Consider the following 54,498-nt stretch of genomic DNA (forward strand, 5'->3'; position numbering starts at 1 on the left):
TCAGTCAGTGATTTGGGTGAGTGAGTGCAGCTAACACTGCGGCAGCTTCAAGTACCAAGGATATTAGCCAAAGTAATTGGAGTTGCAGCAAGGCAGCAAACGAGCGAATCCCAATGAGCTGACATCAGTCAGTGATTTGGGTGAGTGAGTGCAGCTAACACTGCGGCAGCTTCAAGTACGAAGGATAATGGAGGTGTATATGTCACAACAAGTAGCAGTAGTGATTGGTGGTGGGCAAACTCTGGGCGCATTCTTGTGTCAGGGCCTTGCCGAAGCAGGCTATAAAGTGGCGGTGGCTGATTTAAATTCAGATAACGCACAGTTGGTTGCCGACCAGATTAATGCAGAGTATGGAACAGACACTGCCCGTGGTTTTCAGGTTGATGCCACCAATGAGAGCAGTGTGGAGATGCTGGCAAAAGCTGTCGATCAGCGCTTCCATCAAGCAGATTTATTGGTTTACAGTGCCGGCATCGCCAAAGCCGCGCCGATTACAGATTTCCCGCTGGATGATTTTGACCGCTCATTACAGGTGAATTTGGTGGGCTACTTCTTATGCGCCCGTGAGTTCTCTCGCCTGATGATCCGTGATGGTAATGGTGGACGCATTATCCAAATCAATTCTAAATCGGGTAAAGTGGGCAGCAAACACAACTCCGGTTACAGTGCCGCGAAGTTTGGTGGTGTGGGGCTAACGCAATCACTGGCATTGGACTTGGCTGATTACGGTATTACCGTGCATTCACTGATGTTAGGGAATTTACTCAAATCACCGATGTTCCAATCACTTTTACCGCAGTACGCCGCTAAGTTGGGCATTAAGCCAGAAGAAGTTGAAAAATACTATACCGATAAAGTGCCGCTAAAACGTGGCTGTGATTATCAAGATGTGCTGAATACCCTGCTGTTCTACGCCAGTGATAAAGCCGCCTATTGCACTGGCCAATCGATAAATATTACTGGCGGGCAGGTGATGTTTTAAAGTAGCCAACACCTGGGTCACTGACTCGCACCAGTGACTCAGGTATCCCATCTGACATATGAATGAGAGCAGCTAACACCGCTGCAGCGCCAAGGGAGAAGAGTAAATGACACTTACATCTGCATTAATCAGTGTTGTCATCATCGCCTGGGTCCTACAAATCTTACTGGGTTGGTGGCAAATCAATCAGTTTAACCGTACTTTTGATCGCCTGTGTCAGCACAGTAAATTGGTAGGGGTTGGCCGCTCTGGTGGGCGTTTTAAGCCCAGAGTGGTGATGGCTTTAGCTTTTGATGAGAATATGCGGGTCAGCGACAGCATGATCATGCGTGGAATCAGTGTGTTTGCCCGCCCACGCCCATTAACTCACCTCCATGGGTTACATCAGCAGGATTTAATCCCAAATGTGATCTTTCCTACGGATACTGCATGTCAAACTGCACTATCGTTAGCGATTAAACCGAAATCATGATATTTTCATAATGAAAGTTATTCTTTTTCATGTGAAAGTTATGCCTGAAAAAGAGGCAATGGAAATACTTGAGCAGGAATCGCTATGAAACCAAAGCAGCGGCAGGTTGCCATACTGGAATATCTCCAGCAACACGGTAAGACGGCAGTTGATGAACTCGCCGACCACTTTTCGACCACCGGAACCACTATCCGTAAGGACTTAACCACTCTTGAGAAAGAGGGGGCGGTTATCCGTACCTACGGTGGCGTGGTGTTAAATCGTGATGATGTCGAACAACCGATTGACCGCAAAACACATATCAATACCGATAAGAAAAAACAGATTGCCCAAGCGGCCAGTCAACTGATCAAAGATGGCGACAGTCTGGTTTTTGATGCGGGGAGTACGGTGTTACAAATGGTGCCGCACCTGACAAAATTCAACAATATCACGGTGATGACTAACAGCCTGCATATCGTCAATGAGCTGGTTGAGTTGAATAACGATCAAACAATTCTGATGCCGGGCGGCACTTACCGTAAAGGATCAGCCTCTTTTCATGGCAGTCTGGCGGAATCTGCATTTGATAATTTCAGCTTCGATAAGCTGTTTATCGGCGCAGATGGTGTTGATTTGAAAGCCGGAGTCACCACGTTTAACGAAGTTTATCATGTCAGCACCGCGATGTGCCGTGCCGCTAGCCGCATCATTCTGCTGGTCGACTCCTCCAAATTTGGCCGTAAAAGCCCAAATGTAGTTTGCCCATTAAGCGCCGTTGATACCCTGATTACAGATAAAGGGATTAGCCCGGAATATTTGCAGGCACTACAAGAAATGGGCATTAACATCATTCTGGTTGATAAAAATGAGTAATCCACTGCTGACCTATGCCCGTGAAACACTGGAAATTGAGCTGACAGAAGCCCACAAGTTGCTGTCTCGATTAGATGATAATTTTATTCGTGCGTGTGAGTTGTTGCTGACCTGCACCGGTAAAGCGGTAGTGTCCGGTATTGGAAAATCTGGTCATATCGGCAAAAAAATCGCCGCCTCACTGGCCAGTACCGGCACCCCCGCGTTTTTCGTTCATCCCGCCGAAGCATTACACGGCGATTTGGGCATGATTGGCCCGCAGGATGTGCTGATTTTTATCTCCTACTCTGGCCGTGCTAAAGAGTTGGATCTGATCCTGCCCCTGCTGGCTGACAGCCATATTCCGGTGATTGCGATCACTGGTGGTAAAGCGTCACCACTGGCACAAAGTGCTGCCTGCGTATTAGATATCAGTGTTGAGCATGAGGCCTGCCCGATGGGGTTAGCCCCCACATCCAGCGCGGTCAATACCCTGATGATGGGTGATGCACTGGCAATGGCATTAATGCGCCATCGCGGCTTCGATGCAGAAGATTTTGCCCGCTCACATCCGGGGGGCAGCTTGGGTGCGCGCCTGCTAAATCGCGTCCACCATTTGATGCGAACCGGTGATCGCCTGCCGGTAGTGAATGAGTCCGACAGCGTCATGGAGGCGATGCTGGAGCTGAGCCGTACCGGGCTTGGGTTGGTGGCAGTATGTGATCCGAGTCAGCGGGTGGTTGGCGTGTTTACCGATGGCGATTTACGCCGCTGGCTGGTAAAAGGCGGCACATTACAACAACCACTAACTGGGGCGATCACCCGTCCCGGCTTCCGATTACCTGAACAGTGGCGTGCTGGCGAAGCGCTGGAAGCACTGCATCAGCATCATATCAGTGCAGCACCCGTGGTCGATCTGCAAGGGAAACTGGTCGGTGCCATTAATCTGCATGATCTGCATCAAGCGGGTATTGCTTAATGAGTGCGGCGGGGCATGGTGATCAGCATCATGCTCCGCGCTCATTATCCGCCGCCAAAGATTAGCGCCAGTTAGGATCTTGCTGTAACTGCTTTTTCAGCAGCGCCTGAATGTGCTCATCAGGGCGGCCTAACCATTGATAAGTAGCAAATTTGCTCGGGTTATCCAGTGCTTGCGGTTTGTCATCCACCGAGACTCTCATCCCCCATGCCTGCCAAACTTGCTTTTTATTCTGGCTAAACGCCACCCACATAAAATGGTTACTGCAATCATGGGGCTTACAAATTCGGCCTACTTTATACTGCTGCCCTGCCCAATTGATGACCTCATACGGCCCTGACGTCCCCACCCCTTTGCGCGCCCATGCCGGCAGGTTTTTCTGGCTCTTGGTCATTTTCTGCCAGCTATTTTTATAAACCGGCTGTTGCAGCAGATCCGCCGTGGTCGGCAGGGGTTTAGCAGGCGTGGCCTGAGAAGGTGCCGAAGCTGAAGCGGATGAAGCTAAAACGGGTGAAGTTGCACTGGCTGGCTGCGCGAAGGCCCAGGAACTGGCACTGAGTATCGCCGCAGCAACAAGACAATGGAGGGTTTTATGACCTTTCATTATCGAAATCCTTATGATCTGATTAATCTACTCGCCGGAGTATTGAACGTGCTCTCTGTGCAACTAATTTGCAGGCGTAGTGTTAGTTTGCTTGTCTATGACCATCAACAGTAGAAAAAGTTGATCCATAGCACGAATTTTCATCCTAATTCCAGTTATACCACAATCGGTATGACAGCTTGAGTTAAGCTATGAACCAGATGATTATCAGAAGGCCATGCCATGTTAACCTATGAGTTACCCGAAGAACCCGAGAAGCTCTATTACTCTGCCGGGGATGCCCATCCGCTGGACAAGCTTGAGACCGATAAGATCATCCAGATGGTAATCGATCTCGATGTCGCCAACTCAGACAGCGAGCATTATGTCACTGGCTGGATGGGACTCAATAGTGTGGTGGTGGTGCGTAACTATCAAAATAAGCGCGGCACGGCCAACGGTTTTGTGGTGAACAAAGGCGATAGCTATCGGCTAAGTATTCAGTCGATTGAGTTCCGCATCCCGAAAGCGGTGCTATGGATGAGCTTTCGCCGTAAGCCGCGCACCATGGAGTTAATCACCTACGAAACACTGGGTGAGCAACCTAGTGGTATGCAGCAATACCGCAATATCCTCGACGAAGAGCTGCTACAGCAGTTGGATGCAGATTGGCGCGAACTGAATGATTATCTGGGAGCGGCCTGTTGGCAACTGGAGAACGACACCCCGCTGTGGCAGCAAGCTCAGCGGCAAATAACAGCGGAGGTGATCAGCCAGTTAGCAGATGCCGCGATTTTCCGCACTAAATCCTTGCAAGCCGATGGTGATTACGCCGGTTTCTGGGCTGGCGAGTACTTTTTCGCCGTCAGACACCCCACGGCCGCTAACCCACTGCCTGCGGTACAAATCTCCTGGCGCGAAAATGAGAAAGAGATCGGCAGCTATCAGTTTAGTCTGATCAACGATGAAGCTGGCGAGCCGAAGCTGTCACTGTGCATCCGCCCCCGCAAAGGCGCGGAGAGTTATCTGCTTAACCGCTTTGATGCTCATCATCTGCAACGTGCCATCGCGATGTTTACCATGACCCAGCGCTATTTGCTGGCGTAAAACGCAGGCAGCCAGCAAGCTTATCCCGATGAGCTGACCCAGGTCAGTGATTCGGGTAAGCGAGCGCCGCTAACACCCCTGTGGTTTCAAGGACGAAGGGGATTACCACCATAGATGGAAATGGTGCACCGGCCCAACCCCCTGCCCCACCTCAAGAGTATCGGCCTGCTCCAATGCCCCCTGGAGATAACTTTTGGCCGCATCGACTGTATCACCCCAGTTTGCATGTCGGGGACGCAATGCCGCTAGTGCTGCTGATAAGGTGCAACCGGTGCCGTGGGTATGGCGAGTGCTGACTCTGCGGGTGACAAAACGCTGCTCCCCTTGTGCGGTAAACAGCCAATCCGGGCTATCTTCGCCACTCAAGTGGCCCCCTTTCATCAGCACCCCCTGACAGCCTAGCGCCAAAAGCGCCCGCCCCTGCTCACACATCTCTTGTTCATCGCGGGCAGATTGGCAATTGAGTAACGCCGCCGCCTCCGGCAAGTTCGGCGTGATCAGGTCTACCTGTGGCAGCAATTGCTGGCGTAGGGCAGCCACTGCCTCTGGTACCAACAGCGGATCACCACTCTTCGCCACCATCACGGTATCCAGCACCACAAATTTAATCGGATAGCGGCGCAGTTGCGCGGCGACAACCTCAATAATGTCGGCATTGGCCAGCATACCTATTTTGGCGCTATCGATACGCACATCACGCAGCACTGAATCCAGTTGCGCGGCGACAAAAGTGGGGGCGATGGGGTAGAGCGACTGTACGCCCATGGTGTTTTGCGCCACCAGCGCGGTGATAACCGTGGTGCCGTAAGCTTGCAGAGCAGAAAAGGTTTTCAGGTCAGCTTGAATACCCGCGCCACCACTGGGATCAGTGCCGGCAATGGTGAGTGCATTAATGCGCTTCATGAATATGTCTCCATACTCATATCCGCAAGCGATAGGGCGAATAGTGCGGGATGCACAGTGACAACTGAAGAAAAAGCGGCAGGTTGAACGTACATATTCCTCCTAACCGGCGGTCAAGAAGGCGGAACCCTGCGGTGCCGAGACTTCCCTACGCTGGTATAATCCAGATCAGGTAATACGGGTATATCTCAGCCAAACCACTTTTGTGGCGGGCACCCCGAGTCAGAATTGTTATTATCATTGGCAGGTGATAGAAGATCAACGTATTCGCAAAACAAATCATCAAGACAACAAAACTGCGCTGTACTGGAGAGATAACCGAAGAATGAGTATTGAGATCCGGCTGTATCAGGAAAATTAAGAAAGAAGACTAAATTCAGGGGGATGACACATCAAATCACCCGCCAATACCCACTCTTTGTTGCCCCAACTCTTAAAAGGCAGCCTCTCTCCTGTAATACCTTGATATTACGTTCAATCGTCCGGCTACTCACACTTAGCTTACTTGCCAGTTGAACAATAGTGATAGCGGGGTTCGTGGCAATGATCGCCAAGATGCGCTCAGCAGTCAGACCCAAAGGCAATGAATTTTCCACCGACATTTGTACCGGCATTTCTACCGACATCATGGAAGGATTGATTTTCTGTGCATCAATACCTTCAGCTAATGTGCCACTCAATTTCGCCAACATAAATTCGATAAATAGTGTGCTATCGCTGGCCCGATCGCATTCACCTAATACCCTGTAATATTCCTGCTGCTGATTATGAATTAAGGTTTCTACCGGCAACCATGCCAGTTCTGAGCGCCATTCACTGAGGATCAGCGTTTGCCATAAACGCCCCATACGCCCATTACCATCAGCAAAGGGGTGAATAAACTCAAATTCATAGTGGAAGATAGAGCTGGCAATCAGTGGATGAATGTCAGTGTGCTGTAACCATTTAAGGAGATCGCCGACTAAACGTGGTAACTGATTGACAGGAGGGGCCATATGAATAAGCTGTGTATCCCGATAAACGCCCACATTACCGTAGCGTAGTTGACCCAGTGTATCAACTAAACCCATCATTAAAATACGGTGTGCATCCAATAAATCATCGAGTAGATAGCTTTGCCAGTGGGGAAGCTTTTCATAGGCGAGAATAGCGTTACGCACTTCCTGAATATCTTTCGCTGGTGCCAGTACTCGTTTACCCTCCATAACCGCCGTAACTTGTTCCGTCGTCAGACTGTTATGCTCAATTGCCAATGAGGCCTGTATAGTGCGAATCCGATTTTCTCTACGTAGCAAAGGGGAAGATTGCTCTGCCTGCGTGGCCCAACGGCCCAATAGTTCCCCGACCTCAACAACCTGATTTAGCATATTTGGTGTTATGGTATAAGGCGGTTGATAACCTGCCATTGTACTCCCCTTTTCATCAATTAAATTAGCCCATACAGTGCTACGCAAATCATGGTGTGTTGAATGCCAAATATCAAGCAGTTGTCCTGTTTCACTGACTCCTGCATATTTTATGAGTTTTTTTACTGGATGCGCGGAATAGCACGTAACACTAAAAGTCATTGCCAGCACTAACCATGGCATAATCCAGATCTGGTGATAGAAGATCAACGCATTCGCAAAACAAATCATCAAGACAACAAAACTGCGCTGTACTGGAGAGATAACCGAAGAATGAGTATTGAGATCCGGCTGTATCAGGAGAGTGACCGCCCCTTTCTGCGCACTCTGTATCTGGCATCACGGCGGGCTGCTTTTAGCTGGTTGGATGGGGAGCACTTTCGTCTGGAGGATTTTGACCGCTCCACTCTCGGAGAGACCATTTTGGTGGCCATGGATGGCGATCAACACTTGGGTTTCGCCTCAATTTTTATCGAGGAGAGCTTCCTGCATCACCTGTTTGTTGATCCTGCGGCCCAGCATCTCGGGGCGGGCAAAGCACTATTACAGGCAGCGCAAAATCTATTTACCAGCCATGGCTCACTCAAATGCCTGGAAAAAAACCAGCGAGCGCTGACTTTTTATCAAAAACAGGGTTGGGTGGCGATTGCTACCGGCAAAAGCAGTGACGGCGACTATATTTTGATGCATTGGCATAATGAAAAAGTTAAGTAGGCTTAATATCGATATATATTGGATGAAAAATGAGATCGGGTGAAATACTGATTTCACCTCTCCTATCTTTATTTAAGGAATAACGTCAGGTATATTCATATCTGAAGTCACTGAGAGAGGGAATTAAAAATGATAAGTTCTATATCATCATCGCCACCCCCCATGGACTATAACACATGGAATAACTCAACAGAAACACTATTAAAAAACAATGCAATTCATGAGTTAAAATTTCATTATAATAATGGCAGCAAAGATTTAAAAAATGAAATAGAGAAAGACGTCATTAAGCATATTATGCAGACTTACCATGCTTTATCTGATAATGTCTGCAACACGATTATTCAATCAGATAAATCCATTAAATCGGCTGCCGAACTCGTGGAGATGTATTCACCACTAATCAGTAATGACAAGAAAAAAGAGTTAGCAAAGGATATCCAAGCAACACATCACTTTGATTTTACATTTATTAATCAAGATAAATCCACTTATGCCGATAGAGAGTTAAATATCAGAATATTAGGTGACTTTATAAAAAGCATTCTACCAGAAGAAAATGAAAATGTTAACTCAAGCATTGAAAATGCAATTAAAAATACAGATAAGCCAGCACTCAGAGAGCGTCATATAATAACAACATCACAGTCAAAAACTTTAACTACTAAACCCACATTAACCGACATGCAGAAAGTTAATCAACCCGAGCTAATTAGCAATAATATCATTACTGATATTAACGATGAAAATAAGGAAAAAACAAATTTAAACACGAGTGGCACTGGTAGTAAAAAGGAGTCTTTTCTCACTAATTTATTATCGAATATCTACGTATCACTATACCGACTCATCGCTCCACACTGATATTTTTTGATGTAATCCTATAAAGGGAGCCAAGGCTCCCTCAGACTGCTGACAAACCCCGACAACTCAATCAATAACGGAGTGGGCAGGCAGAAGAGTAAAGCGTCCGCGCCAGGGAGGGCGCGGCTCGAGCCATCAGGGATGATTTTACGGCGTCTTTACGATCTGCCTGTTCTTTCCACTCAAGCTACTTTGTCAATAACCTCAGGGAGCCAAGGCTCCCTGACTTTATCCCTTACTCCCCGCGCAGCGTTTTGACATCATCCACTTTGATATTCAGTGTTGGCTGCCCAAACTGCTGTAGCAGATAATTACTCAAGCTCACCACCTGCTCATCAGTTAAGGTCTCGGCAAAACCGGGCATGAACACCTCGCCGTCGTTGGTTTTACGCGAAACCCCATGGAGGATCACATTGATCAGGTTATTGGGTGTCTTAGCCCCGACTACCGAGTTCTTCATCAGCGAAGGATAGTAGCCATCTTTTACGCCATCACCGGTAAAGCTGTGGCACGTCGCGCAGTTTCCCAGATACAAACGCGCACCGTCAGTGCTGTTATCCGCCTTAAATGGCACACCGCGTAAGGTATTCACGCTGGTTGCCGATTGACCCCAATCCGAGCGACTCTGAGTTTCATCATCCGGATTAAGCGGTTTTAGCGTGCGCAGATAGACCGCCATGGCATTCAGATCACTCTCTGTCAGGTGGCGGGTGCTGTTTTCAATCACTTCCGCCATCGGGCCTGCCGCCTGCCCTTTGCCGTCAACATGCCCGGTACGCAGATATTGCACAATTTGCGCCTGGCTCCAGCCACCAATCCCCGCATGAGGGTCTGAGGTGATATTGAATGCTGTCCAGCCGTCAATCTCAGTACCGCCATAGGCTTTGCTCTCTTTCATTCCCATGGTGATATTGCGCGGCGTATGACATTCACCGCAGTGACCCAACGCCTCAACGAAGTAAGCGCCCTGATTCCATTGTGCATCTTTGCTGCTATCGTGCTGGAAGCGCTGCCCTTCAAAGTTCACCAGATTCCAGAACCACAATCCCCAGCGCTGATTGAATGGGAAAGGCATCTCATTTTCGCGATTGGGTTGATGCACCGCAGGCAGACTGAACAGATAGGCCTTGATCGCTTTAACGTCTTCATCGGTCAGCAAGGTATATGAGGTGTAAGGAAATGCCGGGTAGAGATTTTCGCCGTTTTTGCCCTTCCCTTCATGTAACGCGCGCAGAAACTCCTCATCCGTCCAACTGCCAATGCCGGTCTCTTTATCGGCGGTGATATTGGGCGAATATAGGGTGCCCATTGGCGTCTTAAAGGCCAGCCCACCAGCAAAAGGTTTGCCGTTTTGGGTGGTATGGCACGCCACACAGTCGGCGGCCTTGGTCAGATACTCACCACGTGCAATCAAGCTATCATCAGCACTGGCATAGCCGCTGATGACGAATCCCAATGCAATAAGCAGGGGTTTCACTGAGTGACCCAGGGTTGTTTTTTTCATGTTACACCTCGGCCTTCAATGTTTCAGCGATACGCAGGGAGAGTGCCGCGATGGTCAGCGTACAGTTCACGGAACCGACTGTTGGCATCACACTGCTGCTGGCGATAAACAGGTTTTTATGGTCATGGGTGCGGCAATCGCTGTCGACCACCGAATCTTTCGGATCGTCGCCCATGATAGTCGTACCGGTGATATGGTTATTGTTGGCAAAGTTATTATTGAATTTAACTTCCGTGCCGCCCATTAGTCTCGCGGCTTCGGCGTAGACCTGCTGGGTGTGTACCGCACTTTTACGGACATAGTCGTCCATGGCGTAGTAGAACTCTGGTTTTGGGATGCCGATAGCATCTTTCTCGGTCGCGCTGGGAATGATGCGGTTTTCTACGTGCGGCAAAATCTCGTGGAAGCTATCGAACTGCACAAAACGCGCGGCTCGATCACGGATTTTGGTTTCAAGCTGTGGCCCCAGTTGCAAATCGCCCTGCTTGAGCAGCTCAATCGTGACCTGGTCAGTGCGCGATAAATTGGATAAATGGATCTTTTTCGCTGCGAAATCAGCGCGAAATTCCCCGTCACGGAACCCAACCAGCGAGGTCATCTCCTGCGGCCCACGCCCCGGCCACAGCGGTTCACTGGCCATAAAGGTGACCCCCGTCCCCGGATGATCCATCAGATTACGCCCCACCATATCTGAGCTGTTGCCCACACCACGCGGGTTCTTCTCACTGGTGGAGATAAGCATCAGTTTCGGAATTTCAATCCCATTGGCGGCCAGCACGAAGAATTTACCTTCAGCCCGATGCTCATTGCCCTGCGCATCCTTAAACAGTGCCGCAGTAATCTGCTGCTGGTCGTTAACCTCTAGCTGATAAACCACCGCTTGTGGGCGCACGATAGCCCCTGCAAGCTCAGCTTTCTCAACGTGGGTGATACCATTGTACATCGCCCCAATGGGGCAAATTGGCATACAGTTATTGTTACCACAACAGGTCGGGCGGCCATCATAAGGGCGGCTATTACGCGCCACAGGCTCGGTCACCACATTAAAATGGGCATCGCTAAAACCGCTGCCAGTAAAGCGGTTGCTGTTTAGCACGGTTTTGATGCGCTGCTCATTCCACGACAGGGGTAAAGGTGCCATCGGGTACTGCTCACTGCGCGGTGACCCTAACTCTTCATCACTCGGCCCCCAAACACCTAACTCCTGCTCTGCCCGCAAGTACCATTTTTCCAGCGCGGAATACTCTATCGGCCAGTCACGCCCGACGCCATACAGCGTTTTTAGCTTGAAATCATTCGGCAGAAAACGCCAGGCCGATGCCGCCCAGTGCCAGGTTGTCCCGCCAACGGCACGGATATATTGCACATCATACGGATGCTCGCCCTTTTGAATCAGATAGTTATTATTTGGGTTAGCTTCCGGATGAGGCGCATATGAGGTGGAGGGATAAGGCGCCATGTTGTCTGATTTATCCGGCTGGTTGCGGAAGTTCTCCACAATCTCCCAGCGCGATAAGCGCGGCCCCGCTTCCAAAACCAATACTGATTTACCCGCCATCGCCAGTTGATGCGCCACCAATCCGCCCGCAACGCCCGAGCCAATGACGACGATATCCGCCTTAAGTGTGTCAGCCATAAATGTATTCTCCAAAATTATAGGGCGACATCAGGCTTAGCAGCCCAGTATCCAGGTCTATTCGGGCAATAAGAGCGAATAACCAACACATCGGATACCGCATCGAACATCAACGCATTTTCAAAGCTAATCACCGCCGCGTCGGCTCCCTCGCCAATCACGCCGATATACCAGCCTTGTAAAATCTGCCGGGCAATTTGTTGCTGCAATGGCGGCCATTGAGCAGGGTCACCCGCGGGCAAGGGTTGCAACAGAGCTAGTTTTTGGTCAAAACCACCGATTTTTCCGAGCAGAACCTGATAGATGCGTTGACCAATCTGCCCATTGAGCTGGCGTTTCCCCGTCAATGCGCGAGAGACCAACATGAATCTTTCCAGATTCTGTGATGAAGTTTGGGTTGATGCCGCGAAAGCATCCAGAGAGAGAGGACTCATCAGGCTGCTGACCAGCCCGACACCAATGTAGCCCAGTAGACGACGGCGTGAAATGCCGCGTACCTGAGGGATCGGAGAGCGATTTACCGACATGTTTTTCTCCACAAAAAAGCAGGCGCGCAGTATTCATCTGTTGGATTGATCGTCATGTTGTTAGTCGGCATGGCGTTAACAGATGTGGGTGACTACGAGCTAAACTACCGTGCGCTTCACGCGACGGCAGTGGCAATCTTGACTGATTATGAACAAATTTCCCGCCTGATTGGCGATGTGAATGATGAGATGCAGATGTTAAACATTTAGTTTAGTTGTAAAGATTCGTCAAGATTATACATCTCTGACTGTGAGGGTAAAGCCAAATGTGACGCAGATCACATCTTGTAACTATAGCGGCGAGTAATGCACCCGATCGAACAATTCATCATCGGGATTAATGAGATAGGTGAGTGGATGGTAGCGGTGCAGTTTATACCGTCAAAAAGAGCCCCCCCCTGCCAAGGCAGAGGGTTTCAGACTGCTGACAAACCCCGATGGCGCGGCTCGAGCCTCCAGGGAGGGATTGACGGCGTCTTTACGATCTAGCTGTTCTCTCCGCAACCGGCACTTTGTTAATAACCTCAAACCCCCTGCCAAGGCAGAGGGTTTGAGGGTTTGGCTATCGTGTTAAATAGTCGTCAAGGGGCCGTATACTATTCCCACTCAATGGTTGCGGGCGGTTTACCACTGATATCGTAAACCACACGCGAGATACCATTCACTTCATTAATGATACGATTTGAGACGCGCCCCAGGAACTCATATGGCAGATGCGCCCAGTGTGCGGTCATGAAGTCGATGGTTTCAACTGCGCGCAGTGAAACAACCCAATCATATTTGCGGCCATCGCCCATCACGCCGACCGAACGAACAGGCAGGAACACGGTGAAGGCCTGGCTGACTTTATTGTAGAGATCCGCTTTGTGCAGCTCTTCGATAAAGATAGCATCGGCGCGGCGCAGTAAATCGCAATACTCTTTTTTCACTTCGCCAAGCACACGGACACCTAAACCAGGGCCAGGGAATGGATGGCGGTATAGCATGTCGTACGGCAGGCCCAACTCCAGACCAATTTTGCGCACTTCATCTTTAAACAGCTCTTTCAGTGGCTCTACCAACCCAAGTTTCATCTCTTTCGGCAAGCCGCCCACATTGTGGTGAGATTTAATCACATGCGCTTTACCGGTAGCAGATGCAGCAGATTCAATCACATCTGGATAGATAGTACCCTGCGCCAACCACTTAACTTGCTCTTGTTTGCAGGCTTCTTCGTCGAAAAGCTCAACAAATACGCGACCAATGATTTTACGTTTGGCTTCTGGTTCGTCCACTCCCGCTAGCGCCGAGAGGAAACGATCTTCTGCGGCCACATGGACAATATTCAGGCCGAATTTATCGCCGAACATCTCCAGCACCTGATCCGCTTCGTTCAAACGCAACAGGCCGTTATCAACAAACACACAGGTCAGGCGTTTGCCAATGGCACGATGCAATAGCATTGCGGTCACAGATGAGTCAACACCACCGGACAGGCCAAGGATCACGTGGTCTTCACCGATTTGCTCACGCAAGCGGACAATGGCGTCTTCGATGATGGTGGCTGGCGTCCACAGTGCTTCGCAGGCGCAGATGTCCAGAACAAAGCGCTCCAGCAGGCGTTGACCTTGCTTGGTATGGGTCACTTCTGGGTGGAACTGCACGCCATAAAAACGTTTCTCTTCGTTGGCCATAATGGCAAACGGGCAAGTATCGGTGCTGGCAACAGTGACAAAATCAGAGGGGATCGCGGTGACTTTATCGCCATGGCTCATCCACACATCCAGCACTGCTTCACCGGCTGGATTGATGGCATCTTTGATATCACGGATCAGCGCACTATCAGTTTTAATCTCAACCTGCGCGTAACCAAATTCGCGCTGATTTGAACCTTCAACTTTGCCGCCTAGCTGCATTGCCATGGTCTGCATGCCGTAGCACACACCCAGCACAGGTACACCTGCGGTGAACACATAATCAGGCGCTCGTGGGCTGTCGTGTTCAGTGGTGCTTTCCGGGCCGCCGGAAAGAATGATACCGCTTGGATTAAATTCACGGATCTGGGCTTCAGTTACGTCCCACGCCCATAATTCACAATAGACACCAATCTCACGAACACGGCGCGCCACCAGTTGAGTGTATTGCGAGCCGAAATCAAGAATAAGGATGCGATGTTTATGGATGTTTTTTGTCATGTGCGGCGATTCCAAAAATCCCCTTCTTACTTGACGTTACAGCGGTGTTAGCGGCTCTCACTCACCCGAATCACTTACTTATGTAAGCTCATCGGGACTCATTCGTTTGCTGCCGTGCTGTAACGCCAATTAATCGGGCATTGATATTAAAATAAAAAACCGTCACCCGCCTTATAGCACGGGCGACTCTAAAAATAATCAGTACTTAGCCCATGCGATAGTTTGGTGACTCTTTAGTGATAGTCACATCATGCACATGGCTCTCTTGAATGCCGGCACCACTGATACGAACAAACTCAGCTTTGGTACGCAATTCGTTGATGGTGCCACAGCCGGTCAGCCCCATGCATGAACGCAGGCCCCCCATTTGCTGATGCACAATCTCTTTCAGCAGACCTTTGTACGCCACGCGCCCTTCAATGCCTTCCGGCACTAACTTATCGGCCGCATTGTCGGTCTGGAAGTAGCGGTCTGAGGAGCCTTTGGACATCGCGCCCAGTGAACCCATCCCGCGGTAAGATTTGAATGAGCGGCCCTGATACAGTTCGATTTCGCCCGGAGACTCTTCAGTACCGGCCAACATGGAACCGACCATGACGCAAGAAGCGCCCGCCGCGATGGCTTTGGCGATATCACCGGAGAAACGAATCCCCCCATCGGCGATAACCGGAATACCAGTGCCTTCCAGCGCTTCAACCGCATCTGCAATCGCCGTAATCTGTGGCACACCGACGCCAGTAACAATGCGGGTAGTACAAATTGAACCTGGGCCGATACCCACTTTGACCGCACTCACACCCGCATCAGCCAGCGCTTTTGCACCCGAGCCAGTCGCGACGTTACCGCCAACGATTTGCAGGTTTGGATATTTGGCACGAGTTTCGCGGATACGTTGCAACACACCTTCGGAGTGACCGTGGGAGGAGTCGATCAGTAGAACATCAACGCCAGCAGCAACCAGCGCGTCGATACGCTCTTCGTTACCTGCTCCGGCACCGACAGCAGCACCAACCCGCAGACGACCATGCTCGTCTTTACAGGCGTTTGGCTTGCGTTCTGCTTTTTGGAAATCTTTCACGGTGATCATGCCGCGCAGGTGGAAGCTGTCATCAACAACCAACACTTTTTCGACACGTTTTTCATGCATTTTTTGCAGCACAACTTCGCGCGCTTCGCCCTCCTTGACGGTAACCAAACGATCTTTCGGTGTCATTACCGCCGTCACAGGTTGCTCCAGGTCGGTAACGAAGCGAACGTCACGGCCAGTGATTATCCCAACCAGCTCGTAATCTTCAGTCACCACCGGATAGCCGGCGAAACCATTACGGGCGGTCAGCTCTTTAACCTGGCGAAGAGTGGTGGTTGGTGTAACAGTCTGTGGCTCAGTGACAACGCCACTTTCATGCTTTTTCACCCGGCTAACTTCTTCAGCCTGGCGCTCAATGGACATATTTTTGTGGATGAAACCTAAACCGCCCTCTTGCGCCAGCGCAATGGCCAGACGAGCTTCGGTAACAGTATCCATCGCTGCGGAGAGCATCGGGATATTTAGGCGGATAGTTGCGGTCAGTTGAGTGCCAAGTTCCGCCGTATTAGGCAGCACTGTGGAGTGGGCTGGAACCAGGAGAACGTCGTCAAATGTTAGTGCTTCTTTCTTGATACGTAGCATGGGCAATATCTCACCAAGGTGAATGTGAAAAGATAAAATATTGCCGTGGCATTCTACAGAGCGTAACCGTTTGCCTCCAGTACTTTCTCATAATATTTCTTGCCAACAGTTGTGAGGCAGGTAATATCGATCAATTAAGTGCTTGTTTTAAAATTTGATCCAGGTCACATGCCACAATCTTCCGCATCAACAATTTTTACTGTCAGCCGCCTTAATCAGACGGTGCGACAGCTACTGGAAATGGAAATGGGCCAGATTTGGCTCACGGCCGAGATCTCCAACTTCTCTCAGCCGTCGTCCGGTCACTGGTATTTCACCCTGAAAGACGATCGGGCGCAGGTGCGTTGCGCGATGTTCCGCAACACCAATCGCCGCACCACTTTCCGTCCGCAAAATGGTCAACAAGTGTTGGTCAGGGCATCGATTACGCTGTATGAACCCCGTGGCGATTATCAATTAATCGCGGAGAGTATGCAGCCTGCCGGTGATGGATTGTTGCAACAGCAATTCGAGCAGCTCAAGCAGCAATTGGCCGCAGAGGGGCTTTTTGACCAAGCTAACAAGCAATCTCTGCCCAGCCCAGCTAAACAGGTCGGGGTGATTACCTCCGCCAGCGGCGCGGCTCTGCACGACGTTTTGCAAGTTTTACAGCGCCGTGATCCCTCACTGCCGGTCATTATTTACCCGACAGCGGTGCAAGGTGCCGATGCACCATTGCAGATAGTCCGCGCCATTCAGCTCGCTAACTTACGCGCTGAATGTGATGTATTGATTGTCGGGCGTGGTGGCGGCTCGCTGGAGGATCTGTGGAGTTTCAATGACGAGCGGGTTGCCCGCGCCATCTTTAACAGCCGCATTCCGATTGTCAGTGCTGTCGGTCATGAAACCGATGTCACTATTGCTGATTTTGTTGCCGATTTACGCGCCCCTACCCCTTCCGCTGCCGCAGAGTTAGTCAGCCGCAACCAGATTGAATTGGTTCGGCAAATACAGGGGCAGCAGCAACGGATGGAGATGGCGATGGATTACTATCTGGCGCAGCGTGGGCAGCAGTTCAGCCGCCTCGAACACCGGTTGCAGCAACAACATCCCCATTTACGACTGGCACGTCAGCAAACACTGCTGTTGAAGCTGCAACGACGGCTGGAAGAGAGTGCACAGAGCCAGATTCGTTTATTGAGTCGGCGCACCGAAAGGCTCCAGCAGCGCCTGGTTCAAGCCCAGCCGCAGGGGCAGATCCACCGCTACCATCAGCGGGTACAGCAGCAAGAGTACCGTTTGCGTCAGGCACTGGAGCGCCAGCTCAATGGCTATCGTCAGCGCTTTGGCATCGCCTGCTCACAGCTGGAAACCGTCAGCCCATTAGCCACGTTGGCCCGCGGCTACAGCGTCACCCAGACTCCAGCGGGCGCACTGCTCAAGAGCACCAGGCAAGTGCAAGCGGGCGATAAATTGACCACTCGACTGCAAGATGGGTGGGTGGAGAGTGAAATTACCCAGATCAATGTGGCGAAGAAGCCGCGCCAGCGCAAAGCAGCAAAAGAGTAGCGGAGCCGTTTCAGCCCATCGTGGTGCTACCAGACGGTCGGCAAGTAACTAAAACGCACACGACTTTTCGAAACCAGCCCATGACCCTGCTGGCAAAAATAGTCGACGGCGCCACAGGCTTTCAGCACTTGCAGCGGCTTGCCGCAATCGGGGCAATCAGCCTGTTGCTGGTAGTTGCCATGGCAGTGAGCGCAATGATAGTGACCACTGACTTCTGTCATCGCTTTTTGGCAAATCGGGCATAACGCATCCATCATTTCTCTCCTGTTTTGCGGTTCAACACTCAGATTACACCCATCGAACGTAAGAGATAGATCCCAAGTGCGGTGGTGAAGAATGAACCGACAGTGGTGAGCGCAATAATATTCGCCGCCAAAGTGGCATTGCCCCCCATCGCACGGGTCATCACATAACTACCTGCGGCGGTTGGTGTGGCGGAAAAGAGGAAGATAATTCCTAGCGTCGCGCCACGAAAACCCATCAGCAAACCGCCGAGGGTCATCAGCATAGGCACCACGAATAGTTTGGCTACCGAAGATAACGCCGCCACATTAGACGAACGGAACATCGCCTGCCAATCGAGACTCGCCCCGGTGCACAACAGCGCCAATGGAAGTGCTAAGCCAGAGATATAGCTACCGGTCTGGGCAATCACCGTAGGAATAGGCAAATGGGTTTGAGCATAGGCTAAACCACATAGCAAACCGATAATCAGGGGGTTAGTCACAATGCTGCGTAACAAGGCCATTTTGCTGATTTTCCCGCCCTGCCCGGCTTGCAAGCTGCGGGTGAGTGTGATCACCGACAGCATATTAAAGAGTATCACCGTTACCGTTAGGTACATCGACCCCAGCGTAACCCCCTCTGCGCCATAGGCGGTCATAGCGAAAGCCAAACCGACAATCGCCGTATTAGCCCTAAATCCGCCCTGCACGAATACACCGCGCTCTTTCGGGTCTTTGACCAGCCACCTGGCGGAGAACTCAAGTAACAAGAAGGTGAACAACGTCCCAACAGCACCATAGATAACCAGTGGTAGGTTATCCATCAGGCTAACATTATTGGTGGCGACACTGAAAAACAGCAAGCAAGGGAGGGCGAGATTGAAGACCACGCGGGTCGCACCATCGCAGAAGCGGTCATCCATCAAACCACCACGCCGTAACAGCACACCGAGCAACATCATCAATAAGTTAGGTACAGTAACACCGAATGCGAAACTCCAGGTTTCCCATGACATGGCGGGTGTTCAACTCCTTTTGTCTACCGGTAAGCGGCCCAGGCTGGAAGTTGCCCAAATGGCATCTTAAATACTGTACGCTAAAAAGGCAAAAAGCGCGGAATGCCCGCGCTTTGCTGTGGTTACTTACTTTTTTTCAGGTGCGAGACCAAACGCTTACGTTTACGCATCTGATTTGGCGTCAAGGTATTGCGCTTACCCGCAAACGGGTTCTCACCCTCTTTGAACTGAATACGAATTGGCGTACCCATTACTTTCAGTGAACGGCGGAAGTAATTCATCAGATAGCGTTTGTAAGAGTCTGACAGATCCGTCACCTGATTACCGTGGATAACCACAATCGGCGGGTTATAACCGCCAGCATGGGCATACTTCAGCTTCACACGACGGCCGCGAACCAACGGAGGTTGATGATCTTCCTCTGCCATTTGCATAATGCGGGTCAGTAATGAGGTGCCTACTCGTTTGGTAGAGCAGTCATAAGCTTCCTGTATGGATTCAAATAGGTTGCCCACGCCACTGCCGTGCAAAGCAGAAATAAAGTGAATGCGAGCAAAGTCAACAAAGCCAAGACGCAGGTCCAGCATATCTTTAACCTGCGCACGGGCTTCTTCTGTCATGCCATCCCATTTGTTGACGGCAATAACAAGTGAGCGCCCACTATTCAGAATAAAGCCTAACAGCGACAGATCCTGATCCGAAATACCATCACGGGCATCAATAACCAATAGCACAACGTTGGAGTCTTCAATGGCCTGCAAGGTTTTAATAACTGAGAATTTCTCAACAGTTTCAGTCACCTTGCCGCGTTTACGCACCCCAGCGGTGTCGATCAGAACATATTCACGCTCGTCACGGGTCATCGGGATGTAAATACTGTCACGGGTAGTACCCGGCAGGTCATACACCACCACACGATTTTCACCGAGGATGCGGTTAGTTAGTGTGGACTTACCTACGTTAGGACGCCCGACAATAGCCAACTTGATTGGAAGAGTGCGCGGATCGAAATCATCTTCTTCATCTTCCGGAATTTCGTCGTCATCAGCTTCCTGCGCCGCCCAATAGGCAGCATTTGCCTCTTCATCGGTCAGCTCAACTTCAGGCTCTTCGGCGTCAATGTAAGGCGCCATAACATCTTCAATCAGTTGGGTAACACCACGACCATGGGAAGCCGCAATCGCATGTACTTCACCCAAGCCTAATGAATAGAAGTCGGCAGTTGCAGTATCCGGGTCAATACCGTCAGTTTTGTTAGCAACCAAAAAGGTGGCTTTCTCACGGCTACGCAGATGTTGGGCAATGCCCTGATCCGCAGGCATCAGCCCGGCGCGCGCATCAACCATAAATAGGACAATATCGGCCTCTTCAATCGCTAGTAACGATTGACCAGCCATCTTGGTTTCTACGCCATCTTCTGTGCCATCAATACCTCCGGTATCGATAACAATAAACTCATGACCCTCGACCTCGGCACGACCATATTTACGGTCACGCGTTAGCCCGGGAAAGTCCGCAACTAACGCATCACGGGTGTGCGTTAAGCGGTTAAATAGAGTGGATTTACCCACATTCGGGCGCCCGACCAGCGCGATGACAGGTATCATTTTTGAAGCCTCATTACTTAATTTTCAAAGCGCTACAGCGCTGTACTGAACCTTAAACAGCGCAGTTTTTAGAAGACAAACGGCCCCTGAACATCAGGAGCCGCTTTAAATCCTTCGTCCTTGAAGTTGCAGCGGTGTTAGCGGCATTCACTCACCTGAATCACTTACTTGAGTAAGCTCATCGGGATTCATTCATTTGCTGCCTTGCTGTAACTCCAATGACCTTGGATATTGACCTGTTAAACAGGCACTGATCAGAATTAGCGGGTGAACGCGTAAACCGTGCCGCCTCTGGCCTGAACCAACAGCTTATCGCTGGCAATCACTGGCGCACTTAAGAAGCCAGAGCTATCCACGCTCTGTTGAGCGACGAAACGACCATCATCAGTATTCACCCAGTGCAGATAACCTTCGGCATCACCGACAACCAGATAGCCATTATACATCACCGGAGCGGTCAAGTTACGATGTAATAAATCGCTTTGACTCCAAAGGGTTATACCGCCATCAGTTTTCAGCGCGACAATGCGGTCATTTTGATCGACCAGATAAATGCGGCCACCGTCGACAATAATGTCGTTCACCGCACCCATCTCACGCTTCCACAGAATCTGGCCGGAACGCAGATCCAGTGCCGTCAGGTTACCGTTGTATGCCAGTGCATAAACCACACCATCAACCACCACTGGTGTCGTATCGACATCATTCAGGCGGTCAATTTCAGTGGTGCCGGTCACTTGAGAAATACGCTGCTGCCAGATTAACTGACCCTGTTCCATCATCACCGCACTGACGCGGCCATTATCGCCACCGACAATGGCAGCACCGAATGCCACAGCTGGCGCAGATTCGCCACGCAGGGACAAAGCAGGCGTATCCAGATTGAGTGTCCATTTAATCGCGCCGTCAGATTCATTCAGCGCTTGCAGCATACCATTTGAGGTGTGGATCAGAACCACGCCATCACTGACCACTGGGCGAGATAATGCTTCACCCGCCACCACGGTCTGCCATGCAATCTGACCATCGTCAGAGTTCAGGGCATACACCACGGCTTTCTCGCTACCGACATACACATGCGCACCTGAAGCCGTTACGCCACCCGATAACATTGCAGAGCGGTTGCTGGAAAGGAAGTTGGTTTTCTCAGACAGATCGGTTTGCCAAATTTGCTTGCCGGTGTCCGCATCCATGGCTTTCACCAGACCTTTACGGTCGGCGGCGAAGACAGAAGTCCCCTGCCAGGCTGGACGCAAATGAGAGTAATAATCACCGACACCACCACCAACGGAGGTGCTCCACACCTTAGTTGGCGTGAATTGGTTCTCAACTTTTGGCAGTGGTGACATTGTAACCACATCTTCTTCACTGTTAAACAGTGAACAACCGCTCAATAGGGCAACAGATACCAGTCCTACTAAGAGTGTTTTACGCAATTGCATGGGAATACCCCTTAGCTGGACAAATTATTCAATTTCATGCGCAGCAGAGCTTGCAGCGCCTGAGAAGCATTGGATTCGACACCTTTACTGTAAGCGGCCCGCGCACCTGGGATGTCACCTTTGCTTAATAACGCATCGCCACGGACATCTTGCGCCATCGCCGTCCAGCCATCACCTTGCACTGCATCCAGTGTTTTCAATGCTTCATCCGGTTTTTTCAATTGCAGTTGCAAACGAGCGAGACGCAAATTAATTAGCGACAATAGGTTTTCATCTTTTGTCTGCCCCAGCGCTTGAGTCAGCTGCTGTGCTGCTTTATCAAACTCGTTTTGCTCAACGAAATGATGCGCCAGCTCTAACCCGGCAAGTACGCCATAGTTATTTTTATTGCCCTGAACAAATTTTTCAGCAAGCGCAACACCATCAGCACTGTTAGCTGACAAAACATCACTGGCTTGCTGATAGGCAGTGGAGGCCTCCGTCATGGCACTATTCTGATGACTCTGCCAGTAACGCCAACCCACTAATGCAGCAATCCCGAGCACCACACCCACGGCCAGCGCTTTACCATTCTCGCTAAAGAAGCGGCGCACTGCATCAACCTGGTCATTATCAGTGGTATAGACTTCCACGGTGTCTCTCTCCTTAACCCAACATCAAAGCCAGACGCGCAGCAACATCCGCTTGCGCCAGCGTTTCTTGTTCACCATTTCGCAAATCTTTTACGACCACTTGATCTGCAGCCACTTCGTTTTCGCCAAGCATTAATGCCACACGAGCCCCCCACTTATCAGCGCGGGTAAATTGCTTTTTGACATTGCCACCACCGTAATTGGTCATTAATTTCAGCGTTGGCATGGCATCACGCAAACTTTCGGCAAGTAGCATCGCGGCACTTTGCGTATTTTGACCTGACGAGATGACATAGACGTCAACGGTCGCCGGTATCTGGAAATCAGCATTCACTGCTTGCACCAGTAGGACCAAACGCTCTAACCCCATCGCGAAACCAACAGCAGGTGTTGCGCGACCACCTAATTGCTCAACCAAGCCGTCATAACGCCCACCGGCACAAACGGTGCCCTGTGCGCCTAAACTGTTGGTCACCCACTCAAATACCGTGCGGTTGTAATAATCCAGACCACGAACTAAACGCTCATTAACGGTATATGGGATGCTGGCCTGGTCCAAAAGTTCACATAGACCTGCAAAATGTTGTTTTGACTCTTCATCCAGATAATCAGACAGCTTAGGTGCATCATTAAGCAACTGTTGAACATCGGGATTTTTGGAGTCGAGTACCCGTAACGGGTTGCTATACATGCGACGCTTACAATCTTCATCCAGCACCTCAACATGCTGCTCCAGGAATGTCACCAGTGCCTCACGATAATCAGCGCGAGCATCCAATGACCCAATGGAGTTCAGCTCAAGTTGCACGTGCTCTGATATACCCAAAGCGCGCCACCAACGGGCAGTCAGCAGAATCAACTCGGCGTCAATGTCTGGCCCTTGCAGGCCGAAAACTTCGGCACCCAACTGGTGGAACTGACGATAGCGGCCTTTCTGTGGGCGCTCATAGCGGAACATCGGGCCGATGTACCACAGACGTTGTTCCTGATTGTACAGCAGACCATGTTCAATACCGGCACGCACGCACCCTGCGGTGCCTTCCGGGCGCAGTGTCAGACTTTCACCATTGCGATCGTCGAAGGTATACATCTCTTTTTCAACCACGTCGGTGACTTCACCAATAGCGCGTTTGAATAACGGGGTCTGCTCTACAATCGGCATACGAATTTCGCTGTAGCCGTAGCCTGCAAGCACTTGCTTCAAGATGCTTTCAATACGCTGCCATATCGCCGTGTCGGCCGGCAGGTAGTCGTTCATACCACGGATGGCTTGAATGTTCTTTGCCACGTCTGTTCTCTGTAGTTTTATTCCCATCTAACGGGAAGCAGCAACATTATTAACAGCCACTCCCGCGAGTTTGGGCATAGTGCAAAAAATAAAGTCGATTATAGAGGTTTGCCATCCACTTATTCAATGGTGGCAATTTGTTACCTCTACAAGCGCAATATGCAATATAAAGTGGGCGCTATCCACTTTTCATGTTGGTTGGCATCCATGCTAGCTAATAACACACTACCAGCAGCATCTATCTGCCACCCAACGACCTATTTATCATCCAGCAGATTGATAGTAATTCGGTTATTGGCATCAAGCATTGATGCTTTGGCACGAATCTTCGCTTCCAACTGATCAATCATGTTTTTGTTATCAAAGCGCTCTCTCTGGCGAACGCCATCTTCGTAGAAACCACTTTGGTTACGTGCACCGGTCACACCAATGGTCGATACCAATGCCTCACCCGGCCCATTGACCACACAACCAATGATAGAAACATCCATCGGTGTAATCAGATCTTCAAGCCGTTGTTCCAACGCATTCACTGTACCGATAACATCAAACTCCTGGCGGGAGCAGGTTGGGCAGGCGATAAAGTTAATCCCACGCGCACGGATCCGCAGAGATTTAAGGATATCGAAGCCGACTTTGACCTCCTCAACGGGGTCCGCAGCCAGCGAAATACGTAGAGTGTCGCCGATACCCTCGGACAGCAGCAAACCCAGCCCAATGGCCGATTTGACTGAGCCACTGCGCGCACCACCGGCTTCAGTGATCCCTAAATGCAGAGGATTATTAATTTGTTTGGCTAACAGACGGTAGGAATTTACCGCCAGAAAAACATCGGAGGCTTTAACACTGACTTTAAACTGGTCGAAATTGAGGCGATCTAGGATATCGACATGACGCATCGCGGATTCAAGCAGGGCTTCTGGCGTAGGTTCACCATATTTCTCCTGAATATCTTTCTCCAGCGAACCACCATTGATACCAATACGGATAGGGATGTTGTGATCGCGCGCACTGGCAACCACCTCGCGAATACGGGATTCGTTACCAATGTTGCCGGGGTTAATTCGTAAGCAATCAACACCATATTCAGCGACTTTAAGGGCAATGCGGTAGTCAAAATGAATATCGGCAACCAGCGGCACATTCGACTGCTGTTTGATCAACTTAAATGCCTCAGCCGCTTCCATAGTCGGTACTGAGACACGTACGATATCCACACCAACACGTTCCAATGCCCTGATTTGGGCAACTGTGGCATCAACATCCGTGGTTTTGGTATTGGTCATTGATTGCACTGTAATCGGTGCACCATCACCAATAGGCACTTTACCGACGTAAATTCGGGTAGATTTACGGCGGATAATGGGGGATTCGTTATGCATTACACACTCTCCTTTACAGTCGTGTAGGTTATACAACAGAGCACTCTTTCAAAACTATGGTGGTTGCCTATTTGAACCACCTTATAGTTTGTCAAGACCACAATATTACTCTACACCGACAGTCAGGCGGGCTACGCGATTAGCCTTAATAAACTTAGTTAAATCTACTGGATTACCCTGATAAGTGATCGTCAGTGCACCCGGTGCACCAATGGTTAGCTTATAGGGCGATTTACCCGATAGATTGAGGGTAGCCCCCCCTTTTTGGATGCCGCTAAACAGCGTTTTCCCACTCGCGTCAACAACCTGTAACCAGCAATCAGCTGTGAAGTTCATGACCAATGAACCAGCAGCTGATGCCGCACCATTCACCCCTGCGTTGGCTGTCGGCAATGGTGGCTGTGCGGTAGAAACATCAGGTAACGGAGCCTGACTTGGGGAGACGACCACTGACTCCGCCGGCGTCGCTCCCTGGGTGTTTGTCTCGACACGGCTATTCGCCGTATCTGCTGGTGCTGCACTGTTTGTGACAGGAGCAGTACCCGTTGTTATTGGTGTAGAGTTGCTAACAGGTGCCTGAGCATCCGGAGATGGTGCAGGCTCGCTATTATCATCAGTCAGCGGCACAGATTGACCGCCATTTTGCAACAGTTGAGCAGAAGATTGATCAGCCATGGTGGCTATTTCTGCTTGCTGCGCTTGATGATTTTGCCACCACCATGCCCCGGTCAGCCCCAGCACAACCAACACAATAAGCCAGGTGAACGTCATCAACCAGCCATCGCGTTTTTTATGCTTTTTGCCCAATGAGAAACTTTGCATTGGGGCGACTTTCGCCGCTCTGATTGGAGCTTGTTTTTCTAGCATGGGTAACAGTTCATCTTCGGGAAGGTGAACCAGTTTGGCGTAAGAACGAATGTAACCACGGTGGAATGTTGAGGCGAGATTAGCTTGTGCTTTATCCTCCTCAAGATCACGGATTGTGGATACTTTCAGACACAGACGTTCTGCAACCGTCTGCTGAGTTAGCCCTAGTGCTTCACGGGCTTGACGCAGGCGCTCACCTGTCGTCTCTGGAACAGTTTGATCTTGGGAGGCTTCAGTATTCATTAGCTAGAAAATGCTGGTACTGTTTGGATTGTGGAAAACTTCGCGCAAGCTGCTTGCCATAGCGTTGAACACTATCTTGACGGCCTGCTAGCGCGGCGAAACGAATTTGTAACCATAAACTTTCAGCACTGGCTGGTAGCGTATGTTGGTAAACATCCAGTAATAGTTGCGCTTGAGCGCGATTCCCTTCACCAAAATGCCGTTGAGCTTCTGCGAGCAGCGGCTCACCCTTATCCGGATCATACTTCAATGCCCGGCTCAACAATGCGCGAGCCTGATCATTTTGATTGGCCCGTAAAAAGCAATATCCGGCGTTTTCCAGACTATCTGCCACCTGACCGTAATCAGGTAACAGCGCTGCTGCGCTAAACTGTTGTTGGGCCGATACATACTGCCCTAAACTACACAGAAACGCACCGTAATTATTCAGTACAGTGCCATTTCCAGGTGCCAGTTTCATCGCATGTTGATAACGCTGCTCTGCGGCACTGTTTTCACCGATACGTTGCTCATAAAATGCCATGCCTAATTGAGCGCGATAATCCTGCGGATCCGCCTCTACAGCCTTCTCAAGATTCTGCCGCGCGGCACTAAGATCACCTTGCGCCAAATACTCTAAACCCAGTTGTAAACGCGTCTGCCCTGCCGCTGGCTGATTAGTTTTTTCTGGCGACGAACCAGAACAACCAGCCAGTATTGTTGCTAGCAGGCAAACTCTCCACAGTCTTGTCAGCTTCATGCTTTCTCAATTGTCCTTATGTGTGAAGATAAGTGCAAAAATAGCCACTCATGTTATTCCCATTACTGACATTTGAGTAATCTTTTCAGTATTGAGCGCACTACAAATTATAAGTTAAATAACAATTAGTTATCTGTGATCTGGCAATCTTATCAATCAGACTGTCTTAATGGCGATAGGTTCACCCGCCATTCTCTTTTTCAAGGTACGTTTGGTACGATCAATCACTTCACCGGCCAATTGACCACATGCGGCATCGATATCATCACCGCGAGTCTTACGCACAATGGTGGTAAAACCGTACTCCATCAACACCTTAGAGAAACGATCCACCCGGCTGTTTGAGCTGCGGCCATAAGGTGCGCCGGGGAACGGGTTCCATGGAATCAGGTTGATCTTGCATGGCGTATCTTTTAAACATTCCGCCAGTTGATGAGCTTGTTCCACGCTGTCATTAATGTGATCCAGCATAACGTACTCAACGGTAACCCGCCCGCCATTAGCTTTGGACTTATCCAAGTAACGGCGTACCGCTGCCAGAAAGGTTTCAATATTGTATTTGCGGTTGATTGGTACGATCTCATCGCGAATATCATCAGTTGGCGCATGTAATGAGATGGCCAGTGCAACGTCAATCATATCACCCAGCTTATCCAGCGCCGGCACCACACCCGAGGTGGATAGCGTCACGCGGCGTTTGGACAGACCGAAACCAAAGTCATCCAGCATGATATCCATGGCGGGTACAACGTTATTCAGATTCAGCAGGGGTTCACCCATACCCATCATCACCACGTTGGTAATAGGCCGCGTACCGGTTGATTTTAATGAGCCGATAATTTTCGCCGCACGCCATACCTGGCCAATAATTTCGGATACCCGTAGGTTGCGGTTAAAGCCCTGCTGCGCCGTAGAGCAGAATTTACACTCCAACGCGCAGCCTACCTGTGATGAGACACATAATGTGGCGCGGTCGGCTTCCGGGATATACACGGTTTCAACTTGCTGATCACCCACGGTAATGGCCCACTTAATGGTGCCATCCGTAGAACGCTGCTCTTGTGCCACTTCAGGGGCGCGGATCTCCGCCACACGCTGTAACTTAGCGCGCAGCGCTTTATTGATATCGGTCATTTGCTCGAAATCATCGTAGCAGTAGTGATACATCCACTTCATGACCTGATCTGCCCGGAAAGGTTTCTCACCCATTTGGGCAAAAAATTCGCGCATTTGCTGGCGGTTTAAATCGAGCAGATTGATTTTGCTAGTGACAGGTGCGGCGGTTTCAGCCCCATTGTCAGACAGAGTGGCAACATCAGTTGGTATTGATGTAGTTAATAATTGTTCAGACATAAATTGTCGTGGCCTCGTTATTACACTTTACGGCGCTGTGCTTTAAACCGGGTACGGCTCAGAAACGGCGATGAATAAAGACTGGAATCTAATCAATAATAGAACGCCCCGGGAGAGATGTCTCCACCGGGGCGCGGCATTGTACAAATTTTAAGGCGTGGATTCCATAATTGGAAAGCTGTCGGCCAACTTTATATTATTTCAATTGATAACAGATGGTTTCAACTGATTGAATACTGGTCACTCCGACACTGATTCACACCATTAGCTACGGGGAAAAATCTCATCCGCAGCGAAAAAATAAGCAATTTCACGCTGAGCAGATTCAACCGCATCAGAGCCGTGTACGGCGTTCGCAGTGAAGCTATCGGCGAAATCCGCACGTAAAGTCCCTGCCAGTGCATTATCTGGATTAGTCGCGCCCATGATATCACGGTGACGCTGAACCGCATTTTCGCCTTCAAGAATCTGAACCATGATTGGGCCAGAGGTCATAAATTCAACCAAACCGTCAAAGAATGGGCGACCTTTATGTTCAGCGTAAAAACCTTCAGCCTGTTCTTTGGTCAGGTGCAGCATTTTTGCCGCAATAATTTTGAAACCAGCACTTTCGAAACGCGCGTAGATAGCGCCGATGTCGTTATTGGCAACAGCGTTTGGTTTGATGATGGAGAAAGTACGTTCTAAAGCCATGATAACCTCTATTGGATTTCTAATATTGACCGGGCTTGCAACCGCGCCGCTAACAACCTTAAGTAAGGAGCTAAGTTTAGCTAACGGGTAACGCCTTAACACTCAATGTTACCGACCTGTATAAGTGGCCGCCGATTATATGTTCGCAGTCAGCGATTGCATACCGGAATCACAACATTTTATTAAAAATAATTTATCTTAATTACTCATTTTTATGTACAACTCACATTTTACATAAAAATTATCCTGCCAGGCTAAGGCGCTCTACCTTATTTATAGTTCCTCAACAAATGTAAATCCGACCTTTCTTTTTACAATAGCTGAGGGTTGGCTAATCACTTCTGAAACTAAAGCCCGTCGCCCTAAGGTAGCCGCATATTGGGCCAGACTTCTGATCGCCGCCGTTCCCGCGCCGCGGATTGCCCCTTCGGATTCTGGGTGCAGTACATAAGCAGGATCTGTTAATGAGCCGGCGACCCCCACATCTGTGTCATTAATATCAACAGCGACAGTAATGCTCACTATTCGCCCTGCCAGACGAACTATCACATACACATAATCCTCACGGCTGGTTCTTAACCAACTCTGAATGACATCACTGACAATACGTGATGCAGAAATAATCCTCTCTCTATCGGCCTGCGCGCTCGGTACGTCATCACTGTGCGCGCCTTTTTTAGCATCCGCTGAGGCTGCACTCCCCTCTTGTGGCTGTTCCTGACTATATAATCGCCGCCATTCATTTATTATGGGGAGAACATTTTGCCTAGCCCCCCGAGTCTCTTCGGGTATTCCACTAATAATCTCAACGTCAAAATGAGAATTAGGATAATCAACCCAGTAGCCATTTTGATATATTCTCGGCACGGTCTCCACATAGTTAAAGGTATCCAATGCCAATTCGTAACGGCCTAAGGAGAGTGTCTGTGTACGCTGAGGAGAAATAACAGAAGCACCTCGATTATTAAAGTATAAATAAGTGGCATAACCGAGTTGAGAGAAGTCGAACGCTGTTTTTAAGCGGAGCTGTTCATGATTTTCATCTGCAGCAATATAATCCCTGACATTATTAATTAAGCGCGTTTCGGTATCAACATCTGAAACCGCATGGCCGGTATGTCCGTCCTGAAGGATCCGCGTAATAACTTTGCCGAAATTTTCAGCATTCCAGCCATCAAGGCTACCACCAAATAGTGATGTGAAATCCGTCATAATATCAAGTGTCCAGTGAATGCAGGGGGGAATAAGGTCACGTCGGGCGCGCATATGCGGGAGGAGTTGCTCCTTCATCGAGACTTTACAGGCTAAAGCCGTGGCGGGTATTGTTAGTGACTTTTTATCCATAGAGGTATTAACATGCGTTAATACCGCATCAACGTACGCCGAATGTTCCGACGACCGTCCCTCAAAAAAAAGTGGCTCATTGGTACTTATTTTAGGCAGTGGTTTAGATGAACCAAAAACTTGCAATATTTTATCGTTACCACCGTTAAAAAAATCTGTAACGTTTGATACAAAACGATCAACCTGGTTGCAATGCCCCTGCACGATATAATTATAAATATTAAGCAGAGGTATGGACCAACAAGCAATGGCTCCGCTGATACTTCGCGTTTTTCTGCTATAAGCCTTCTCAGCGGTCAAAACTACTTTATCAATTATAACTGAACTATTATTAGCATTTATGTTCATGATAAAAAAATGTGTATTAATATCAAATGGATCAAATAAATAGCCAATTAAGGGAGTGAGAAAGATGGGTCTAGCGCCTATAGACTCAATAAATTGCACCTCAAAATACCCACCATTAAAGCGTGATAACATTGATAAACTGTCACTTTCTTCGCTCATTTCAAAATAAGCAGCATTATCTAAATTATCATAAATAATAAATATTTTTCTATTTTCAATTTTTATTAACCCACCATTTGCAATCAATATAAGAAAGTCATCATCATCGGTTAACTTAAAGCTAACCAACATCTGTTTTGGCCCTATTTTTTCATCAAACCAATAATTACCAAAAGTCTGCCTTATCGGTAATATCATATTTTCTTTAATAGCACAGTTGTGATCACAAAGAAAACTACTGTTTTGCGAAACATCGATACTACTTATATGAAGACCCATCCCTATATATTCCAGATCATCAAAAAAATAATCTTCCGTTAAAGTGAATTCATTTCCAGTAAAGTTATCGTGCTGATAAATAGTCACTTGCATCCCTGCTGGTACTGATATGGACTTGATTTCATCATTGAATGACCTCAACATAGGAGAGAGAGTCTTAATGTTATCGTAATTATACAGGTTAGCTTTCTTACCTTCTGATAAACAAATGGCATCACCCATAAAGTTATCATCCTCATAAAAACATACTGCATCTTTTACTCTTAATGAACTTGCTTGATCATTGAACCATTGAAATTCGTGGGAGTTTAAAGAATTAGTATCATTGTTGAGTGTTAATGAGCGACCAGAGAAATTCACATTTTCATAGAGTATGACAGCCATGCCATAAGGAACTTTGATAGACGATATTCTGTCATTCCATAAGGGAAAAAGGGAGCTGGAAAAATAACCCTCATAAGAACAAAAATACTCCCCATTATAATTATCATCAGAATAAAAACAAATTTTCGGCGATTCTGCCAGAACATCATCACTTAACATGATAAGCAATGAAATAAAAAAGAGAATGCAATTATTTTTTATCATATCAATTCCCCTCTCGGCTAACTAATATAAAGAAGAAAGTGTGCAATAAAATACTCTCCGCTAAATTAATTATTTTATAGAATAATATGAATTTTTATATCTCTTTTTTTTATCACAAGAAGACTAATTTGATAATTAGTTATAAAAAATATATCTAATTAGTTGAATAGGATAATTAAGTCTATTCCACACGAAACACTAAATTACTCACTAACCCACTTTCGTCCAATACATTAAGTTGATAGGCACCCGGCACAGATAAGGTTTGGATCCATGATTGGTTATTTTCCGTTACCGCCACCTGTTCCCCATTGAGGAACCACCAATGTTGCCCACGTCCGCCTTGTGCCGCCAGACGCAAATCGAGGCTATTATGGCCGGGTAAGCGTTTGACGACTGCACCATCACCGATGCCTAAAATCAGTAGTGGCGCTATATCACCACCACCTTGTGGTGGGCATTGTGTGCTCAGTACCGGCAATCGTTGGCTACGCCGCTCGGCTATTGGTAACCAGGGTTCGAGTGGCAGTGGCCATAATGTTAGCTGTCGCGGCATGGCTTCCGGGCAATCTGCCGCCACCCGCTGGCCCTGTGGATTTAGCCATAGACTCACCTGGCTACCTTGCCGATTCTCCTGCCCCTGAGCCACCAAGGTGGGTGGTATTGTGCCATCAAGCACCCAGCTTTGGCGGCGCTGGCGGCAATTGCTATCCCCCGCCGCTAACGGCTGCCCACCGGGCCAACAAATCTCTGCCCGACTGACTGACGCAGGTCGTGGATCGCGCGGTAACTGGCGGCCACCCTGTTGCGCTCCTGACATCAGTAAGTTATTGACCTGATTGAGTATAGGGATGGCGGTGGCATAGCCAAACTGCCCGGCGACAGGTGTGCCATCGGGCCGCCCAACCCATACCCCAATGGTATAACGGGCGTTGATACCTATTGCCCAGGCATCACGGTAGCCGTAGCTGGTGCCGGTTTTCCACGCCAATGGCACAGTTACCGGCAAAATATCGTCCGGTAAGGGTCTGGCCTCACCGGCCATGATGCGCCGGATAATCCACGCGGCACCGGGGGAGAAGAGCCGCCGCTCCTGTATCTGCTGTTGAGGTTCAAAACGCAGTGTCGCCGCCATGCCACCACGGGCGAACGCGCTATAGGCGGCGACGAGCTGATCCAGTCGTGAGCCAGTCCCGCCGAGGATCACCGCCAAACTCGGCTCACTGTGCGGTGGAAAACGTAAGTTCAGGCCGCCATTGCGTAAATTGGCGGTAAAACGTTTCGGGCCGTAAGCTTCCAATAGCTGCACCGCAGGTAAATTCAGTGAGCGCACCAGCGCTTCGCTGGCACTGACCGGGCCATGGAATCCGGTATCAAAATTACCGGGGCGGTAATCACCGAAGCGACGCGGCACATCTTGTAGCAGTGACTCAGCATGGATCAGGCCATCATCCAACGCCATGGCATACAGAAAAGGCTTGAGTGTCGATCCCGGAGAGCGCCAGGCACTGACCATATCCACATGGCCGAAGCGGCTATCATCCTGAAAATCCACCGAACCAAGGTAAGCACGCACATTCATGGTGGTGTGATCGACCACCAGCAGCCCCAGCGAGGTTTTCTCCGGCAACTGATGCCGCCAACTGGCCGCCATATCCTCCAATTGCCGCTGTAGCGCAGCATCCAAAGTGGTTTGGATCACTTCCCGCTGATTGCCCAGGGTTAAGCGGCGGGCCAGCAGTGGCGCGAGTTGCGGCACCTGACGTGGTGCCAGCCAGATATCTTCTTGTTTGATATCAGCCACTTCTGCTGGCGTCCAGACCTGATAATCGGCCAGCCGGGTTAATACTTTATCCCGCGCCGCTTTAGCCCGCAGCGGGTAGCGATCTGGCCGCAAGCGGCTTGGGGCCTGTGGCAGCGCCGCCAGCAATGCCGCTTCTGCGGGCGTCAACTGTGCAGGCGGTTTGCCCAGATAGGTCCAACTGGCGGCCCCAATACCTTGCAGGGTGCCACCAAAAGGGGCGCGGTTAAGGTAGAGCTCCAGAATTTGATCTTTAGAAAAATGCCACTCCAGTTGCAAGGTGCGCCAAATTTGTCGTGATTTTCCGGTTAAGGTGCGGGGATGTGGCTCGATCAGGCGGGCAACCTGCATTGATAGCGTGCTGCCACCAGAGAGGATTTTACCCGCCCGCAGATCCTGCCAGGCGGCACGGGCTAACGCCAGTGGATTAACACCGGGGTGGCGGTAAAACCAGCGGTCTTCGAAAGTGAGCAGGGCTTGCAGGTAGTAAGGTGAGACCTGTTGCAGGGTCACCGGATAACGCCATACCCCATCGGCATCGGCAAAACGCCATAGTGGCGTGCCATCTTCAGCCACCACCACCCGGGCGACCTGAACTTGCGCCAAGGGGAGCGGCCAAAGTTTATCCGCCAGCCACAGGGTGGTCGGCAGCAATATGACGATGGTAGCCAGCGCCCACCACAGGCGGCGATAGCGGAAAAAAAACGGGGTTCGCATCAATAGCCTTTACCCCCCTTTGCTGCGACTAACCGCCAGCAAAGGGGGAGTAAGTATTCACTTAACAATTTCAAGTTGCATCGGCGTGACCCCTAGCGCCCGCCAATCCGGCACATACATTGACTCCACCTGTGGTGCTGGCACCTGATAGATGCCCGGCGTGACCGCGCGTGCCAGATAGAGCAACGTAGTGTGGCGATAGCCGTCGACACTGACAGCCGCCACATAGCGGTCGTCGCGGAACTCCTGATGCTTGATATCTGATTGCTGCATATCCTGCAGTAGCTCGGTCACGCTGTTGGCGCTCTCACCCAAACTGGCACTGCTGTCGCCCAGATTCTGATTTTCCAGCTCCAGGCCCGCAGGCAGTAGATCCACCACCAGCGCATCCGGCACCCGCTGATCCGCCCACACATCCAGATGCACCAGCACCAGCTCACCACTCTTCAATTGTGATAACTGCAACGGCTTGCCATCAAGCCCGATATAACTGCGGCTGATATGCAGATTACGGCTAAATGGCGCTGGTGTTTGTTGTGGATAGCCCACCACATCGACGCGGCTATACAGCGGTGTATCGCCACGATTTTGCAGTTGCATCCCACCACTCAATTGCTGTGCCGACCAGTTTTGGTTCAGCGCCGTGCTCTGCGTTAAAGTCGCGCTCGCTGCGAGTAACTCAGCCGATGGCGCAATCGCCAGCTGCCACGGCGTTTCAGCGCCACTTATTAGCGTGTGTCCGGCAAGGAACAGCGCATTACTCTCTTGCGTGGAGAGATAATTGCGGCCAATTAATGCATCGGATAGCGCCAACAAGCGGCTATCGCGCACCTCTGGCAGCAAATTGTTGTCGGTGAGTAGCGCCAAAATCAGGGCATCATCGCGCACTGAACTGCCGTAATCTTCCAGCCAGTAATCTTTATCGCTGCGCGGGGTATTCAGCCCTTGCGTGATGGCCTCTTTGGCACGCGGCATATCGCCCATCAGCTTAAGTGCCACACCCAGTTGCACCAGCGGCAAGCCGGAGCGGGCGTCGTCACTGCGGGTAGAGAGTTGACGCAATGCCCCCAGCGACGCCTGTTGCTGCTGCGCCAGCACTAAACCGGCATAGGCCTGCACGGCAAAACGGGTATGTTTGCTCTGTTCGCTGTAGCGAATTTCAATCTGACTCGGATCTTGCAAGTAGCGCTGCAAACGGGTGTTGGCGGCAGTTAAAGCGGCCTCCGGCACACTGTAGCCCTGCTGACTGGCACGATAGAGGAAGTCAGTGGCGTAGGCGGTCAGCCAGAACTCTTCCGGGCTGTCATTGCGCCATAAGCCAAAACCGCCATTGTAGCGCTGCATACTAAGCAGATGCTCAATGCCGACATCAATCGTTTGACGCCGTTTTTCATCGCTATCCGCCTTGATACCCAGCGCGGTCAGCTGCGCATGATTGCTGTAGAGCGACGGATATAAACCGCTCACCGTTTGCTCCAGACAGCCATAAGGGTAAGCGTATAACTCGCTGATATAACGCGCTAAGTTCAGCGGTGGGCGGCTTGTCACCAGCAGTTGCCCTTGCAAGGTTTCAGGCACCAATCCCGCCATCGCCTCCACAGGCAAGCTCCAGCTCTCGCCACTGCGCAGCACATTGGCGAAATGGCGCGTTTGAGCCGGATAAGCAGGCCGCACGCCAATTTTCCAATGATGTTGATAATCGGGCAGTTTTTCCCCCGGCAACACCATACCGGTGATAGTCAGGCCAATATCACCCTGCCCGAAACCGTTCAGTGCGCGAACCGGAATCAATACCGTTTTGCGCTCGCCGGATGCTAACGTAACAGATTGAGTCGACTCGCCTTTTAGCGCCAGTAACTCGCTGGCTGCCCAGTTGAGTGCAAGGGTTTGCGCTTGACCGGATAAATTACTTAAGTCCAGCGCCAGTGCGGTGCTGTCGCCACCAGCCAGAAAGCGTGGGGTCGCCAGTTGGGCAATCAGTGGGGCGGCCACCACCACTTTAGACTCGGCTTTACCGAAATCTTCGTCACTCCAGGCTTGTGCCATCAGGCGCAATTCGCCGTTAAAATCGGGAATAGCCAGCTCAACCGTGCCCTCACCCTGCGCATTTAGAGTCACCGGCTGGGCCTGCTGCGCCACAATGGTCACTTCGGTAATCGGTTTTTTACCACCACGGGCGAGCGCATCCTCTTCATCGCCATCACCACCAAAACGCAAGCTGGCTAACCGCCCCTGCCCCTCAATCAGCTGGCCATAAACATCATATTGATCCGCGCTGTAGCGCTTGCGCCCCAGAAAGGCGTCGTGAGGGTCCGGCGTGGCGTAATCGGTGATATTTAAGATCCCGCTATCGACGGCGGAGAGCAGCACCTGCACTTTTTCAGGTAGCGGCGCGCCGCTGCGGCTGGCTTTCACTTTAACAGTTAAGGTCTGATTGGGGCGAATACGGGCTGGCGCATCCAGTTGCAACGCCAGTTTGCGGGTTTCATCCACCAGCGGCAGATGCAGTAAACCAATCGCCCGTTTTGGCGTCGCCTGCTGTGTTTTATCACCAGGGCGGATCACCGTCGCGCTCAGATAGAGGTCATGGCGAGCCCAGCCGGGGTTAATCGGCACCTCAACATCAGTGCCACCTGCCGCAATAGTCACCTGCTGCCACCACAGTGGGCCGTCGCTGGACTCCACCAGCAGATAGCCGTTACCGGCGGCGGGGGCTTCAATGTGCAATTTCACCTTTTCGCCGGGGCGATAGGCGGGTTTATCCAGTGTCAATTTGACCTGATCCGGGCGCACCGCGCCACTGCCCGCAGTGTTATCCTGCCAGCTGTAGCCGGCCCAGAAGCGCGAGCTACTGACCTGTGAGTTATCCGGATTGCTCACCTCAATGCGGTAAGCGCCCCACTCCACCGGGAAGCTGACTTTCGCGCTGCCGTTGGCGGCAATATTGATGGTTTGCTCCGCCAGTTGGAGATCTTTTTTATCAAACAGCGACTGCCAGCCATCACTTTCTGACCACTGCCAGTAGTTATCACGGCGCTCGCGTATCAGTTTGACTTTTAAGCCATTAACCGCCTGTTTCTCACCATCCGCCGTGGCATAGAGGATCTCAAAATCCGCCTGAGAGTCCTGATCAACCATCGGCTGCGATTTATAGCTGTCACTGCGGTAATCATAAACCTGCTGCTGATTGAACAGCGGGCGAATTCCCGCCAGCGCCTCGGCGGGCCACACCGCCTGTTCAGCACGGCGAGTGACCGGACGGCCACCGGACTCCAGTAAGCTGGCCTGTAAAATCAGTTTCAGCGGCGATTGGGCACTCTGCCAGCTGTTCTCCACCGCGACCTCAGTTTCGCCGTCGCTGTCTAACGTGGTATCAAACTCATCCAGCGTGCGGGAGAGGTTCTCTTCGGTAATAGAGCCAAATTCAAAACCGGGCAGCGACGCCACCGCTTCCCGCAGTGGGCGCAGGAACAACTGCCCTTGCAGGCGGTTGCCAGATGCCGGCGCACCATAGAGATAGCGCCCGGTGACCGCAAAGTGGGCCTCACTATCAGTGGCGATCGGCGCTTTATGGGTAGTGATTTCAAGCGCCATGCGCTCTGGCAGGAAATCCTCCACTTTGAATTTGTACAGGCGCGGCTGGTTATCCCCCAGATTGAGGCGCAGGGACCACTCACCGGTCGGGCCGCCTGCAGGAATGGCGTATTGATATTGATACAATCCCGCTTGCGGCTGCCAGACAAAGCTGCGCACCAGTTGGTTATCTGGTTTGAGGATATCCACTTTAACCGGTTGAGTGGTCAGCGGCTTGCCGTCTGCATCGCGCAGTAAGCCATTGACAATTAAGGTTTCACCGGGGCGATACAGGTTGCGCGGGCCAAAGACGAAAAACTGCTTCAGAAAGCCCTCTGGCCCGGCAATATCAAACTCCGCCAGATCCAGCGCCGGCGCATTGAGATCAATCAGGCTGGTCTGCCCATTTTGCGAGGCCAATAGCAGTTTGGCATTGGCCTTTTTCTCTAGCTGCGCATGGCCCTGAGCATCAGTTTCCGCCTGCGCCAGCACTTGCCCTTTATCATCCAGCAACTGCACCGAGACCCCTTTCAAAGCGGCACCGCCCGCCAGCGCCTGAGTGAAAACATCCATGCGGTTATGGTAGCTGTGCAGCGAAACGCCAATATCGCTCAGGGTAAATAGGGTGGCAGCATTGGTATAGCTGTAGTGACCCGCTTGTTGCATCACCGCCAGATAGACGCCGGACTCTTGCAGCGGTTTGATATCGGCTAGTGGCAGCAGCAGTTTTTCACGGGTATTGGCGGCGGGATTGAGGTCAAAACGGCCGGTATAGACTAAATCGGCCATTTTCAGCAGATCGTCCGACTCCCAGTTAGAGAGCGCGCTGCGGTACTGCCAGTTGGCGAGGAAGTTGGCCAGGCTGGCGGGCTTAATGCGGAAGAAGTTAACGTCGACATTATCGACATTCAGCGCCATCACTGGCAGGCCCTGCGCCAGTTTACCCGGTAGCAGGGAGCCTTTGCTGGCAAAACCGACACTCGGCTTGATGTCACGGGTGGTGATTTGCTGCTGTTGTGGTGCGCCAAGCTGTGCGCCGCCAACCCCTTTCAGCGTGCTATCAACCGTGAGCAGCAATTTGCGCTCAGGTTTGAGATGACGTAAGCGCAGCTCCATCAGGTTATCTGATAGCTCCCAAGCGCCATCAATGGTGCCACTGAGGGTATCCACCAGATGCACTTGCGCGGCAAAATCCTGATTGGGGTCCAGCGGTTGCGAGAAGGTCAGCACCATGGCGCTGGCCCCATCAAGTTGCAGCTCAGAGGCATCGAGCAAGGTGAGCGGCTGGCCGGCATGGCGTTTTGCCAGTGCGGCCAATGTGGCGGCATCTTTGGGGTGGCTCAACGGGCCATTGGCGGGCAGCGCCGTGGCCTGGGTGGTGGTAGGGGCCGGAGCGCTACTCTCCTCTTTACTACTGCTGTTATCACAACCCGCCAATAGCAGAGTGGTACTCAACAACAGGCCACTGACCCCGATACCCTTTTTTATTCCTGAGATTAACCGCAGCAAACCATTGTGATTCATATCTTGCTCCCTGGCTGAGAGCAGGATTATAGCATTCGCCTGAAAGGGAATATAGAGAGATAAAACAGATGATTTTTTCTCTCCAGAAAAAAGTAGAATTTCTAGGAAATATTCTAACTCTTCCATAGAAAAACAGAAAAATCGTATTTAATATTTTTTTAATAAAAAATTAAATTAACTCTGGCGAAAAATTAAAGACAGAAGCAATGATAAGTTAAAACCAATAATAACAACAAATTGACTAGATACCTCATCGTGAAAAATACAAGATAAAATCAAATTAATATAAATTAATGTCTTTAAGGTTTTAATAACTAGCCTGGCTAAGGTTAGTTCCTTATATTCCTTCCAACATTTTGTCGTCCCTTATTATCTTTAGCATTCATTTATTAAAATTTATCTGCAAATAGGAAGTTATAAAACTATGAATCATCGCAATACATTAAATACGCGTCTCTTACCTTTATCTATTCTGATCTCATCGCTGGTTTCTGGCGGGGCAATGGCTGCATTGCCAATGTTGACAAAAGAGAGCAAACCTCTTCAACCTAAAGTAGAAGAAATCAGTACTGACAAAGTACAGCGTTGGACTGATGGCGGGTCTTTCCAGGGGACAGTACCTGTTGTCGAGAAAAAACCGGTTATTGAAAAGAGTATCTATGAAAAACTAAGCGACTATCTGGCTGCTGGTATTATTACTCAAGAGCAGAAAGATAGTTTAGAACTGCTGGGCGAGAAGAAAGAAGCGGAAAAAAATGCGCAAGCAGCCGTTGAGTTAGCAGAAAAAACAGCAGAAACTTTTACTCAAGCCTTTAATGAATTGAAGAAAAAAGAAACTACTGCCGCCCAAGAAGTCGCGGCAAAAAAACAAACTAAAACTGATTTAGAGGCAACTCTTACAGCAAAAGACAGTAAGAAAGAAGCTGCCATTACTGCCATTACTGCCATTACTGCCATAACGTTAGATCCTAACGACGCAGATATTGCAAAAAAAGTAACTGCTCTGATTACTGACTCAGAAACAGAGCTTAAAGAAAAAACTAAAACGCTAGCCGATAAAACAGCAGAAGCTGAAGAAACTGAAAAAGCAAAAACGGCGCACCTAGATAAAATCTACGAGTTTGGTCAGCAGATTGCAGAGCTAACAGATAAATTAAGTAATCTCACCACAAAAAAAGACGAGTTAGATACAGCTCTCACTAACGCAGAAGCTGCTCAAGGCGTTGAAGAAGCTGATGCTAATACCGACATTGCTAAAGCCAAAAAAGAGCATGAGCGAACCGAAGGTAACCTTAACAGCGGTGATAGCACACTAAAAGCCACAGCAAAAAAGAATAAAGCAGCCTATGAGGCTTTAGTCAGAAACTTTGAGGAGGATATTAAGCTGGCTAAGGATGCAGTTGAAGACAATAAAGCTGAAACCCAAAAGCTAGATGGTGAAAAATCAGATATTACGAACAAGGAAAACGAAGCTGCTCTTAAGACCACGGGTATAGAACAGGCAGCCAGCGACACAGAACAAGCTAAAATTGATGCAAAAAAACAACTCGATGATGTAGAGGAGAAAATCAATAAGGCCAAACAGGCAGAAGAAGCAATCAAGGCTGCTGAAGCTGCTAAAAAAGCGGTAGAGAGTGCAGAGGATGAGCACCAGAAGTCCACTAAAGAACTTGATCAGATTAACGCGGATCTTGGTAAAGCTGAACAGGCCAAAACCAACGCAAACACTGAACTTTCCACCAAACAAGGTGAATTAACTACCGCCGAGAATGCTGTTACTACTCTAGTCAACGATGCCGCTACTATTAATTTGTCAGCTGTCGATAAAACTATCGCCTTAGGTACAACAGATACTGTTGCTACAGATACTATCGCTATCGATACTAAAGTGGCTGGTGGCACGCAAGACGTAGCCACTAAAGGCAAGGTCGTTGGCAGCATTGTGACCGAAAACGGCAGCATAAATCTGGTAGCAGATGCACAAGCAATTGACTCGGTGATCACCGACGGCACCATGACCAATAGCGGCGGTACAGATACCAAGACGCAGGTTGGCGCTCAAGGTAAGTTAGACCTCGCAGGGGGGGATAAAGATACGATCGCCAAATCTGAAGGTGCTACCGTTGCCAAAGGTGGGGTAGTGACAGCAGGCGCGCACTCGTGGATCAGTAATATGGTCAGTGAAGGTGAGGTTACTGCCAGTAATGGTGCCATCGTCTCTAACTCCACCATTAAGGGCGGAACATTAACCCTGGAAAATAGTGCGCAGGCAGTAGGTACTACCCTGAAAAATGGTACTTTCACACTTGAAAGCGGTACGTCAGCATTGAGTACAACCATCAATGGTGGGCTATTTGATGTTAAATCCGGTGCCGTTATTGCTGATACCACACTCAACGACGTTGACTTCACGCTGGTTAGCGGAGTAACAGCCAATAACACCACCGTTAATGGCGGTAAATTTGATGTTAAATCCGGTGCCACTATTGAAGATACCACACTCAACCAAGTTGACTTCACGCTGGTTAGCGGAGTAACAGCCAATAACACCACCGTGAATGGCGGTAAATTTAATCTGATGGCGCGCGCTCAGGCCTTTAAGCTGCAAGTTGAAAATGGTGATACCCTGATCGCCGGTGAACTTGACGGCGTAACAACACTCATTGGCAGCAACACCACCTTCGCTACCACCGCTAAGGTTAGCGGCACCATTGATGCAGATGAAAATAGCGTTATCAGTGTGTACGACGGCGCAAATACTGAGGATGCTGACCTGAACTTAGCCGGTAACATGCAGTTAGTTGGCGCGAATGCACCACAAAACGCACTGTTCCGTGCCGCAGTAATGGCTCCTCCTGCCCAGTTCGCCTTTAAAAATGTCACACTGGATGGCGGTACTGTTGATATGAGCAACACCAATGCTCAGTTGACCATGAATTCACTGTCAGGTGCTGGTACCTTTAATCTGGCAGCATCACTGTACAATCAGGCAAATGCACCGCTGAATGTTACCGGCGATGCTGATGGTACTTTTGGCATCCAACTCAGTGATAATGGTGTCGCACCGACTAATCTGCAAATCATTGATGTTAAAGGTACTAATGCCGCTCGTTTCTCGCTGTCTAATGGGCCAATTAACCTGGGTAACTACAAGCACAGTCTGGTCAGCGATGGTAAGGGCGGCTATAAGCTGGTGGCGGATACCACTGTATTGACACCAAGTACTGCCGGTGTTCTGGCGGTAGCGAATACCATGCCGGTTATCTTTAACGCCGAGTTAAGCTCTATTCAGAATCGTTTGGATAAGCAAAGCACCTCAGCCAACGAAAGTGGCGTGTGGATTAATTACCTGAACGATAACTTCAAAGTGAAAGGTACGGCCGCTAATTTCGACCAAAAACTGAATGGCGTAACCTTGGGTGGCGATAAAGCCATTGAGTTAGGTGATTCTGTACTGAGCCTGGGTGGTTTCGCAGCTCGCAGCAGCTCAGATATCAAATCTGATTACCAGAGCAGCGGTAGCGTGGAAAGTAACTCATTGGGTGCATATGCACAATATCTGACCAATGGCGGTTACTACCTGAATGGTGTGCTGAAAACTAACCAGTTTAAGCAGAAGCTGAATATCACCTCGCAGGGCAACAACGCCAGCGGTAGTGCTAACTTCTCTGGTCTGGGTGTGGCACTGAAAGCGGGTAAACATATCAATGTTGATGCAATGTATGTTTCTCCTTATGCCGCGCTGAGCACCTTTGCTTCCGGTAAGAGTCAGTACCAGTTGTCTAACGGCATGGATGCGCAGAACCAGGGTTCACGCAATACCACCGGGACCTTGGGTGTGAACACCGGTTATCGCTTTGTGCTGAATAGCGGTGCAGAGATCAAGCCATATGCACTGTTCTCTGTTGACCATGACCTGATGGCGCGTAACAACGTGCTGGTCAACGGCGAGATGTTTGATAACAGCCGCAAAGGTACTCGTGTGAATGCAGGTGTTGGTATGAATGTAAACATGACCAAAAACCTCTCTGTCGGTTCTGAAGTAAAACTGTCGAAAGGCAAAAACGTTGATACCCCAGTGACCATTAATCTGGGTGTCGGTTACACCTTCTAAGTTCTAAACCACAGTGAAATTCATGTAGCAGTGAAATAGAGAGGGAGCCACTATCGGCTCCCTTTTTTTATGTCACTTATCAATTACTAATGGCTAACCGAAGGGATAACATTGCGCAGCCAACTGCCCCATTTACGTTGATAAAATGCCTGCGTATGGGTCATCAGATAGTGGCTAACACCGCGCTGTTGCTCGCTAACCAGACAAAAATCGACCGGGCGATCATCCGGCGCATGGTCACTGGCGACATTGCCGGCCTCCTGGATCAGCTGGTCAATCTCCTCGCCACTGCCATCCACTTCTAGCCCAATCAGCAGGTTAGGCTTCTCGTCCACACTCTTATCATGCATCAGCGCCAAAAATGCACGGCGCACCGGTTTACGCTGGCTGAATAATTGGATCAGCGCGTCGACCATCGCCGTAGGGTACTCTTCCGGCTGCCCCAGTAAAATCTGGCTCTCTTTATCTACCGTCATTTCAGCCGGTTGGGCTAAACCGCCATTTTTCAGTAGCATTGCCACCTCTTGCGGCCAGAACTCTTTACCGTGCTCTGATTTCGGGTTCAAAAACAGATGTGCGCCCTGGGTCATTTCGAATAACACCCGCACTGGCATGGCGATAAAAGGCTGCTTTTCGCGCTCTCCTGGCGCCTCTTCAGCCAGATCCAGCGCCTGCTGCAACACCTCTACCGAGGTGAAGAATGGAATAACAGACTCACCATCCTGCTTTTCCCAATGCAGAATATTGACCCCATTGCCCGCAGTGAAGGTCATCTCGCCATCATCTTCACTGCCCTGCGCCGAATTATCCACCAGCACCAGAACAGTGGCATCCAGCAAGGCACGGAAAAAGGCGATACGATGAATCGACTCCGTCGCCGCCAGTTTTAGCAGGGATTCCAGACTCTGCTCATCGTCATGGTGATGATCGTGATTATCATCAATGGGGGATTGCGGCAAACTCATGCTCTACTCCAAAAAAACATCTTACTAGGATAAATGGGAGGGTGGATAGGTAGAAGAGTAAAGTGTCCGCGCCAGGGATGGCGCGGAACAAGCCCCCAGGGAAGGGTTTACGGCGTCTTTACGATCTGCCTATTCTCACTCCTAGGCACATCAATTTCTTATTTTGCTTTCGCCAACAACAAGTTGGCAATAGTCCGCACCCCTAACCCGGTTGCGCCAGCAGACCACTGATCCACCGCAGCTTTACGGTAAGTGGCGGAGCAGTCAATATGCAGCCAGCCCTGCTGGTAATTTTTCACGAAATGGGACAAGAAAGCCGCGGCAGTGCTGGCACCCGCACTGTAAGCAGCACCCGCCACATTATTTAGCTCAGCAAAATTGGATGGCAACTGGCTGCGATGGAATTCAGCCAACGGTAAGCGCCAGAAAGGTTCATGCTCACTTTTTGCACTGTTTAATAACTCTTGTGCCAGCTCATCATCAAAGCTGAACAGCGCATGGTAATCATTACCCAAGGCGGTTTTTGCCGCACCAGTTAAGGTGGCCGCATCAATAATCAAGGGGGCTTGCTGCTCGGCAGCATCAATCAGGCCATCGGCCAACACCAAACGCCCTTCTGCATCAGTATTCATGATTTCAACCGACTTACCATTGCGGTAACGGATAATATCACCCAACTTAAATGCATTGCCGCTAACCATATTGTCGGCACAGCATAGATAGAGCTTCACGCGCTCTTTCAGCCCACGGGCCGCTGCCAATGCCAACGCGCCGGTCACTGTCGCCGCGCCCCCCATATCGGATTTCATCGAATCCATAAACGCGCTCTGTTTCAGGCTGTAACCACCTGAATCAAAAGTGATCCCTTTGCCGACCAGACAAGCCATGACTGGTGCATCCGGGTTACCGGTCGGGTTATAGTCCAGCGCCAATAATACCGGGGCACGATCAGATCCGCGCCCGACGGTATAAATTCCGGCATAACCCTGCTCGCGCAGATCTTCACCTTTGGTGATGCGGTAGGTGACGGCATCACAAGATACCGCACACATCAAATCAATGGCATTTTTCGCCAGTTGCTCTGGGCCTAAATCCTCTGCCGGGGCGTTGATGGTGTCACGCACCCAGTCGATAATTTTAAGGCGCTGTTCTAGCTCGGTTTTTTCGTTCTCTGGCAGCTCTGCCCACTCAACACTGCGCTGGCCTTTTGGCCCACGGAACCCTTGCCAAAATGCCCAGCTCTGCTCCAGACCCCAGCCCTCACCGGCCAGTTTTACCTGCTTAATACCTTGCCCATCTATCTTGCGGGCGGCACGTTGGATAGCACCCAATTGGCCATTCGCCGTCAGATGGATGGTCATGCCCTCAGCATCAGTGCTGAGCAGCGCTTTTTCGCCCCAACGGGCATCGGCAGGATTATCGGATAGGGATACTTGCATCATTTCTGTTGTCATCGACGACCTCGTCATTATTATTTTTTGCTGTTATTCAGCTGATAATACGCGACTCTGTGTTAGCCACGGCGGAACAAAAATTTCTATCGAACAAGCCAACACTCTACGCTAAAAAGTCGCTTTCGTTAGAGATAATGTAACAGATAAAAAGTAACAGAAAGCAAAAGGGCCGCTTACGCGACCCTTAAACTGCTGACAAACCCCAATGACGCGATCTGGAACGGAGAGGACGGGTAGAAGAGTAAAGCGTCCGCGCCAGGGATGGCGCGGCTCGAGCCTCCAGGGAGGGATTGACGGCGTCTTTACGATCTACCTGTTCTCTCCGCCACTCGCCCGGCGGCCCTTATCAATGATTAGCTAAACTCATCTAACCAAACCAGCAAAATAGCTTCCAGCACTTTTTCATTCGATGCTTGCGGGTCATCATCAAAATCTTCCAGAGAGCAAATCCACTGATGCATATCGGTAAAACGCACCGTTTTGGGATCGATATCGGGAAACTGGTCGTAAAGGGCTTCGCCAATCTCACGGCTGTCTTGCCAGGTCATGCTCATATCAGTGCTCCCGTGCATGGTTAATGGTGTAACGCGGGATCTCAACCACCAGATCCTCGTCAGTGACTCTGGCCTGACAGCTCAGGCGGCTCTCTGGCTCCAGACCCCATGCTTTATCCAGCATGTCATCTTCCAGCTCACTGCTCTCCGGCAGGGAATCAAAACCTTCGCGCACCACACAGTGGCAGGTGGTGCAGGCGCAGGATTTCTCGCAAGCGTGCTCAATATCAATACCATTGCGCAAGGCAACGTCCAGAATGGTCTCACCCTGGGTTGCTTCCAGCACTGCGCCATCCGGGCAAAGGTCTTTATGGGGCAGAAATACTATTTTGGGCATGATTAAACCTCATCCACTGAATGGCCAGCCAAAGCACGGCGAATGGAAGCATCCATCCGGCGCGCGGCAAAATCTTGCGTTTGTGCATCTAACGCCTTGATCGCAGCTTCGATTGCCTGTGGGTCGCTGCCCTGCATCTGCTGCTGTAATAACGTCATCGCTTGCGCGATAGCGGTACTCTCTTGCTCACTGAGTAGTGCCGCGTCTTGCGCCAATGCGCCTTGTAGACTCTCCAGCACCCGGGAGGCCTCGACTTGTTGCTCCGCCAACTTACGCGCGCTGATATCGGCCTGCGCATTAACCATCGAATCTTTGATCATGTTGGCTATCTCATCATCAGATAGCCCATAAGATGGCTTCACCTGAATTGATGCCTCGACACCGGTGGATTTCTCCATCGCCGTGACACTCAAAAGCCCATCCGCATCCACCTGGAAAGTGACGCGAATATGCGCCCCGCCCGCAGGCAGTGTCGGCAGGCCACGCAGGGTGAAACGGGCAAGCGAACGGCAATCCTGCACCCGCTCGCGCTCCCCTTGCAGCACGTGGATCATCATCGCACTCTGACCATCTTTAAAGGTGGTGAACTCTTGTGCGCGGGCCGCCGGAATGGTGGTGTTACGTGGGATGACTTTTTCCACCAAACCGCCCATGGTTTCCAGCCCCAATGAGAGCGGGATAACATCAAGCAGCAGCATGTCGCTGTCTGGCTTATTGCCCACCAGAATATCAGCCTGGATAGCCGCGCCGATGGCGACCACTTTATCGGGATCGATCGAGGTCAGCGGAGTGCGGCCAAAGAACTGCCCCACCTGTTCACGCACCAGCGGCACGCGGGTCGAGCCGCCGACCATCACCACTTGCAGCACCTCGTCAGCGCTAACACCCGCATCTTTCAGCGCGCGGCGGCAAGCCATGAGTGTGCGTTTGATGAGTGAGGCAATCAGAGATTCAAACTGCACCCGCGTGATCTGCCCTTGCCAGCCAGCCACCGAGACCTCGGCAACATCGGCATCACTCAAGGCAATTTTAGCGGCAATCGCCGCATCAAGTAGCTGCCGTTGAATAGCGTGATCATCACGGGAAGTAATGCCGGCTTGCTCACGCAGCCAATCGGCTAATAGATGGTCGAAATCATCGCCCCCTAATGCGGAGTCACCGCCAGTTGCCAGCACTTCAAACACCCCACGACTGAGGCGCAGAATGGAGATATCAAAGGTGCCGCCCCCCAGATCGTAAACCGCGATCACCCCCTCCTGACCGGAGTCCAGACCATACGCGATAGCCGCGGCGGTTGGCTCATTCAATAAGCGCAACACATGCAGCCCGGCCAGACGTGCGGCATCTTTGGTGCCCTGACGCTGCGCATCATCGAAATAAGCCGGAACCGTGATCACCACGCCATCCAACTCACCTTCCAGCGCCGCCTGTGCGCGCTGCGCCAAGGTTTTGAGGATATCCGCAGAGACCTGAACCGGATTGACTAATCCAGCGGCGGTCTGGATCATCGGCAGGCCATTTTCGCTGGGCAGGAATTGGTAAGGCAGATTGGGGTAGCGCTGTTGGATATCCGCCAAAGAGCGGCCCATCATGCGTTTGATTGAGCTGATGGTGTTGACCGGGTCCTGCGCGGCACACTCACGCGCATGCCAGCCGACATCAATGCCATTTTGTTGATAGTGAACCACCGAGGGCAGAAGATCCCGTAACTGTTCATCTGCCAGCGTTTGCGCTTTACCGCTGCGCACCGTGGCAATCAATGAGTTGGTGGTGCCTAAATCTATCCCTGCCGCCAGCCGCCGTTGATGCGGGGCCGCAGTTAAACCAGGCTCACTAATTTGTAATAAGGCCATGTTGAGCTTCCATCAATCATGAGTCTAAAAAGCAAAATCTATCCGGCGAGATACCAAGGCCTTGCGTTATATTCAGATCTGTTGCAAAGGTCGTTTGATATATCACTGTTATAAGAGTTTGTCGGGCAACATCCTCAGGAAAAATCGTCAAACAGGCGCTCTTCTAGCTGTTCGACCTGCTGCTGCAATTTATCCAGAAAACGTAATTTTCGCACCGTATCAGCGGCTTGTTCCCACTGTTGTTGATCCAATTGCTCGACCATCAGTTGGCTGCGCGTTTTCGTCATCAAAGCCAGGCGGCTACTGAATGCCGCGAGCCGTGTTTCAGCATCGGGTTGGTGTTCGATGGCATCAAGCTCTTCGCGCAGTTCCAACTGCTCCACCAAAAACGCGGTATCGCGCATGGTGTGCTGTTCGTTACCTAAATCAAAACCCTGCAAAGATAGCATATACTCGGCCCGTTTTAACGGGTGCTTGAGGGTTTGGTAGGCATCATTGATGGTCGCGGCTTGTTGCAATGAGGCCAAACGCTCGCGATCAGGCTGGTTGGCAAAACGGTCTGGGTGGAATTGACGTTGCAATTCTTGATAGCGGGTAGTGAGTTGGTTGCCGTCAACCTGATAGCGAGGCGGCAGCCCGAATAGTGTGAAGTAATCCATAACATGCTCTGGGGTTATCCCCTTCGCCATAGTGCTACAGGGGGTTAGCCGCGCTCACTCCCTTGCAACTCTAATGACGTTGGGTATATAAGGTATCAAGTGCCTGAGGCAGAAACAAAAGCGGTCATCAGACGTTAAAGCTTTCGCCACATCCGCACTCATTTGAGACGTTCGGATTGTTGAACTTAAAGCCTTCGTTCAGCCCCTCTTTGACGAAATCTAGTTCGGTGCCGTCAAGATAGACCATGCTTTTGCCGTCGATGATCACTTTCACGCCTTTGTCTTCAAAAACGATATCGTCATCGTTCATTTCGTCAACAAATTCGAGCACATATGCCATGCCGGAGCAGCCCGATGTTCTGACACCCAAGCGCAGGCCTAAGCCCTTACCACGGTGACTTAAAAAGGCGCTGACCCGCTGTGCAGCACTGTCGCTGATTGATATCGACATACACCTTCCTCAACTCTGAAACCCGCCCATATCCCCGCCATCTTTCAAACCGCAGGTGTGTTGGCTACTCTCGCTCACCCGAATCACTTACTTGTGTAAGCTCATCAGGATGATTTCGTTTGCCGCCTTCCTGCACTTTGAAATTTTTGGGCCTATAATCAGTGTCTTACACTGAAGCAAAGAATAAGCGGGTGGTGAATAACCTATTGTCAAAACTACATATTTACCACTGCTAACCACAATTACTGGTTGGCAGTGTGTTTGCTTTTGTAGTCGGCGATAGCGGCTTTAATGGCGTCTTCCGCCAGAATTGAGCAGTGGATCTTGACTGGCGGTAACTCCAGCTCTTCGGCGATCTGCGTATTTTTGATAGCCTCAGCCTGATCCAGAGATTTGCCTTTCATCCATTCAGTTACCAGAGAGCTGGAAGCAATGGCAGAGCCGCAGCCATAAGTCTTGAAACGCGCATCTTCAATGATGCCAGCTTCGTTAACTTTGATCTGCAACTTCATGACATCACCACAAGCGGGCGCGCCAACCATACCGCTACCGACGGTAGGATCTGCGTTGTCGAATGAACCGACGTTGCGGGGATTTTCGTAATGATCGATTACTTTTTCGCTGTAAGCCATGTGATTACTCCTGAGTCTTAAAGTCTGGAATTAATGGTGAGACCATTCAATGCTGCTGATATCCACGCCCTGTTTGAACATATCCCACAATGGGGACAAGTCACGCAGACGGCCAATGGATTTACGTACCAGCGCAATGGCGTAGTCGATCTCCTCTTCGGTGGTGAAACGCCCCAGAGAGAAACGGATTGAACTGTGAGCCAGTTCGTCGTTCATCCCTAACGCGCGCAACACGTAAGAAGGTTCCAGACTCGCGGAGGTACAGGCAGAACCTGATGAAACAGCCAAATCTTTCAGTGCCATGATCAGCGATTCGCCTTCAACATAGTTGAAGCTGACGTTCAGAATGCCAGGTGCGCCATTCTCCAAATCGCCATTCAGGTAAACTTCTTCGATATCTTTAAGACCGTTCCACAAACGCAGACGCAGGGAACGCAGACGTGCTGCTTCACTCTCCATCTCCTCTTTCGCGATACGGTAAGCTTCACCCATGCCAGCAATCTGGTGCACCGGTAATGTGCCAGAACGCATACCGCGCTCATGACCACCGCCGTGCTGCTGTGCTTCGATGCGAATTCGCGGTTTGCGGCGAACAAACAGTGCGCCAATGCCCATCGGACCATAAACTTTATGGGCAGAGAAGGACATCAGATCGACTTTCAGTTTGCTCAGATCAATGGGTAGTTTACCGACGCTTTGGGTGGCATCAACGTGGAAGATGATCCCGCGACTGCGGCACATTTCGCCGATTTCAGCGATATCTTGCACCACACCGATCTCATTATTCACGTGCATGATGGAAACCAGAATGGTCTCTTCACGCATTGCCGCTTCAAGCTGTTTCAGGTCGATAATACCGTTAGACTGCGGGGCCAGATAGGTCACTTCGAAGCCTTCACGCTCCAGTTGGCGACAGGTATCCAGCACCGCTTTATGTTCGGTTTTACAGGTGATAATGTGCTTGCCCTTCTTCTGATAGAAGTTAGCAGCACCTTTAATTGCCAGGTTATCAGACTCAGTGGCACCCGAGGTGAAGACTATCTCGCGAGGGTCAGCACCCACTAATGCGGCAATATCATTACGTGCAATATCAACAGCTTCTTCTGCCTGCCAGCCGAACTTGTGGGAACGCGAGGCGGGGTTGCCGAAAATGCCATCCAGAGTCAGATACTGCATCATTTTTTCAGCGACACGAGGATCTACCGGGGTGGTTGCTGCATAATCCAAATAGATCGGTGTCTTTACTTTTGATTCGGTCATTGCTCTTATGCTCCGTACATCACTTCCAAAACGTAAAATTCCGCAGATTCTGCTTATGCGCGCAGATTGACGTTAATCGTCTCTTGCGGTCGGCCATTGGCCGTACGGCGCGTATCGTTATCCTGACGATCCGCAACCTCTCGAATATCTTGTTTATTAACCAATTCTGCCAGTGTGATGTCGTTCAGAAAGCAGCAAATGCGATCACTTAAGTCACTCCATAAGGAGTGAGTCAGACAGACATTACCGTCCTGACACCCCGCTTTACCTTTGCAACGGGTGGCATCGACAGAATCATCAACGGCGATGATAACAGCACCGACCGCAATGGTTGCTGCATCTTTACCCAACAGGTAACCGCCACCTGGACCACGAACGCTAGCCACTAAGCCATTTTTGCGTAACCGTGAAAAAAGTTGCTCCAGGTAGGATAATGAGATCCCTTGACGTTCAGAAATATCGGCCAGAGGTACTGGCCCGTCATGGGAATGTAATGCCACATCAAGCATGGCGGTCACGGCATAACGGCCTTTGGATGTCAGTCTCATAGCTAAAGTTACCTGTTGACGAAAACAAGCCCGAAGTCTGACATTCTTGACTGTTTCAGTCAACTATTTAACCTAGTAAATCACTCAAGTATTATTTGCCCATTCCATTTTCAATAATATGGGTCGAATTCTATAATAACGGTTTGATAAATAATTAATTTTTAATATTCCCAGCCGAGTAACCACTATCATTGCTTGGATATTTATCCTGCTTTTCGATCGATGTCAGCATCCCACGTAAGATATTTAGCTCTTGAGCTTCCGGGCGCGCACGGGTAAATAGGCGACGTAACTTACTCATAATCTGGCCTGGATGTGCCTGACGGATGAAACCGGTGTGAGACAAAACCTGTTCCAGATGCAGGTAAAAACGCTCCAGATCATCCACTAATGGATAAGGGGCTTCCTCTGCTTCTATTACTGGTGCCGCCGCTTGCTGACGATCAAGGAATGCCACCCGCACTTCATAGGCCAAGATTTGCACGGCCATCGCCAGATTCAGTGAACTGTATTCCGGGTTTGCCGGGATCGCGACATGATAATGGCACTTTTGCAGCTCATCGTTGGTCAAACCAACGCGTTCACGACCAAATACCAGTGCTACCGGCGCATGTTCTGCTTCACGTGCGCTACGCACGCCACATTCGCGCGGCTCCAGCATGGGCCAAGGCAGTGTACGGGAGCGGGCACTGGTGCCAACAACCAAACTGCATCCAGCCAGCGCTTCATCTAAGGTATCAACTATAGTGGCGTTGCCAATGACATCACTGGCACCTGCGGATAGCGCAATCGCCTGAGAATCCGGTTTTACCAACGGATTGACCAGATACAAATTGGTTAATCCCATGGTTTTCATGGCTCTGGCTGTCGAACCCATGTTGCCGGTATGAGAAGTCTCAACCAAAACGATACGAATATTGTGTAGCATACAAACTCTGAGGATAACGGGGAATCGCCATATCTTAACACAGTCATAGGTATTTATCAGAACCCCTGCTATACTATGCGCCGTTTCTCGTTCTTTAACATCCTAGTGGAAGATACCCATGCATCCGATGCTGACTATCGCCATACGCGCTGCGCGTAAGGCCGGTAACCTGATTGCCAAAAATTATGAAACCCCGGACGCTGTCGAAGCGAGCCAGAAAGGCAGTAATGACTTTGTTACTAACGTAGACCGTGATGCAGAGCATCTGATTATCGACGTTATCCGTAAATCTTACCCAAAACACTCAATTATCAGTGAAGAGTGTGGTGAGTTGCTCGGCGAAGATTATGATGTGCAATGGGTTATTGATCCGCTGGATGGCACTACCAACTTTATCAAACGTCTCCCTCATTTCGCTGTCTCTATCGCCGTGCGCATTAAAGGCCGCACTGAAGTTGCCGTGGTTTATGACCCAATGCGTAACGAACTGTTTACAGCTACCCGTGGTCAGGGCGCTCAGTTAAACGGTTATCGTCTGCGCGGTACCAACGCCAAAGATTTGGACGGCACCATTTTGGCAACCGGCTTCCCATTCAAAGTGAAACAGCACGCCCCCGCTTATCTGCGCGTGGTAGGTAAACTGTTTGAGCAGTGTGCAGACTTCCGTCGCACCGGTTCAGCGGCGCTGGATCTGGCCTATGTTGCCGCTGGTCGCGTAGATGGTTTCTTTGAAATTGGCTTGAAGCCGTGGGATTTCGCCGGTGGCGAGTTGTTGGTACGTGAGGCGGGTGGTATCGTGACTGACTTTGCGGGCGGTCATAACCATTTCAGCTCTGGCAATATCGTGGCCGGTAATCCACGCATTGTGAAATCTATCGTTCAGGCAATGAGCGATGAAATCAGTGATGCATTGAAACGTTAATCCTTCGCGAATAGCTGTTTCAACTAAAAAGCCAGTCGGGCTAATTGAACTGACCCCATAAAGTTGGACGGTTTGTCAGGCGGTTATCTGGGCCTGAGTT

General features: G+C 50.3%; 44 protein-coding genes and 1 riboswitch. Of the genes, 11 read left to right on the plus strand and 33 right to left on the minus strand.

Annotation, left to right across the window (positions count from 1 at the left end; genetic code table 11):
* The first annotated feature begins 199 nt into the window (after positions 1 to 199).
* The 4 genes from srlD to gutQ all read left to right on the plus strand — a co-directional run bounded on the left by srlD (position 200) and on the right by gutQ (position 3,267).
* Positions 200 to 982 carry a sorbitol-6-phosphate dehydrogenase gene (srlD, locus tag AACW11_RS00480; protein WP_249192823.1) on the plus strand — a complete coding sequence of 261 codons (783 nt, stop codon included), beginning with the start codon at positions 200 to 202 and terminating at the stop codon, positions 980 to 982.
* A gap of 106 nt (positions 983 to 1,088) precedes the next feature.
* Complete coding sequence (gene gutM, locus AACW11_RS00485; protein WP_212585494.1) at positions 1,089 to 1,454, plus strand: transcriptional regulator GutM; 366 nt, start codon at positions 1,089 to 1,091, stop codon at positions 1,452 to 1,454.
* Positions 1,455 to 1,538: 84 nt separating this feature from the next.
* A complete protein-coding gene (gene srlR / locus AACW11_RS00490; protein ID WP_005273204.1) occupies positions 1,539 to 2,309 on the plus strand; it encodes a glucitol operon DNA-binding transcriptional repressor SrlR in 771 nt (256 codons plus the stop codon).
* Positions 2,302 to 3,267, plus strand: a complete 966-nt coding sequence (gutQ, locus tag AACW11_RS00495; protein WP_212585495.1) for an arabinose-5-phosphate isomerase GutQ — start codon at positions 2,302 to 2,304, stop codon at positions 3,265 to 3,267. Before srlR ends, gutQ begins: the two co-directional genes overlap by 8 nt.
* A 61-nt stretch (positions 3,268 to 3,328) precedes the next feature.
* Here the strand turns inward: gutQ and AACW11_RS00500 are convergent, their stop codons facing one another.
* A complete protein-coding gene (locus AACW11_RS00500; RefSeq protein WP_212585496.1) occupies positions 3,329 to 3,871 on the minus strand; it encodes an inhibitor of vertebrate lysozyme family protein in 543 nt (180 codons plus the stop codon).
* A 222-nt stretch (positions 3,872 to 4,093) separates the two neighbouring features.
* On the opposite strand from AACW11_RS00500, the gene AACW11_RS00505 reads away from it, so the two are divergent.
* A complete protein-coding gene (locus AACW11_RS00505; protein WP_212585497.1) occupies positions 4,094 to 4,957 on the plus strand; it encodes a hypothetical protein in 864 nt (287 codons plus the stop codon).
* A gap of 102 nt (positions 4,958 to 5,059) precedes the next feature.
* Here AACW11_RS00505 and thiD read toward each other — a convergent pair whose 3' ends face one another.
* Both thiD and AACW11_RS00515 read right to left on the minus strand, forming a co-directional pair.
* Entirely contained in the window at positions 5,060 to 5,860 is an 801-nt protein-coding gene (gene thiD / locus AACW11_RS00510; protein WP_212585498.1) for a bifunctional hydroxymethylpyrimidine kinase/phosphomethylpyrimidine kinase, read from the minus strand.
* Positions 5,861 to 5,988: 128 nt separating this feature from the next.
* A riboswitch (TPP riboswitch) is annotated at positions 5,989 to 6,090 on the minus strand.
* 162 nt (positions 6,091 to 6,252) lie between these two features.
* Entirely contained in the window at positions 6,253 to 7,266 is a 1,014-nt protein-coding gene (locus tag AACW11_RS00515) for a Fic family protein (RefSeq protein WP_212585499.1), read from the minus strand.
* Positions 7,267 to 7,539: 273 nt separating this feature from the next.
* On the opposite strand from AACW11_RS00515, the gene AACW11_RS00520 reads away from it, so the two are divergent.
* Both AACW11_RS00520 and AACW11_RS00525 read left to right on the plus strand, forming a co-directional pair.
* Positions 7,540 to 7,980 carry a GNAT family N-acetyltransferase gene (locus tag AACW11_RS00520; protein ID WP_212585500.1) on the plus strand — a complete coding sequence of 147 codons (441 nt, stop codon included), beginning with the start codon at positions 7,540 to 7,542 and terminating at the stop codon, positions 7,978 to 7,980.
* Positions 7,981 to 8,109: 129 nt separating this feature from the next.
* A complete protein-coding gene (locus tag AACW11_RS00525) occupies positions 8,110 to 8,844 on the plus strand; it encodes a hypothetical protein (protein WP_212585501.1) in 735 nt (244 codons plus the stop codon).
* 235 nt (positions 8,845 to 9,079) lie between these two features.
* Here the strand turns inward: AACW11_RS00525 and AACW11_RS00530 are convergent, their stop codons facing one another.
* The 3 genes from AACW11_RS00530 to AACW11_RS00540 are packed head-to-tail and all read right to left on the minus strand — an operon-like array spanning position 9,080 to position 12,511.
* The gene (locus AACW11_RS00530) at positions 9,080 to 10,348 is read right to left on the minus strand and encodes a cytochrome c (protein WP_212585502.1); all 1,269 of its coding nucleotides are present in this window, start codon (positions 10,346 to 10,348) and stop codon (positions 9,080 to 9,082) included.
* A gap of 1 nt (position 10,349) precedes the next feature.
* Positions 10,350 to 11,984 (minus strand): GMC family oxidoreductase, encoded by a 1,635-nt coding sequence (locus tag AACW11_RS00535; RefSeq protein ID WP_212585503.1) that lies wholly within the window; start codon positions 11,982 to 11,984, stop codon positions 10,350 to 10,352.
* Positions 11,985 to 12,001: 17 nt separating this feature from the next.
* Positions 12,002 to 12,511: a sugar dehydrogenase complex small subunit gene (locus tag AACW11_RS00540; protein ID WP_212585504.1), complete on the minus strand. Its 510-nt coding sequence runs from the start codon at positions 12,509 to 12,511 to the stop codon at positions 12,002 to 12,004.
* 54 nt (positions 12,512 to 12,565) lie between these two features.
* On the opposite strand from AACW11_RS00540, the gene AACW11_RS00545 reads away from it, so the two are divergent.
* Complete coding sequence (locus tag AACW11_RS00545; protein ID WP_212585534.1) at positions 12,566 to 12,721, plus strand: hypothetical protein; 156 nt, start codon at positions 12,566 to 12,568, stop codon at positions 12,719 to 12,721.
* A 386-nt stretch (positions 12,722 to 13,107) separates the two neighbouring features.
* Here the strand turns inward: AACW11_RS00545 and guaA are convergent, their stop codons facing one another.
* A complete protein-coding gene (guaA, locus tag AACW11_RS00550; protein WP_050125716.1) occupies positions 13,108 to 14,685 on the minus strand; it encodes a glutamine-hydrolyzing GMP synthase in 1,578 nt (525 codons plus the stop codon).
* 205 nt (positions 14,686 to 14,890) lie between these two features.
* Positions 14,891 to 16,354: an IMP dehydrogenase gene (guaB, locus tag AACW11_RS00555; protein ID WP_004875811.1), complete on the minus strand. Its 1,464-nt coding sequence runs from the start codon at positions 16,352 to 16,354 to the stop codon at positions 14,891 to 14,893.
* 168 nt (positions 16,355 to 16,522) lie between these two features.
* Here guaB and xseA point away from each other — a divergent pair, with 168 nt between their 5' ends.
* On the plus strand, positions 16,523 to 17,902 hold the full coding sequence (gene xseA / locus AACW11_RS00560; RefSeq protein WP_212585505.1) for an exodeoxyribonuclease VII large subunit: 1,380 nt from the start codon (positions 16,523 to 16,525) through the stop codon (positions 17,900 to 17,902).
* A gap of 26 nt (positions 17,903 to 17,928) precedes the next feature.
* Here the strand turns inward: xseA and AACW11_RS00565 are convergent, their stop codons facing one another.
* The 14 genes from AACW11_RS00565 to AACW11_RS00630 form a co-directional block, all read right to left on the minus strand.
* On the minus strand, positions 17,929 to 18,156 hold the full coding sequence (locus tag AACW11_RS00565; RefSeq protein WP_212585532.1) for a zinc ribbon domain-containing protein: 228 nt from the start codon (positions 18,154 to 18,156) through the stop codon (positions 17,929 to 17,931).
* A 29-nt stretch (positions 18,157 to 18,185) separates the two neighbouring features.
* Positions 18,186 to 19,142, minus strand: coding sequence for an AEC family transporter (locus AACW11_RS00570; protein ID WP_212585506.1), 957 nt, complete (start codon positions 19,140 to 19,142; stop codon positions 18,186 to 18,188).
* Positions 19,143 to 19,264: 122 nt separating this feature from the next.
* Positions 19,265 to 20,749, minus strand: coding sequence for a ribosome biogenesis GTPase Der (gene der / locus AACW11_RS00575; RefSeq protein ID WP_212585507.1), 1,485 nt, complete (start codon positions 20,747 to 20,749; stop codon positions 19,265 to 19,267).
* A gap of 260 nt (positions 20,750 to 21,009) precedes the next feature.
* Positions 21,010 to 22,191: an outer membrane protein assembly factor BamB gene (gene bamB, locus AACW11_RS00580; protein ID WP_212585508.1), complete on the minus strand. Its 1,182-nt coding sequence runs from the start codon at positions 22,189 to 22,191 to the stop codon at positions 21,010 to 21,012.
* A gap of 11 nt (positions 22,192 to 22,202) precedes the next feature.
* A complete protein-coding gene (locus tag AACW11_RS00585) occupies positions 22,203 to 22,823 on the minus strand; it encodes a YfgM family protein (protein ID WP_212585509.1) in 621 nt (206 codons plus the stop codon).
* A 13-nt stretch (positions 22,824 to 22,836) separates the two neighbouring features.
* On the minus strand, positions 22,837 to 24,111 hold the full coding sequence (gene hisS, locus AACW11_RS00590; RefSeq protein ID WP_212585510.1) for a histidine--tRNA ligase: 1,275 nt from the start codon (positions 24,109 to 24,111) through the stop codon (positions 22,837 to 22,839).
* Between the two features lie 257 nt (positions 24,112 to 24,368).
* The gene (gene ispG, locus AACW11_RS00595) at positions 24,369 to 25,493 is read right to left on the minus strand and encodes a flavodoxin-dependent (E)-4-hydroxy-3-methylbut-2-enyl-diphosphate synthase (RefSeq protein ID WP_212585511.1); all 1,125 of its coding nucleotides are present in this window, start codon (positions 25,491 to 25,493) and stop codon (positions 24,369 to 24,371) included.
* Positions 25,494 to 25,598: 105 nt separating this feature from the next.
* Entirely contained in the window at positions 25,599 to 26,603 is a 1,005-nt protein-coding gene (rodZ, locus tag AACW11_RS00600; RefSeq protein WP_212585512.1) for a cytoskeleton protein RodZ, read from the minus strand.
* Complete coding sequence (pilW, locus tag AACW11_RS00605) at positions 26,593 to 27,342, minus strand: type IV pilus biogenesis/stability protein PilW (RefSeq protein ID WP_212585513.1); 750 nt, start codon at positions 27,340 to 27,342, stop codon at positions 26,593 to 26,595. The genes rodZ and pilW overlap by 11 nt, the downstream gene beginning before the upstream one ends.
* A 156-nt stretch (positions 27,343 to 27,498) precedes the next feature.
* The gene (locus tag AACW11_RS00610) at positions 27,499 to 28,695 is read right to left on the minus strand and encodes a bifunctional tRNA (adenosine(37)-C2)-methyltransferase TrmG/ribosomal RNA large subunit methyltransferase RlmN (RefSeq protein WP_212585514.1); all 1,197 of its coding nucleotides are present in this window, start codon (positions 28,693 to 28,695) and stop codon (positions 27,499 to 27,501) included.
* A gap of 264 nt (positions 28,696 to 28,959) precedes the next feature.
* Positions 28,960 to 29,388 (minus strand): nucleoside-diphosphate kinase, encoded by a 429-nt coding sequence (gene ndk / locus AACW11_RS00615; RefSeq protein ID WP_212585515.1) that lies wholly within the window; start codon positions 29,386 to 29,388, stop codon positions 28,960 to 28,962.
* Between the two features lie 273 nt (positions 29,389 to 29,661).
* Positions 29,662 to 32,106: a beta/gamma crystallin-related protein gene (locus AACW11_RS00620; protein WP_249192824.1), complete on the minus strand. Its 2,445-nt coding sequence runs from the start codon at positions 32,104 to 32,106 to the stop codon at positions 29,662 to 29,664.
* A gap of 181 nt (positions 32,107 to 32,287) precedes the next feature.
* Positions 32,288 to 34,624, minus strand: coding sequence for a peptidoglycan glycosyltransferase PbpC (gene pbpC, locus AACW11_RS00625; protein ID WP_212585516.1), 2,337 nt, complete (start codon positions 34,622 to 34,624; stop codon positions 32,288 to 32,290).
* A 57-nt stretch (positions 34,625 to 34,681) separates the two neighbouring features.
* Positions 34,682 to 39,721: an alpha-2-macroglobulin family protein gene (locus tag AACW11_RS00630; protein WP_212585517.1), complete on the minus strand. Its 5,040-nt coding sequence runs from the start codon at positions 39,719 to 39,721 to the stop codon at positions 34,682 to 34,684.
* Positions 39,722 to 40,145: 424 nt separating this feature from the next.
* On the opposite strand from AACW11_RS00630, the gene AACW11_RS00635 reads away from it, so the two are divergent.
* Positions 40,146 to 43,835 carry an autotransporter outer membrane beta-barrel domain-containing protein gene (locus tag AACW11_RS00635; protein WP_212585518.1) on the plus strand — a complete coding sequence of 1,230 codons (3,690 nt, stop codon included), beginning with the start codon at positions 40,146 to 40,148 and terminating at the stop codon, positions 43,833 to 43,835.
* Positions 43,836 to 43,921: 86 nt separating this feature from the next.
* Here AACW11_RS00635 and sseB read toward each other — a convergent pair whose 3' ends face one another.
* The 11 genes from sseB to trmJ all read right to left on the minus strand — a co-directional run bounded on the left by sseB (position 43,922) and on the right by trmJ (position 53,476).
* Positions 43,922 to 44,800 (minus strand): enhanced serine sensitivity protein SseB, encoded by an 879-nt coding sequence (gene sseB / locus AACW11_RS00640; protein ID WP_212585519.1) that lies wholly within the window; start codon positions 44,798 to 44,800, stop codon positions 43,922 to 43,924.
* A 158-nt stretch (positions 44,801 to 44,958) separates the two neighbouring features.
* Entirely contained in the window at positions 44,959 to 46,254 is a 1,296-nt protein-coding gene (pepB, locus tag AACW11_RS00645; RefSeq protein WP_212585520.1) for an aminopeptidase PepB, read from the minus strand.
* A 353-nt stretch (positions 46,255 to 46,607) separates the two neighbouring features.
* On the minus strand, positions 46,608 to 46,808 hold the full coding sequence (iscX, locus tag AACW11_RS00650; protein ID WP_005274344.1) for a Fe-S cluster assembly protein IscX: 201 nt from the start codon (positions 46,806 to 46,808) through the stop codon (positions 46,608 to 46,610).
* A 1-nt stretch (position 46,809) separates the two neighbouring features.
* Positions 46,810 to 47,145 (minus strand): ISC system 2Fe-2S type ferredoxin, encoded by a 336-nt coding sequence (gene fdx / locus AACW11_RS00655; protein WP_004713939.1) that lies wholly within the window; start codon positions 47,143 to 47,145, stop codon positions 46,810 to 46,812.
* 2 nt (positions 47,146 to 47,147) lie between these two features.
* Complete coding sequence (gene hscA, locus AACW11_RS00660) at positions 47,148 to 48,998, minus strand: Fe-S protein assembly chaperone HscA (RefSeq protein WP_212585521.1); 1,851 nt, start codon at positions 48,996 to 48,998, stop codon at positions 47,148 to 47,150.
* A 134-nt stretch (positions 48,999 to 49,132) separates the two neighbouring features.
* Complete coding sequence (gene hscB, locus AACW11_RS00665; protein ID WP_212585522.1) at positions 49,133 to 49,657, minus strand: co-chaperone HscB; 525 nt, start codon at positions 49,655 to 49,657, stop codon at positions 49,133 to 49,135.
* Positions 49,658 to 49,784: 127 nt separating this feature from the next.
* Positions 49,785 to 50,108, minus strand: a complete 324-nt coding sequence (iscA, locus tag AACW11_RS00670) for an iron-sulfur cluster assembly protein IscA (protein WP_004874655.1) — start codon at positions 50,106 to 50,108, stop codon at positions 49,785 to 49,787.
* A 242-nt stretch (positions 50,109 to 50,350) separates the two neighbouring features.
* Positions 50,351 to 50,740, minus strand: a complete 390-nt coding sequence (gene iscU, locus AACW11_RS00675) for a Fe-S cluster assembly scaffold IscU (RefSeq protein WP_048616965.1) — start codon at positions 50,738 to 50,740, stop codon at positions 50,351 to 50,353.
* A 30-nt stretch (positions 50,741 to 50,770) separates the two neighbouring features.
* Complete coding sequence (locus AACW11_RS00680; protein ID WP_212585523.1) at positions 50,771 to 52,000, minus strand: IscS subfamily cysteine desulfurase; 1,230 nt, start codon at positions 51,998 to 52,000, stop codon at positions 50,771 to 50,773.
* A 53-nt stretch (positions 52,001 to 52,053) separates the two neighbouring features.
* Positions 52,054 to 52,548, minus strand: a complete 495-nt coding sequence (iscR, locus tag AACW11_RS00685) for a Fe-S cluster assembly transcriptional regulator IscR (RefSeq protein WP_212585524.1) — start codon at positions 52,546 to 52,548, stop codon at positions 52,054 to 52,056.
* 154 nt (positions 52,549 to 52,702) lie between these two features.
* Positions 52,703 to 53,476, minus strand: a complete 774-nt coding sequence (gene trmJ / locus AACW11_RS00690) for a tRNA (cytosine(32)/uridine(32)-2'-O)-methyltransferase TrmJ (RefSeq protein WP_212585525.1) — start codon at positions 53,474 to 53,476, stop codon at positions 52,703 to 52,705.
* Between the two features lie 118 nt (positions 53,477 to 53,594).
* Here trmJ and suhB point away from each other — a divergent pair, with 118 nt between their 5' ends.
* Positions 53,595 to 54,398: an inositol-1-monophosphatase gene (gene suhB, locus AACW11_RS00695; RefSeq protein WP_005274324.1), complete on the plus strand. Its 804-nt coding sequence runs from the start codon at positions 53,595 to 53,597 to the stop codon at positions 54,396 to 54,398.
* Positions 54,399 to 54,498: the final 100 nt, after the last annotated feature.

Origin of the sequence: Yersinia sp. Marseille-Q3913, from assembly GCF_963892745.1 — a bacterium.
GTDB lineage: Bacteria > Pseudomonadota > Gammaproteobacteria > Enterobacterales > Enterobacteriaceae > Yersinia > Yersinia bercovieri.

What these genes read in the sequence shown, in the direction of transcription:
- AACW11_RS00520 (WP_212585500.1), top strand. Translation starts at nt 7,540, where the DNA reads ATGAGTATTGAGATCCGGCTGTATCAGGAGAGTGACCGCCCCTTTCTG.
- AACW11_RS00565 (WP_212585532.1), bottom strand. Translation starts at nt 18,156, where the DNA reads ATGGATGCGTTATGCCCGATTTGCCAAAAAGCGATGACAGAAGTCAGT.
- srlD (WP_249192823.1), top strand. Translation starts at nt 200, where the DNA reads ATGTCACAACAAGTAGCAGTAGTGATTGGTGGTGGGCAAACTCTGGGC.
- der (WP_212585507.1), bottom strand. Translation starts at nt 20,749, where the DNA reads ATGATACCTGTCATCGCGCTGGTCGGGCGCCCGAATGTGGGTAAATCC.
- hscB (WP_212585522.1), bottom strand. Translation starts at nt 49,657, where the DNA reads ATGGATTACTTCACACTATTCGGGCTGCCGCCTCGCTATCAGGTTGAC.
- guaA (WP_050125716.1), bottom strand. Translation starts at nt 14,685, where the DNA reads ATGACAAAAAACATCCATAAACATCGCATCCTTATTCTTGATTTCGGC.
- AACW11_RS00570 (WP_212585506.1), bottom strand. Translation starts at nt 19,142, where the DNA reads ATGTCATGGGAAACCTGGAGTTTCGCATTCGGTGTTACTGTACCTAAC.
- gutQ (WP_212585495.1), top strand. Translation starts at nt 2,302, where the DNA reads ATGAGTAATCCACTGCTGACCTATGCCCGTGAAACACTGGAAATTGAG.
- iscA (WP_004874655.1), bottom strand. Translation starts at nt 50,108, where the DNA reads ATGTCGATATCAATCAGCGACAGTGCTGCACAGCGGGTCAGCGCCTTT.
- AACW11_RS00500 (WP_212585496.1), bottom strand. Translation starts at nt 3,871, where the DNA reads ATGAAAGGTCATAAAACCCTCCATTGTCTTGTTGCTGCGGCGATACTC.
- fdx (WP_004713939.1), bottom strand. Translation starts at nt 47,145, where the DNA reads ATGCCCAAAATAGTATTTCTGCCCCATAAAGACCTTTGCCCGGATGGC.
- AACW11_RS00505 (WP_212585497.1), top strand. Translation starts at nt 4,094, where the DNA reads ATGTTAACCTATGAGTTACCCGAAGAACCCGAGAAGCTCTATTACTCT.
- iscX (WP_005274344.1), bottom strand. Translation starts at nt 46,808, where the DNA reads ATGAGCATGACCTGGCAAGACAGCCGTGAGATTGGCGAAGCCCTTTAC.
- rodZ (WP_212585512.1), bottom strand. Translation starts at nt 26,603, where the DNA reads ATGAATACTGAAGCCTCCCAAGATCAAACTGTTCCAGAGACGACAGGT.
- ndk (WP_212585515.1), bottom strand. Translation starts at nt 29,388, where the DNA reads ATGGCTTTAGAACGTACTTTCTCCATCATCAAACCAAACGCTGTTGCC.
- AACW11_RS00680 (WP_212585523.1), bottom strand. Translation starts at nt 52,000, where the DNA reads ATGACCGAATCAAAAGTAAAGACACCGATCTATTTGGATTATGCAGCA.
- AACW11_RS00530 (WP_212585502.1), bottom strand. Translation starts at nt 10,348, where the DNA reads ATGAAAAAAACAACCCTGGGTCACTCAGTGAAACCCCTGCTTATTGCA.
- guaB (WP_004875811.1), bottom strand. Translation starts at nt 16,354, where the DNA reads ATGCTACGTATCAAGAAAGAAGCACTAACATTTGACGACGTTCTCCTG.
- ispG (WP_212585511.1), bottom strand. Translation starts at nt 25,493, where the DNA reads ATGCATAACGAATCCCCCATTATCCGCCGTAAATCTACCCGAATTTAC.
- AACW11_RS00545 (WP_212585534.1), top strand. Translation starts at nt 12,566, where the DNA reads ATGTTGTTAGTCGGCATGGCGTTAACAGATGTGGGTGACTACGAGCTA.
- AACW11_RS00515 (WP_212585499.1), bottom strand. Translation starts at nt 7,266, where the DNA reads ATGGCAGGTTATCAACCGCCTTATACCATAACACCAAATATGCTAAAT.
- pilW (WP_212585513.1), bottom strand. Translation starts at nt 27,342, where the DNA reads ATGAAGCTGACAAGACTGTGGAGAGTTTGCCTGCTAGCAACAATACTG.
- AACW11_RS00535 (WP_212585503.1), bottom strand. Translation starts at nt 11,984, where the DNA reads ATGGCTGACACACTTAAGGCGGATATCGTCGTCATTGGCTCGGGCGTT.
- xseA (WP_212585505.1), top strand. Translation starts at nt 16,523, where the DNA reads ATGCCACAATCTTCCGCATCAACAATTTTTACTGTCAGCCGCCTTAAT.
- trmJ (WP_212585525.1), bottom strand. Translation starts at nt 53,476, where the DNA reads ATGCTACACAATATTCGTATCGTTTTGGTTGAGACTTCTCATACCGGC.
- AACW11_RS00635 (WP_212585518.1), top strand. Translation starts at nt 40,146, where the DNA reads ATGAATCATCGCAATACATTAAATACGCGTCTCTTACCTTTATCTATT.
- gutM (WP_212585494.1), top strand. Translation starts at nt 1,089, where the DNA reads ATGACACTTACATCTGCATTAATCAGTGTTGTCATCATCGCCTGGGTC.
- bamB (WP_212585508.1), bottom strand. Translation starts at nt 22,191, where the DNA reads ATGCAATTGCGTAAAACACTCTTAGTAGGACTGGTATCTGTTGCCCTA.
- iscR (WP_212585524.1), bottom strand. Translation starts at nt 52,548, where the DNA reads ATGAGACTGACATCCAAAGGCCGTTATGCCGTGACCGCCATGCTTGAT.
- AACW11_RS00620 (WP_249192824.1), bottom strand. Translation starts at nt 32,106, where the DNA reads ATGATAAAAAATAATTGCATTCTCTTTTTTATTTCATTGCTTATCATG.
- suhB (WP_005274324.1), top strand. Translation starts at nt 53,595, where the DNA reads ATGCATCCGATGCTGACTATCGCCATACGCGCTGCGCGTAAGGCCGGT.
- AACW11_RS00525 (WP_212585501.1), top strand. Translation starts at nt 8,110, where the DNA reads ATGATAAGTTCTATATCATCATCGCCACCCCCCATGGACTATAACACA.
- iscU (WP_048616965.1), bottom strand. Translation starts at nt 50,740, where the DNA reads ATGGCTTACAGCGAAAAAGTAATCGATCATTACGAAAATCCCCGCAAC.
- hscA (WP_212585521.1), bottom strand. Translation starts at nt 48,998, where the DNA reads ATGGCCTTATTACAAATTAGTGAGCCTGGTTTAACTGCGGCCCCGCAT.
- AACW11_RS00610 (WP_212585514.1), bottom strand. Translation starts at nt 28,695, where the DNA reads ATGTCTGAACAATTATTAACTACATCAATACCAACTGATGTTGCCACT.
- pbpC (WP_212585516.1), bottom strand. Translation starts at nt 34,624, where the DNA reads ATGCGAACCCCGTTTTTTTTCCGCTATCGCCGCCTGTGGTGGGCGCTG.
- AACW11_RS00540 (WP_212585504.1), bottom strand. Translation starts at nt 12,511, where the DNA reads ATGTCGGTAAATCGCTCTCCGATCCCTCAGGTACGCGGCATTTCACGC.
- srlR (WP_005273204.1), top strand. Translation starts at nt 1,539, where the DNA reads ATGAAACCAAAGCAGCGGCAGGTTGCCATACTGGAATATCTCCAGCAA.
- pepB (WP_212585520.1), bottom strand. Translation starts at nt 46,254, where the DNA reads ATGACAACAGAAATGATGCAAGTATCCCTATCCGATAATCCTGCCGAT.
- sseB (WP_212585519.1), bottom strand. Translation starts at nt 44,800, where the DNA reads ATGAGTTTGCCGCAATCCCCCATTGATGATAATCACGATCATCACCAT.
- thiD (WP_212585498.1), bottom strand. Translation starts at nt 5,860, where the DNA reads ATGAAGCGCATTAATGCACTCACCATTGCCGGCACTGATCCCAGTGGT.
- AACW11_RS00630 (WP_212585517.1), bottom strand. Translation starts at nt 39,721, where the DNA reads ATGAATCACAATGGTTTGCTGCGGTTAATCTCAGGAATAAAAAAGGGT.